37 protein-coding genes and 2 pseudogenes (1 of these 39 cut by a window edge) are annotated in these 57671 nt (G+C 68.9%); 10 read left to right on the top strand and 29 right to left on the bottom strand.

Annotated features, from left to right (window positions below):
* Positions 1-449 (bottom strand): annotated as a pseudogene (tnpC, locus tag F0U60_RS31435) (IS66 family transposase); it reaches 829 nt to the left of the window's first position.
* 286 nt (positions 450-735) lie between these two features.
* On the opposite strand from tnpC, the gene F0U60_RS31430 reads away from it, so the two are divergent.
* Complete coding sequence (locus F0U60_RS31430; RefSeq protein WP_395805312.1) at positions 736-2538, top strand: tetratricopeptide repeat protein; 1803 nt, start codon at positions 736-738, stop codon at positions 2536-2538.
* A 17-nt stretch (positions 2539-2555) separates the two neighbouring features.
* Here F0U60_RS31430 and F0U60_RS31425 read toward each other — a convergent pair whose 3' ends face one another.
* The 7 genes from F0U60_RS31425 to F0U60_RS31395 form a co-directional block, all read right to left on the bottom strand.
* On the bottom strand, positions 2556-2978 hold the full coding sequence (locus F0U60_RS31425) for a transposase (RefSeq protein WP_395805310.1): 423 nt from the start codon (positions 2976-2978) through the stop codon (positions 2556-2558).
* A 73-nt stretch (positions 2979-3051) separates the two neighbouring features.
* On the bottom strand, positions 3052-3258 hold the full coding sequence (locus F0U60_RS31420) for a hypothetical protein (RefSeq protein ID WP_395805308.1): 207 nt from the start codon (positions 3256-3258) through the stop codon (positions 3052-3054).
* A 68-nt stretch (positions 3259-3326) separates the two neighbouring features.
* Entirely contained in the window at positions 3327-4034 is a 708-nt protein-coding gene (locus tag F0U60_RS31415; protein WP_395805306.1) for a putative quinol monooxygenase, read from the bottom strand.
* A gap of 17 nt (positions 4035-4051) precedes the next feature.
* A complete protein-coding gene (locus tag F0U60_RS31410; RefSeq protein WP_395825535.1) occupies positions 4052-5047 on the bottom strand; it encodes an aldo/keto reductase in 996 nt (331 codons plus the stop codon).
* Positions 5048-5052: 5 nt separating this feature from the next.
* Positions 5053-5379, bottom strand: a complete 327-nt coding sequence (locus tag F0U60_RS31405) for a carboxymuconolactone decarboxylase family protein (RefSeq protein WP_395805304.1) — start codon at positions 5377-5379, stop codon at positions 5053-5055.
* Positions 5376-5780 (bottom strand): DUF2255 family protein, encoded by a 405-nt coding sequence (locus tag F0U60_RS31400; protein WP_395805302.1) that lies wholly within the window; start codon positions 5778-5780, stop codon positions 5376-5378. Before F0U60_RS31400 ends, F0U60_RS31405 begins: the two co-directional genes overlap by 4 nt.
* Before the next feature lie 176 nt (positions 5781-5956).
* The gene (locus tag F0U60_RS31395; protein ID WP_395805300.1) at positions 5957-6484 is read right to left on the bottom strand and encodes an aldo/keto reductase; all 528 of its coding nucleotides are present in this window, start codon (positions 6482-6484) and stop codon (positions 5957-5959) included.
* Positions 6485-6696: 212 nt separating this feature from the next.
* On the opposite strand from F0U60_RS31395, the gene F0U60_RS31390 reads away from it, so the two are divergent.
* On the top strand, positions 6697-7602 hold the full coding sequence (locus F0U60_RS31390; protein ID WP_395805298.1) for a LysR family transcriptional regulator: 906 nt from the start codon (positions 6697-6699) through the stop codon (positions 7600-7602).
* 242 nt (positions 7603-7844) lie between these two features.
* The gene (locus F0U60_RS31385) at positions 7845-8765 is read left to right on the top strand and encodes a carboxymuconolactone decarboxylase family protein (protein WP_395805296.1); all 921 of its coding nucleotides are present in this window, start codon (positions 7845-7847) and stop codon (positions 8763-8765) included.
* Positions 8766-9332: 567 nt separating this feature from the next.
* Here F0U60_RS31385 and F0U60_RS31380 read toward each other — a convergent pair.
* The 5 genes from F0U60_RS31380 to F0U60_RS31360 all read right to left on the bottom strand — a co-directional run bounded on the left by F0U60_RS31380 (position 9333) and on the right by F0U60_RS31360 (position 33352).
* Positions 9333-10889: a hypothetical protein gene (locus tag F0U60_RS31380; RefSeq protein WP_395805294.1), complete on the bottom strand. Its 1557-nt coding sequence runs from the start codon at positions 10887-10889 to the stop codon at positions 9333-9335.
* On the bottom strand, positions 10886-12427 hold the full coding sequence (locus F0U60_RS31375; protein WP_395805292.1) for an FG-GAP-like repeat-containing protein: 1542 nt from the start codon (positions 12425-12427) through the stop codon (positions 10886-10888). Before F0U60_RS31375 ends, F0U60_RS31380 begins: the two co-directional genes overlap by 4 nt.
* Before the next feature lie 131 nt (positions 12428-12558).
* Complete coding sequence (locus tag F0U60_RS31370) at positions 12559-20487, bottom strand: hypothetical protein (protein WP_395805290.1); 7929 nt, start codon at positions 20485-20487, stop codon at positions 12559-12561.
* 21 nt (positions 20488-20508) lie between these two features.
* Entirely contained in the window at positions 20509-31092 is a 10584-nt protein-coding gene (locus tag F0U60_RS31365; protein WP_395805288.1) for a hypothetical protein, read from the bottom strand.
* A 16-nt stretch (positions 31093-31108) separates the two neighbouring features.
* Positions 31109-33352: a hypothetical protein gene (locus tag F0U60_RS31360; protein ID WP_395805286.1), complete on the bottom strand. Its 2244-nt coding sequence runs from the start codon at positions 33350-33352 to the stop codon at positions 31109-31111.
* 164 nt (positions 33353-33516) lie between these two features.
* On the opposite strand from F0U60_RS31360, the gene F0U60_RS31355 reads away from it, so the two are divergent.
* Complete coding sequence (locus F0U60_RS31355; RefSeq protein WP_395805284.1) at positions 33517-34641, top strand: hypothetical protein; 1125 nt, start codon at positions 33517-33519, stop codon at positions 34639-34641.
* 15 nt (positions 34642-34656) lie between these two features.
* On the opposite strand, the gene F0U60_RS31350 is transcribed toward F0U60_RS31355, so the two are convergent.
* From F0U60_RS31350 to F0U60_RS31315, 8 genes are all read right to left on the bottom strand, one after another.
* Complete coding sequence (locus F0U60_RS31350; RefSeq protein WP_395805283.1) at positions 34657-35805, bottom strand: TolC family protein; 1149 nt, start codon at positions 35803-35805, stop codon at positions 34657-34659.
* Positions 35792-38944, bottom strand: a complete 3153-nt coding sequence (locus tag F0U60_RS31345; protein WP_395805281.1) for an efflux RND transporter permease subunit — start codon at positions 38942-38944, stop codon at positions 35792-35794. Before F0U60_RS31345 ends, F0U60_RS31350 begins: the two co-directional genes overlap by 14 nt.
* 5 nt (positions 38945-38949) lie before the next feature.
* Entirely contained in the window at positions 38950-40521 is a 1572-nt protein-coding gene (locus F0U60_RS31340) for an efflux RND transporter periplasmic adaptor subunit (RefSeq protein WP_395805279.1), read from the bottom strand.
* On the bottom strand, positions 40522-40797 hold the full coding sequence (locus tag F0U60_RS31335) for a hypothetical protein (protein WP_395805277.1): 276 nt from the start codon (positions 40795-40797) through the stop codon (positions 40522-40524).
* Between the two features lie 165 nt (positions 40798-40962).
* Entirely contained in the window at positions 40963-41268 is a 306-nt protein-coding gene (locus tag F0U60_RS31330) for a hypothetical protein (RefSeq protein WP_395805275.1), read from the bottom strand.
* Positions 41269-41303: 35 nt separating this feature from the next.
* Positions 41304-41831, bottom strand: coding sequence for a TlpA family protein disulfide reductase (locus F0U60_RS31325; RefSeq protein WP_395805273.1), 528 nt, complete (start codon positions 41829-41831; stop codon positions 41304-41306).
* A 29-nt stretch (positions 41832-41860) separates the two neighbouring features.
* Positions 41861-42895, bottom strand: coding sequence for a polysaccharide deacetylase family protein (locus F0U60_RS31320; protein WP_395805271.1), 1035 nt, complete (start codon positions 42893-42895; stop codon positions 41861-41863).
* A 24-nt stretch (positions 42896-42919) separates the two neighbouring features.
* Complete coding sequence (locus tag F0U60_RS31315) at positions 42920-43417, bottom strand: DoxX family membrane protein (protein ID WP_395805268.1); 498 nt, start codon at positions 43415-43417, stop codon at positions 42920-42922.
* A gap of 153 nt (positions 43418-43570) precedes the next feature.
* Between F0U60_RS31315 and F0U60_RS31310 the strand changes: the two genes are divergently transcribed.
* Positions 43571-44473, top strand: a complete 903-nt coding sequence (locus F0U60_RS31310; protein WP_395805266.1) for a LysR family transcriptional regulator — start codon at positions 43571-43573, stop codon at positions 44471-44473.
* Positions 44474-44707: 234 nt separating this feature from the next.
* A complete protein-coding gene (locus F0U60_RS31305; protein ID WP_395805264.1) occupies positions 44708-45967 on the top strand; it encodes a cytochrome P450 in 1260 nt (419 codons plus the stop codon).
* Between the two features lie 120 nt (positions 45968-46087).
* On the opposite strand, the pseudogene F0U60_RS31300 reads toward F0U60_RS31305, so the two are convergent.
* A pseudogene (locus F0U60_RS31300) lies at positions 46088-47071 on the bottom strand (RCC1 domain-containing protein); the annotation flags it as partial.
* A 102-nt stretch (positions 47072-47173) separates the two neighbouring features.
* Between F0U60_RS31300 and F0U60_RS31295 the strand changes: the two are divergent.
* Positions 47174-47425, top strand: a complete 252-nt coding sequence (locus tag F0U60_RS31295; protein ID WP_395805262.1) for a mersacidin/lichenicidin family type 2 lantibiotic — start codon at positions 47174-47176, stop codon at positions 47423-47425.
* 86 nt (positions 47426-47511) lie between these two features.
* On the opposite strand, the gene F0U60_RS31290 is transcribed toward F0U60_RS31295, so the two are convergent.
* The 3 genes from F0U60_RS31290 to F0U60_RS31280 form a co-directional block, all read right to left on the bottom strand.
* Positions 47512-47793 (bottom strand): hypothetical protein, encoded by a 282-nt coding sequence (locus tag F0U60_RS31290; protein WP_395805260.1) that lies wholly within the window; start codon positions 47791-47793, stop codon positions 47512-47514.
* A gap of 64 nt (positions 47794-47857) precedes the next feature.
* A complete protein-coding gene (locus F0U60_RS31285; RefSeq protein WP_395805258.1) occupies positions 47858-49798 on the bottom strand; it encodes an SMP-30/gluconolactonase/LRE family protein in 1941 nt (646 codons plus the stop codon).
* On the bottom strand, positions 49795-50604 hold the full coding sequence (locus tag F0U60_RS31280) for an SDR family NAD(P)-dependent oxidoreductase (protein ID WP_395805256.1): 810 nt from the start codon (positions 50602-50604) through the stop codon (positions 49795-49797). Before F0U60_RS31280 ends, F0U60_RS31285 begins: the two co-directional genes overlap by 4 nt.
* Before the next feature lie 158 nt (positions 50605-50762).
* Between F0U60_RS31280 and F0U60_RS31275 the strand changes: the two genes are divergently transcribed.
* Positions 50763-51707 (top strand): LysR family transcriptional regulator, encoded by a 945-nt coding sequence (locus tag F0U60_RS31275; protein ID WP_395805254.1) that lies wholly within the window; start codon positions 50763-50765, stop codon positions 51705-51707.
* Between the two features lie 185 nt (positions 51708-51892).
* Here the strand turns inward: F0U60_RS31275 and F0U60_RS31270 are convergent, their stop codons facing one another.
* Positions 51893-52792, bottom strand: coding sequence for a DMT family transporter (locus tag F0U60_RS31270; protein ID WP_395805252.1), 900 nt, complete (start codon positions 52790-52792; stop codon positions 51893-51895).
* A 132-nt stretch (positions 52793-52924) separates the two neighbouring features.
* Here F0U60_RS31270 and F0U60_RS31265 point away from each other — a divergent pair, with 132 nt between their 5' ends.
* The gene (locus F0U60_RS31265; protein ID WP_395805250.1) at positions 52925-53815 is read left to right on the top strand and encodes a LysR substrate-binding domain-containing protein; all 891 of its coding nucleotides are present in this window, start codon (positions 52925-52927) and stop codon (positions 53813-53815) included.
* A gap of 94 nt (positions 53816-53909) precedes the next feature.
* Here F0U60_RS31265 and F0U60_RS31260 read toward each other — a convergent pair whose 3' ends face one another.
* Positions 53910-54335: a hypothetical protein gene (locus tag F0U60_RS31260; RefSeq protein ID WP_395805248.1), complete on the bottom strand. Its 426-nt coding sequence runs from the start codon at positions 54333-54335 to the stop codon at positions 53910-53912.
* Positions 54336-54484: 149 nt separating this feature from the next.
* Here F0U60_RS31260 and F0U60_RS31255 point away from each other — a divergent pair, with 149 nt between their 5' ends.
* A complete protein-coding gene (locus F0U60_RS31255; protein WP_395805246.1) occupies positions 54485-55882 on the top strand; it encodes an FAD-binding oxidoreductase in 1398 nt (465 codons plus the stop codon).
* Positions 55883-55925: 43 nt separating this feature from the next.
* Here the strand turns inward: F0U60_RS31255 and F0U60_RS31250 are convergent, their stop codons facing one another.
* Positions 55926-56366: a hypothetical protein gene (locus F0U60_RS31250; RefSeq protein WP_395805244.1), complete on the bottom strand. Its 441-nt coding sequence runs from the start codon at positions 56364-56366 to the stop codon at positions 55926-55928.
* 44 nt (positions 56367-56410) lie between these two features.
* On the bottom strand, positions 56411-57436 hold the full coding sequence (locus F0U60_RS31245) for a hypothetical protein (RefSeq protein ID WP_395805242.1): 1026 nt from the start codon (positions 57434-57436) through the stop codon (positions 56411-56413).
* Positions 57437-57671: the final 235 nt, after the last annotated feature.

Raw genomic sequence — 57671 nt, 5'->3', positions numbered from 1 at the left:
ACTCCGCAGTCAGGGCACTGCAATGCATGACAGCGGTACTCGGTGACAATGGCCGATAGGGGCGCTACCTCCACCACCTGGTGACGCCGGGGCGCGCTGTCCTGCCCATACAACCGTCGCTTGCAACCCCTGCACTCCCCGGGCACCAACTCCACCACGTGCTGCACCTGCTCGGGCGGCAGCAGCGCGCGCTCGTGCTTCTTGTGGCCGGGCTGTCCACCGGGACGCCGGCCCGTGGGCTTCTTGCGCTGGCGCGGGGTGCCGGGGACATCCGAGGAGGGCGGCTTCGAGGAGTTGCTCGAGTTCTGCTTGAGCCGCGCCTCCAACTCCGCCACTCGCGCCGTGAGTGCTTCCACCTTCGCCAGCAACTCGGCGATGCGCGCGTCTCGCTCCGCCACCATCGCTTCCAACTGCGCGATGCGCGCGTCTCGGGGGTCAACCTCGGCCATGCTTCTGCTACACCACGTATGCCGTCCCCTTGTCCAGCACCACTTCTCCGGTCACCTCCCCTCTGCCTCCTCCTCAACCGAGCCTGCGCGGTGAACGGTTACGGATCCTCCAGTGGCTCCGAGGGGGGTTGTGCTCTCGCGGAGGGGGAATCCGTTCTCCCGGGGCTCGATTGAATAGGGAGAGAGCCGCACACGCGTTCCCGATGGGGCCGCCCGGGAAAAATGGATCGGTTCCGGGCCGGTGTGGCCGGAAGCAGGAGGGCCTTGGGGATCAGGGGGAGTCGCCATGTCCAAGGAGGGAGAGGCTCGGCCCGGGGAGAGCACGCAGTCTGGCGCGCCTCCCCCCGTGACGGGGGCGAAGGACCCCGGGGGGGCGCCCCCCGGTTCCGAGAAGGAGCCCCCCACCCTCGAGAAGCTGTTCCATCACTGGCTCTATCAGCGCTTCGGCATCCGGGGCCTAGTGGTGCTGACCCTCCTGAGTCTGACGGTCTTCGTCTGGTGGAACTGGGACAAGGTCAGGACCCTGCCCCTCGTCTCCCTGGTCGTGGAGTGGCTTTCCCAGGAATCACTGCCTCGGGCCCCTGCCGGGAAGTTCACCGTGGCCGTGGCCCGCCTGGAGAATGACGAGGATCGCAAATATGAAAACTTCCTCTGGGAGGAACTCGATGAGTACGAGGGCATCGAGGTCATCCGGGTGGACAGGAAGGTGATGCCCGGACACGTCGTGTCCGACGAGCGGGACAAGGCCGGACACGCCCAGGCACAGAAGTACCTCGAGAAGACGGGAGCGGACGTCCTGCTCTGGGGCACAGTCATCCGGTTGGGGATCCAGAGTACGCCCAAGCTCTACTGGACAGCCTCCCGCGACTGGACAGCCTCCCGCGACCTCGCACACCGCAATCGCTATCCACCCGAGAACTTGAACCTCCCCGCCCTGTTCTGGGATGACCTGGTGAATGTCCTTGGCCTGCTGGTGCTCACCCAGAGTGCTGAGTTGCTGGATGCAGAAGGGCACTACGTCGCCGACAGGCTCGAGCCCTTCGTGGAGAAGGTCCGTCACCTCCTGGAGGGAAGCGAGGGAAGGGGTTGGAACGTGGAGACGCGTGCCAGCATGAGAGTCATTCTCGCCAATTCACTCGTGGTCTTGGGAGTGCAGTCTAGAGAGAGCCGGGAGCTCGTCGAGGCGGTGGCGGCGTACCGGGCCGCCCTGGATGAGATGCCGCGGGAGCGCGTGCCCCTGGACTGGGCCGGGACGCAGAACAGCCTGGGGAATGCGCTGGTGAGGCTGAGCGAGAGAGAGGGGGGCACGGCGAGGCTGGAGGAGGCGGTGGCGGCATACCGGGCCGCCCTGGAGGAGATGACGCGGAAGCGCGCGCCCCTGGACTGGGCCGGGACGCAGAGCAACCTGGGGAATGCGCTGGTGAGGCTGAGCGAGAGGGAGGGGAGCGCGGCGAGACTGGAGGAGGCGGTGGCGGCATACCAGGCCGCCCTGGAGGAGGTCTCGCGGGAACTCACCCCCCTGCAATGGGCCATGACGCAGAACGACCTGGGGATCGCGCTGAAAACCCTGGGCGAGAGGGAGGGGGGCGTGGCAAGGCTGGAGGAGGCAGTAGCGGCCTTCCGGGCTGCCCTGGAGGAGAAGACGCGGGAGCGCGTGCCCCTGGGCTGGGCCATGACGCAGAACAACCTGGGGACCGCGCTGTCGGTGCTGGGCAGTATGGAGGGGAGCGCGGCGAGACTGGAGGAGGCGGTGGCGGCCTATCGGGCCGCCCTGAAGGAGAGGACGCGGGAGCGCGTACCCCTGGACTGGGCCATGACGCAGAACAACCTGGGGAATGCGCTCTGGGTTCTTGGTCAGCGCAAGCAAAGTACCTCCATGCACTGCGAAGCCCTCCAGGGCCTCACTCTGGCGTGGGAGGTCTTCTCCAGGGCCAGGACGCACGATGCGATGCGCACGGCGCAAGAGGCCAGGAGCGCGAGCAGGCTCCTGCGAAGCCAGCTGGGTTCACAGGGGCTCGAGGGCTGCCTGAAGGTAACAGTTCGCCGCGCCCCGTCTGGACGAGGCGGGGATGAGCCCGCCGGGTATTGAGGTTGGGCGCGGAGACGTCAGTCGGAGCTGGACGGGAGCGTGACGGTGCCGGGATTGTCGATGGCGGCCAGTGCGGCGCGCAGCAGGTAGCGCCCCGGGTCCTCACCGTGCAGGCGGGCCGTCTCAATGAGCGAGTAGAAGAGAGCCGCTACCTCGGTGCCGCGCAGCGACTTGGAGCCGTAGTGATTCTTGCGGCCCACCACCATGTCGCGCAGCTGCCGCTCCACCAGGTTGTTGTCCAGCGGCACCCAGGGGTTGGAGAGGAAGACGGTCAGTCCGCTCCACAGCTCCAGCAGGTACTCGAGCGCCTTGCGCAGAGCACTGCCTGGCAGCGAGCGCTGGGCCAGCGCCCACTGGCGGATTGCAGCCACCAGCGGAGCTTTGCGCCCGGCCCTCAGCCTCTCCACCTTCTGCCGAAACTGCTCCAACTCCTTCTCCACGTGCACCTCCAGGTTTGTGACCCGGAGGTCTCACGTCGCGGCCCCTCTCGTCACGACGGGGCCCGGCGAGCAGTTACGCCGTCAGGACCTTCTCTCCAATCGTCAGTCGAATCTTCATGGTCTTTGCCTCAGTGGGGGCATGTTGCTGCGCATGGGCTGGGAGCGCCGACAGCGCGAGCGCGAAGACGAGAGAGGCGATGAAGACCACCCCGGACCTCGCCGTCCGCGCCGCACGGACGCGAGGGGTCGTCACGGGCGACGGCGAAGGGCTCACAGACATTGGCAAACCCTGGGCGCAGTGCCTCGGTGGGGCCTTCTCGGTGGTGCTCATTTTAGGTGAAAGCGGCTTCACCGGGGCTTCGCGCTGAGAGAGAGCGGCTCCGTCTCGAAAAGCCTGCGCGCCGTGATCATGGACTTGGTGACGTCCACGTACTTCTTGAAGTGCGGCGACTCGAGGTGCTGACGGTATGCCTTCTCGTCCGCGTAAATCTCGAAAAACCGCAGATGGGTCGGGTTCTCTTTCAAGGCCACCGAGTAGATGGCCAGCACGCCGGCTTCGATGCGGATCGAGGTTTCGATCTCCTCCGTCACGGCGACCTTGTAGGCTTCGAGCTGGGCCGGATCGATCTCCAGTTCGGCGATACGCACAAGCGCTTTGGCAGGTAACCGCGGCTTTGCGCCGAGCAGGATAGGCACCGCGTCGTACATTCCGCGGGCCAACACCATCTTGGCCGTGCCAGAGCGAAACCTTTGGAAATGCGGCGTCCGCAGATGCGCTTGATACGCGCTTTCGTCCGCGTACATCTCGAACACACGGATGCGGGCCGGGTTGCCTTTCTCTGCCGCGGCATGGAGGGCCAGCACGCCCCGCTCCATCCGAAGCGTCGCCACCGCATGTTCGCGAGCCGCCGCCTTGAAGCCTTCCAACTGCGCGGGGTCGATGTCCAGGTCCTCCAGTCGCACGAACGGGACCTGCGCTTTCTGGGCCAGGGCGGGCGGCCCAAAGCACAACGCCAGCGCCGACGCGCACACCATCAAAAACCGTCTGAGGTTCATGCGTATTCTTCACCCCTTCAGCGATCGATCAGGCGTTGCTGTTGCGGCGGGTAGCGGTCTCCGCTCGGCTTGATACGCGAGGCGCCGTCCTCGATCTCGCGGAGGTCGCTTGCCGTGAGCACGATGTCGGCGGCGCCCGCGTTCTCGAGCATGCGCGCCTGCTTCGTCGTCCCTGGGATCGGTACGATCCACGGCTTCTGCGCGAGCACCCACGCGAGCGCGATCTGACCGGGGGTGGCGTTCTTCTCCTTGGCGATCCGCGCGAGCAGCTCCACGAATGCTTGGTTCGCCTGAAGGTTCTCGGGCTGGAACCGCGGGATGGTGCTCCGGAAATCGCTCGAATCGAACGTCGTGGTCGGGTCGATCTTGCCGGTCAGAAAGCCTTTGCCGAGCGGGCTGAACGGCACGAAGCCGATGCCAAGCTCCTCGAGCGTCGGCAACACGCTCGTCTCGGGCTCGCGCCACCACAACGAATACTCGCTCTGGAGCGCGGTGACGGGCTGCACCGCGTGCGCACGACGGATCGTCTGCGCCCCCGCTTCGGAGAGGCCGAAGTGTTTGACTTTCCCATCGCGAATGAGGTCCTTCACGGCGCCCGCAACGTCTTCGATCGGTACCGCTGGGTCGACGCGGTGTTGGTAATAGAGGTCGATCGCGTCGACCTTCAGCCGCTTCAACGATCTTTCGGCGGCCTGCTTGATGTGCTCTGGGCGGCTATTGACGAGGCTCCATCTCCCTTCACCTTCGTGCGCCGGCGCGAACCCGAATTTCGTCGCGATGACGACGCGCCCGCGGAACGGCGCGAGGGCTTCGCCGAGGAGTTCCTCGTTCGTCAGCGGTCCGTATACTTCCGCCGTGTCGAAGAACGTGACGCCGCGATCGACCGCCGCGCGGATGAGCGCGATCATCTCCTGGGTGTCCTTCGGTGGGCCGTAGCTCCAGCTCATGCCCATGCAGCCGAGGCCGATGGCGGAGACCTCGAGTCCTTGTCGCCCGAGCGTGCGTTTGGGGATCATGCTCACTCCTTCTCAAAGAGCGCCTTTGCGCGGTTCACCGCGGACATCGCGTTCGGCCAACCGACGTAGAATGCGAGGTGCGTGATCATCTCGACGAGTTCCTCCTCGGTGACGCCGTTCTTGAGCGCGTTCGGGAAGTGGAAGTCCATCTGCTCCGTCTTGCCCGTCGCGATGAGCGCCGCGCAGGTGATCAAGCTACGGTCGCGCTTCGAGAGCTGCGGTCGTTCCCAGACGTCGCCGAACAGGACGTCCTCGGTGAGGTCGACGAGCTTCGGCGCGAACCCGCCGAGGGACTTGCGCACCGCGCTCTGTGGCTTGTTGTTGCTCATGGCTGTTTCTCCTCAGTAAAGGTTCGCGTCTCGCGCGGCACGACCTTCACGGTCGCGGCGCGCGCGCGTGCCCCAATCATCGGGGCAAGATAGGGGCTGCTCCGGTATTTCGCCCGGTACGCCTCGTCGACACGAGCGTTGATCGGGCCCTCCACCGGCTCGAAGGAGACCTCCTTCGTCATCCGGGCGGCGGTGATCCGACCCGCCTTCTGCCGCAGCGCCGCCTGGTACCAGCGCGAGTTCCGCCCGTTGTAGGCGCGCACGTAGAGCGCGTCACCGACCGCGACGGACCAGATCCACGTCGGGGTGCCGTACGTCTTCCCGTCCTCGCGGAACGGTGAGATGTGGAGGTCATCTGCCTCGGCGATCCTGCGGAGCTCGTCATTCGACCAGGTGCTCATGCTTGGGTCCTCCTCGAAAGTGGATTGACAGCAAGGCGAGAACTAGGCGCCAGGAAGCAAATGGGCTTTGAAGCCCTGGTTGAGAATAGGCCGTGGCCTTCGTTGACGGCGCTGAGGCCCGCGAGCGGCTGTCCGAACGGCGCCTCCCTTCCTGGGCGGGAGGGCGGAACGACGCATCAGGTCTCCTCAGTGATCGATCTGGCCCTCGCCGAACGGCTCGATCCTGGCGCCTCGAGCAGGCTGTTCAGGCGGGTCGGCTGGTTTTCCTCCACGGCAAAGCCGAACTTGGTGGCGATCACGACCTGGTCACGAACCGGCGCCAGCGCCTCCCCGACGCACTCTTCGCTGAAGTATGGGCCGTACACCTCGGCTGTGTCGAAGAACGTGCAGCTGCGGTCGAAGGACCGGCGGATCAGCGCAACCGACGCAGTTCGATCCAGCCTTTCACCGTAGTAGCCGACCAGCGGCAAGCACCCCAGGCCGACGGAGGACACCTCCAGCGAACCGAGCCTGCGGCGATTGCCTCGTGCGTGGACGCGGCCTTTCGCCGTCATCCCGGGAGCGGGCAATCGCTTCGACAGCCCCGATTGAGCGCAGCCGAAAATGCTCGTCAGCGCCGCGCCGGCCGCGAGGGTCAGCCCTGCCTTCATGAACTGACGGCGCTCCAGGCCGTCGAGAGCGTGCTCGTCACTTTCATAGGTCATGAGTTCTCTCCTGTTTCTCCTCGCGCTCGCCGCAGAACTTCAGGTCGCAGCCCCCTCGACAGGCTCTTTCCGCAAGAGCGGGGAGCGTTACGCCGGGCTTGCGAAGATGAGTACGTGCCGGGCTCGCCGACGACTAGGCGTCCGGGAGCAAACGGGCTTTGAAGCTCTGCTTGATAATGAGCCCTGGTCTGCTCGATGGAGGGACACTCGCGATGAAGACGGCTCTACTTCCCCAGCTCCAGGTGTTCCTCGTCGTGGCCCGCCTGCGCAGCTTCAGCGGCGCGGCGCGCGAGCTCGGCGTCTCCACGACCGCGGTGAGTCAGTCCGTGCGCCATCTTGAGGAGCAACTGAGCGTGGTGCTGCTCGCCCGCACGACGCGCAGCGTGTCGCTGACGGATGCCGGGCGGCGCCTGGTCGAGGGGGCGGGCCCGGGACTGGGCCAGGCGCTCGCCGCCCTCAGCGAGGTGTCCGCACAGCCGGGGGAGGCGGTGGGCCGGCTGAGGTTGTCGGTGCCGCGGATGGCGGTGCCCTTCCTCATCACCCCGGTCCTCCCCACCTTCCGCGAGCGCCACCCGCGGGTGGAGGTGGATGTCGTCATCGAGGATCGCTTCGTGGACATCGTGGCCGAGGGCTTCGACGCGGGCGTGCGGCTGAGCGAGGCCATCGAGCGCGACATGGTGCAGGTGCGGCTCACCGACCCGTTCCGCTTCGTGGTGGTTGGAGCTCCCAGCTACCTCGCACGCCACGGCACGCCCCAGCGCCCTGAGGACCTCCTGCGCCACGAGTGCATCACCTTCCGCTCGGAGACGAACGGCGCGCTCTACGCGTGGGAACTGGAGCGGGGCCGCAGGACGTGGCGCGTGCCGGTGCGCGGCGGTGTGGTCACCAACGACCTCCATCTGCCGGTCGCTCTGGCGCAGGAAGGCCTGGGGCTGGCGTACGCCTTCGAGCCGGTGGTGGCGGAGCGGCTGCGCACCGGGCAGCTCGTGAGGGTGCTCGAGCCCTACGCGCCCACCGTCCCCGGTTTCTTTCTCTACTTCCCCAGCCGTGCCCAACGCTCCACGCCTCTGCGCCTCTTCGTCGAGGCTGCCAGGGAGTTAGCCGCCAAGACGGTGTGAAGTGCCTACGGCGCAATCGCACACTGTCAATCACCGCTTCAAAGCCTATTTGCCCCCGACACGTAGTCATCCGAGCACCTGGGGCGTACTTCTATTCGTGAACGGGGAGCAACGGCCCCGGACCCGCGAAGAGAGCACGGGAGCCCAAGAGACGTGCGCCAGGCCGGTGCCCTCAGTGTCGACGGAGGACTCGCGGCGCAATGAAGATCTGCTGTCACTGTTCACTCAATAGAGGGACGTCGATGAAACGACTCACCGCAACCATCATGTTGCTCCCGCAGCTCCTTTTAGGCTGTGCGCATGCGAACGGAGTAGGCGTTGCTCCAGATCCCAGGACGTCGCCGGCAGCGTCAGTTCAAGACGCGAAGAGCAAGGTTGTTGAGGAGCAATACAAGACGAAGACGACCGCACAATCGGGAACTCTCCCGACAGTAGCCCCTCAGGCGAAGCAGCCCAACATCGAGGGCCGGAGGCTGTCACCTGACGACGTCCGACGGGTTGCGCCTGCCCTCGAGCAGTACACCCAGGAGCGTCTTTACGGCGAGGTATGGAAGCGTCCCGGCCTCACGCTGCGCGACCGCAGCATCGTCACGATCGCTGCCCTGATCGCGCGCAACCAGGCACCGGCGCTTCCCTACTATTTCAACCAAGCCCTCGATAACGGCGTCAAGCCGAGCGAACTCTCGGAGATCATCACGCATCTCGCGTTCTATTCGGGCTGGGCGAATGCCTTTGCGGCCGTCGGGGCGGCGAAGGACGTCTTTGCTCAACGCGGCATCGGACCTGATCAGGTCCCGCCAGCCTCTGGTGAGCTTCTTCCCCTCGACGAGGCCGCCGAGGCGCGACGCGCATCTCAGGTTGAGGCGAATTTCGGGGCGGTCGCTCCGGGAGTCGTGCAGTACACCACTGACGTGCTCTTCCGTGATCTCTGGTTGCGTCCGGCCCTGGCGCCCCGGGACCGAAGCCTGGTGACGGTGAGCGCCCTGATTGCCTCAGGCCAGGTCGCGCAGATCCCCTATCACCTGAACAGGGCGATTGATAACGGCCTGACGCGAGCGCAAGCGTCCGAGATGCTCACTCACTTGGCCTTCTATGCAGGTTGGCCGAACGTCTTTTCCGCACTTCCCGTGGCCAAGGACGTGTTTGAGAAGCGTCCAAAATGAGGCGCGTGACCGGTGTGAGTCTGCCGCGATGCGCTCGGGCCGCACGGACTTCGGGATGGCCGAGTTCTCGGCCAGGCCGAAGAGCACGGGGTGCTCAAGCGGGTTCCTCGTCCGGTCGGCGTGCAGGTACACGTTGATGCCGCCGAGCGGGGACCAGGACTGCATCACGATGCCGCAGCGTGCGTTGGCGTCGCGCACCTCGCGCTGGGTGAAGAACGTCCGGCCCTCTCGCGGCCACGAGCCGTGCCAGTGTTAGTGCCACTCCCTCGAATCGGGCGGAGTGTCGGCATGGTGTCGGCAATCCCGGCACGAGCCTCGGAGTCCTTGAGAGCGGCGCGGCGTGCCGCGTAGGCACGGACAGCGGCCACGTCTACAACGGTCGTGCCGCGTTCCTGGCGCGTCGGCACGCGCTTCTTCTCGATCCAGCGATACAAGGAGCGCACCGGAACCCCGGCAGCGGCAGCCGCCTCCGGCACTGGAAGCCACTCATGGGCCGGGGTCGGCGTCTCTGCATTTGTGCTGCTCCTCCTCCGCGAGCAATCCGCTAAGGGGGAGGCCGGGCCTTCGTCAGCGAAGGCACTGGGCGGGGGCTTCGGGTGGGGCTCCGGTGCTCCAGAATCCTCCGCTGATGCGCGTGGCGGCCCGCCCAGTGAAGAAGCACGCCGGGCCGGCCAGGAGCCGCCGCAACTTCGTGAACTCGCTGGCGACGCTGGCCGGTAGTCGTTCCGAGCCCGGGAAGAGGGTGTCGCGTTGATTCGCGAGGGCCTGCGCCAGTGCTCGCGCAGGGCGCTCGCCCGCTCCGGCTAACAGCGCATGGACGTAGAAGTCATTCACGGCGTCTCCTCCGAGCAGCTGCCGTGGCTCCTCCGTGGGCGCAAGGAGCGTGCGCAGGGCGCGAGCCGCCTCGTCCAGCGTCTGCGGATGCCCACGGGTGATGTCCGCGAAGGTCGAGCCATTCCAGCGCAGCGCGAGCATGCGCCACTGCTCGCGTGGCACCAGCGTGGACTCGAAGATGAGCTCTGGGCGGTTCTGGCTCCGCAGGACTCCCCGTAGCCGCCCGTTGGACCAAGGCACCACCAGCAACTCCTGCACCTGCGGGGGAGTGCTGGATGTGAGCCCGAGGACCATCGCCCATCCGAAGCCGCCGGACCCTTCGCCTGCCCGGGTGAGGAGCAACTCGGGCGTGCTGTCTCCGGTCAGCTCCACCATCGAGACCTGGTCCGGCTTTCCACCGCGCGGTCCGGACCAGACGGTCTTCCCAGAGGCATCCACGACTCGCACACCGTCCGCCTGCTCGTCCCCAAGGGACTGGTGCACCGTGAGACCTCCCCAGGGCACAGGGGCATTTCCAGAGAGCACCTCGGGCTGCACCCACGCGGGCTCACGCAGGCGCCGCGCCACGGATGCCAGCGCTCGCAGCACCGGATCCTTCTCCCAGAGGGGAGCGGAGGGCTCGCAGGGGAGGCCGAACACGCCGGTCAGCCGGCGCAGGGAGGTTGTGCAGTAGGGCGGCCAGCGTGGCGTGCGTTCGACGGACACCTGCTCCGGCAGTTCGCACGCGACGGCCGCTCCGGCCTGCGCGTCGTCGATGGGTTGCTTCCGTGTGTCCCGGAAGCGTGCCCCATCCCAGGTGAGAGGAAAGCGGCAGGAGAGCCAGCGGCCCTCCGTGAGAGACTGGTCCGGGTCGTGCACCGCGAAGGGGAGCGTGGCCCGCACGTCCAGCCCGGCCGCATCCTCGAGTCGCAGCTCCGCGGCCGGAAAGACGAGGAGGTTCTCCACCCGGCCGCTCCGCTGGCTGAAGACATAGGCGCTCCGAAGGGGGCGAGGGCCGCCATCGCTGCGCGCCACCACCAGCAGCTCCACGGGCGGGGTGCCGGTCAGCTCGCGAAGTTCCACCCGCTCGAACATCGCGTCCTCCACCACGCGGAGGGGCTGGCCCGCGCGGTCGAGGATGCGCAGGCGTGCCTCCTCTTTGGCCCTCCCGTCGCCCTCAACGTCCTTGCTCTCCGTCCACTGCACGGAGAGGCCGCCCCAGGCCAGCGTCCCAGGCGGGTTGGGCACTCCTCCGTCGGGAGCGGCCATCGTGATGAGTGTATGGAGGGTCAGAGCAGGCAGGAGGCTCATGGCGCGGGGGCCTGTGGCGGTTTGACACCGCAGAGCTCTGCAGAGAGGTCGGGGCACATAGGCCGGGGGAGCGCAGTGACGGGCGGTGTCACGCGCGGTTTCTCCGGTGCCGGGCCGCCCAGGTACAGCAGGGCCCGGCCGAAGCTGAGGACAAGCGACTCGGGTGGCCCGTTCGGGACGCGGTCATACTCCAGCCGGAAGCTCTGGCTGGGCGCGGCGATGAGCAGGTCCGGGCTCCCATCACCCGTGAAGTCGGCGAGGGCTAGCGTCCGTCCGAAGGACGCATAGCGGCCCGGCTCCGCTTGGACCTGCCAGTCGCTCCGTGCCGAGAAGCCCTCCTTGCCTCCCATCAACAGTGCGGCACGGTCGCGTCCCCAGTCGACGTTCTGCGCCGTGACGGCACCCACGACGACGTCCGCCATCCCATCGCGGTTCACGTCACCCACGGCCACGCGGACATCTCCCAGCTCCGTCTTGTCGAAGAGGGTGAGCGCGGAGCTGGCGCGCGCGCGCCCGTCCTTGAGCGGCCCATACAGCACATACAGGCGCCCTGCGTGGTGCCCGTCCATCTCGTATCCAGGTGCGGCGAGGACGAGGTCTGCCCGTCCGTCGCCGTCCACGTCCGCTCGTCCGTGCATCGTCGTGCCCGTAGTCCAGTTGTTCCCGCCAGCCTTGCGGTCCTCCTCGTGAAGCACAGCAAGGTCCACCGCTACTGGCTCACGCGCGAAGACGCCCTGCGCCGACGAGGCATACAGGTGGAGCGCGGCGCCGCAGCGCGTGCCGGACGTGTCCTCGCATCCGAAGGTGCGCAGCACGGCGTCGGGCCGGCCGTCTCCGGTGAGGTCTCCCGCGAGCTCTACCGTGCAGTCGAAGCTCGAAGCCATGGCGGGGCTGGAAGCCTCCTTGGGGAACGAGGCTTTCCACACCGGCTGGGCCGCGAGCCCTCCCTTGCTTCCCACGCGCAGTTCCAGCCCGCGCAGGCCGCAGCGGGCCACCAGCACGTCCGAGAAGCCATCCCCATTCGCGTCTCCCGGGGACACGGACACCGGCAGCCGTCCCTGTCCAGCCGCGACCTCCAGCGTATGAGCGGGCTTCTGTCCCAGTCCCTTGTCGGAGCCGAGGAAGAGCATCAGCCGTCCGCGCTGCCGTGCACCGCCCCCCGAGCCGACCCAGACGTCCCCCCGGCGGTCGCCGTTGACGTCCCCGGCGAACCACACGCGGTGGGCGAAGAAGGGCTCGTCACCCGAGGGCGCTCGCAGCACCTGGGGCCGCGCTGACAGTCCCTCGCGAGTGCCCGGATAGAGGTAGAGCTCCCGCGTGCCGGGCGCGGTGATGAGCGCATCCGCCAGCCCATCTCCATTCACGTCGCCCGCCGCAGCGTCCGAGCCAAAGCCGGCTCCAGGCGAGGCCCCCCAGCTCTCCCATGACGGGTAGGCTCGAAGGTGCCAGCCGGGAGAGTACGGGGCCAGCTCCACGGGCCGGGGAGCCGCCGCCGTGGCGGAGTGGAGCAGCGCGGAGAGAGTGACCAGCGCGTACATGCTGTGACCTCAGGAGGACCGGATGCCATGTCCAGGCCCGTTCGGGTGGGGGACGTGGCGCCCCCAGTCTACGTCCGCGTCCGGGTCTGTGCACCCCGGCCCGCGAGGGCCACTGCTCTCGGGCCCTCTCTTCAGGGCAACTCAGCCACCGGAGGGAAGTGGGTAGAGCCGGAGCCGGTGACCTTCTGCACGGCGTAGCCACGCAGCGTTCCCACGCGCACGGTGTCAGTCCAGTGGAAGACGGCTCGGCGCCGCACCACCTCGGTGCGCAGGTCATCTGGGCAGATGAGCTCCACCCGCGCGGGTTCCGGGGCCCAGGCGAAGCGGGCGCACTCCACCTGCTCGTCGTTCGCCCCGGGAGGCTGCTGCCGGCGAAGCAGCGCGTAGGCCGCCTCGGGGACCGGCGTCACCGGTTCGGCGGAGATGCCCACGGTGAGAGAGACATCCGTCGGCTCGGCCACGCGCCCGGTTCGCGGAATGGACAGCTTCAGCAACAGTGCTTCGCCCGGGGCCAGGCCGCTCGGGCTGGAGCCCTCGCGCAGGTCCAGCAGCGACAGGGAGAACAGCTCCTTCGGCGCGAGCTCCACCGAGGCCACGTCCTCGCCGTTGTGCCTCAGCGTCAGTGGCCGCGCGACGCCACCGACGCCCACGCGCTGGAAGCTCAGCCGGGCCAGGACGCTGGTGTCATCGTCCTCCCAGTCGTGCCGCAGCGATATTCGCGCCGTCGGGTCGTACTCGCCGCGGTCCGTGGCCAGCGTCACCGTGCGCAGGATGCGCTGGAGGTTCTCCTCGGAGCCCTGCTTCGTCTTCACGATCTGAGACGCGCGCTTCGTCGTGGAGGCCAGGCTGCGGTTGTACTCGGGGTCCTCGAAGTGCAGGAACACCGGCTCCAGTGGCAGTGGCCGGGCCTGCGGGTCCACCACGCGCAGCGGGTACGACAGCGTCTGGGTGAAGCCCGGCATGCCCACGCGCCGCCCGATGCGCGCCTGCACGGACAGCACCTGCCCGGGGCTCAGGCGACGCGTCAGCTCCTCCATGCCGGAGGCCAGCCGGAAGCGGTAGAGGCCTAGCTCCAGGGGCTCGGCCGCGCCGAACGAGAACACCTGCCCGTCGAGCGCCACCTCCAGCGTCACCGTCCAGTCCGCGAACGCACCGCCCGGCTCGGTGAGCGACGCCAGCACCAGGTCGCCTGCCCACGTGGCGGTGATGGCGCCGTGACGAGGCTCCACGAGCGACAGCTTGAGCCGGTGCTCGCCGCCCGCCTCCTCGGTGAAGTACGCCTCGTCCGACGGGGAGGGGGTTGCCAGCACCCCGCGCGCGGCCTCGAAGCGGCTGGCCCACGGGCGCAGCGCTTCTCCAGGAGAGTCGTCATTGTTCTCGGGCAGCGGCACCGGGCGGGGCACGCGGTGCTGCACCGGCACGCTGCCGGACACCATGCTCGTCCCGGCCTGCTCGGCGTCCAGCGCTGGATTCAGCCCCTGGCGCACGAGCTGCGCCCGCATCGCCAGCATCGCCCCGGAGCGCGCCCCCACCAGCGTGTGGCGCACGGCGCCCGGGAGCACCGGCTGCCAGCGCTTCAGGGGCTGCGGGTCCGCGGTGTTGAGCAGCCGGCGTGGGTTGAGTCGCGGCAGCCGTGGCGTGGGGAGCACTGGCAGCAGGGCCTTGATGGCCCGGGCACGGTACAGCGCCGGCAGGCCCGCGGTGGGCCCGTCGGCGGCGGACGCCGAGCGGAACTGCACGTGGTGCTGGAGCGCCTGCCACCACAGCACGCACCCGTCCGGTGAGTCGCCCACCGTGCCCGTCACGCCGTCCTGGCCCTGCGTGTACTGCACCGTGGCCGAGAGCGCCGAGTACCCCCAGGGCCACCGCTGCGACGGCTCCGCCGGGCTCACGGACGCGGGCCGGGCGGTGAGGTACAGCGGCTGCAAGCCCGTCACCTGTGGCGGCGCCAGCTCGGGCGCGCGCAGCGCCTCCGGCAGGGTGTGGCCGCCGAAGTGTCCCTCGCGGAAGCGCAGGTGCGCCGGCGGGGAGCGCAGCTTCAGCACTCGGCGGGTGAGGCCGCCCGGGCGGTCGAGATCCGGCACGAAGGAGAAGGCGTAGGCCGTCACCAGCGCACTCTCCGAGGCACTACCGGTTTGGCGCGGAGCGTAGACCTCCCGGAACCGGACCACGGCGATGGGTGACTCCGGCGTGAGGCGGCGGTGGTTCTCCCGCGCCCAGCTGAGCGCCGCGGCACGCGCCTGCGCCGCGTCCGCGCCCTCCCAGATGTAGCTGGCTGCGGGCAGCAGCGTGCCCGTGGCGCGGTCCAGGCACAGCAACTCCAGGACGGTGAGCCGCAGGCCCAGCGTCTGCCGTGCCGGCGCCGGCCGGAAGCCCAGGCCGAGGTAGGGACTCACCGCCAGGCTCATCGGGAGCGGGTTGGCCGCTTGTTTCGCGCGAGGCAACGCGGTGGCGGCCACGTGGCGCCGCAGCCCGGGAGGAGGGGAGAGCATTCCGCTGCTGGCGAGCCCCAGCGCGGTCAGCACCCAGCCGGCGGGCGGTGCCGCGGAGCTTGAGCCGGAGCGGGCGAGGCCCTGGGAGACGAGCAGTGCGCCCTCGCGCCACTGCAGCGGCGCTTCCGGCGGCAGGGGCGGAGGTACCGGCTCGGGCTGGCCGTCCGGCAGGGTGCTCGTGGCGGGGGGCCAGGCGCGGCGGAGCGGGTCGAAGGCGCTGCGCAGCGCGGTGCCGCGAGACAGCCGCGCCGGTGAGTCGGGCAGCGCGGCCAGCACACTCTGCAGGCCGGAGGGCTGCTCCTCGCGGGGCGGGTGCTGGACGCGGAACCAGCTCTCCTCGAGCGACAGCGGATCCAACCGGGACCAGGTATGTCCCACGGCCGTGTCCAGGCTGGCGAAGGTGAGGACCACGGGAGCCTGCTCGGCGAAGCCGGTCAGCGCCAGTGCCAGCGCGGGCGGCCGGGCATTGCGCGCACGGTGCACCGCGAGGTTCAGCACCGGGTCCACCTGGAGCACCGGGCCGAGTCCGGCCAGCGGCACCTGGGTGAGGTCCCGGGTGCGGTCCTGCAGGCGACCGAGGAAGGGCATTGCCAGCAGCAGCCACTTCGGGTCCGCCGGGTCGGTGGGGCCGTAGTCCTGCGGGTTGCTGAGGATGGCCTGCTGGATGCCTCCGGGCAGGAACTGCAGTGACGTCTGCGTCGCGCCCGTCACCGGCTCTTGCTTCACCCAGTGCGCGGCGCTGGCCTCCACCAGCAGCGTCCCGGGAGCAAGCGCGTCGAGTGCCGCCGGAGGCGTCTCGGCCAGCAGCGCGCGCACGCCCTTGCCCAGGGAGCCGGACAGCACGTCGCCCGCAGAGTCAGGCTCGGCCTCATCATCCAGGACGTGCAGCCGCTCGTCGCGGAAGCGCAGCAGGAAGGACTTCAGCACCGCGGGCGAGGTGAAGCGGACTTCCTGGAGCGCCGTCCAGCGCAAGTCACTCTCCTGGCTGAACGCGTCGAAGGCCTGGGTGGGGAGCACGGAGGCCAACTGGTGCTCCACCACCGCGAGGAACTGCCAGGACTTCCCGGTGGCCAGCTGGAACAGCAGCTCACCGTCCGCCACCTCCACCGTTCCCTGCGGCAGGAGGTGCTGGTTGAAGAGGATGCGCGCGGTGTGGCGCACGTGGTGCAGTGGCGCCGTCCCGATGGCAGGCACGGTGAGCTGCGCCTTCCCGGCGTCGTAGGCCAGCCGGGCGGGCCAGGAGATGAGGTTCTTGACCTCCAGGTACCCGTTGAGGAGCAGCGTCTCCACCCAGGACGCGTCGCGCGACTGGCCCGTGTAGCCAAACACCAGGTCACCCGCCGATGAGGCGAGCACCTGCTCCGGCGTGGGCCGTGCCGGGGACGTCTCCTCCTGGAGGAAGCTCCCCCAGCGGGAGGACAGCAGCGTCTCGGTGAACGAGGTGCGCAGGCGCAGCGTGGGCACGTCCGCCATACCGGCACGCGGCGACAGCACGTCATACGACAGTGCCACGAAGCCCGGGGTCTCCCGCGGCTCATTGCCCTGGCCGGTGGACAGGTGCATGCCGGGCAAGAGCTGCAGGCTCGCGGTGTTGGAGCCCTGGGCGGATGGATGCGCCGTGTGCCAGGTGAACTGCAGCGCGCCCTCGGATGCCACCAGCGGCAGCTCGGCGGAGGGGGGAACGTCCAGGGGGATGTCGTCGAACAGGTGACCGGCCTCCCAGGCCGCGGTGCCCGCACCCGCTCCCCCGTGCACGTGGAAGCGCACGTCCGCGCGGAACACCGAGCGGTCCGAGCCCTGGGCCCACTCAGGCCCCGTGTCGCTGGCGGAGGCAAACCGCCAGAGGATGGGCTGCGCGCGGGGGCCCGAGGGCATCGAGCGGATGGCCTGGCCCAGGCGAACGGCGAGCACCACCGACAGTGCATGCTCTCCGGTGGCGAGTTGGAGCTGGAGCGCGACCTCCTTGGGAGACAGCGGCTCCTTGGGGTCCAGGCTGGACGCGACGACGCGGACCTTCACCTCGGGCACGGCGCGCTGGAAGGTGAGCCCGGGGAGGGGAACGCTCCATGGGGCGCCGAACAGCAGGAAGGCGAGTCGGACTCCACTCACCTCCAGCCGGTTCCCATTCGCGCCGAGCGCCAGGCCGGTGAAGACCAGGCGCGGCGCATCCCCGACCTCGCCGCCGGGCAGCGCGAGCGGCCACTCGACCTCGGGCGCGGGCGCACCGGGGCCGGCGGACTCGAGCGCGAGGCCGGTGAGGGCCAGGCCTCCCAGGCCCCGGGTGAAGGTGGCGCGGATGGCGTTGCCCAGGTCCTCCAGCTCGCCGGCGCCGGGCACGGGCAGTTGGAGACGGCCCACGACGTCGACTCGGGAGACGCCTCCCGCGTCGAAGGCCACCGTCTCCAGAGTGAGCGGGTAGAAGCCCAGGCCGAACAGCGAGAAGGTGCCGGAGGCGCCAGGCGCGAGGCGCCACTCGTAGCCGTTGAGATGGTTGCGCTCGCGGGCGCCGGCGTCGGGGTCATTGATGTCCTGGGCCACCGCCGAGCGGCTCCGCGAGCGGAGGAAGCCGTCCGGGGCGACGGGCAGATCCCTAAACCAGAAGCGCCAAGGCGAGCCGTCCTCTCCGGTATCCAGCGAGAGGGCCTCGAGCGTGGAGACCAGCTCCAACCGGGTGGGGGACTCGTGCAGGCGCACGGGGGTGCGAAGCAGTGTGCCCTGCTGGCTGGTGGCGCCGCGCCACAGTCCGCGCTGATCTCTCAGACCGTCCGCGCCCGTCTGCGCCGCCATGCTGCCTGCGGTGACGTGGTAGGCCCCGTCGGGCACCGTGGCCTCGGGGGCGAGCCGCTGGAGCGCGCCATTGCGCTCCACAAAGGCGCCAGAGAAGCCCTCCAGTGCGCTCTCCTCCCGCAGGGTCAGTGCGCCGACGCCGTCGCCCACCGTCAGCCGGCCGGGGTACATCCGCGTGTCCAGCGTGGGCGTCACCGTCCAGGGCAGCGGCTCGATAAGCGCGGGCACCTGGACCGTCCCGCCGGAGGTGGTGAACACGTTGACCGCGTCGCCCGCCGCCAGCGTGGCCAGCGTGGACAGCTGCTGCCAGTGGTCCGCCAGCGTCTCGCGCGTCAGGGGCTTGAGAGGCTCGGGAGGCGGGGTGTCCGCCGCCGGTGACACCTGGGCCGGGTCCTTCACCGGCTCTTTTATCCGAGCCAGCGCCTGCACCTCGTCCGTATACGGCAGGTCGAAACGGAGCTGCGTGCCCAGCTGGAGGCTCGCGTCCACCGGCAGCCCGCCCACCCCGGACCGGGGGGAGAGCTGCAGGCCCGGCAGTGAGAGCGCGGCCATGGGCAGGTCCGCCCGCGTCTTCCACTCGCGTGCCGCCACTGCGGGGGTCTGGCACGAGGGCCATGCCGAGGCGCCGTTGCTCCCCGCCACGCCGAAGCGCCAGCCGTCGGGCAGTTCCAGACCCGTGGCCGAGTCACGCTTCACCGGCAGCTCGAAGGGCGCGAGCTGCCGGCTGGCGCTCGGGTGGTTCGCCGGCACTCGGCTCTGGGTCAGTGGCAGGGCCTGCACCATGGGCAGAGAGGCATGGCGGCGCCACACCAGCGCCAGGTGCGAGGAGAACAGGTTCGCAGGCAGCAGCTTCGCGGCCACCATGCGCGCCAGCACCGCCGCGTCCGCACCCCAGGACAGGGACCACGCCTCCAGCGTGGGCGTCACCGAGGCAGCCCCGGAAGGCCGAGCCAGCTTCAGCCGGTCGATGGACAGCGTCACCACCGGGGGGAACACCACAGGGGGCGACACCGTTCGCAGCGGCACGGACCGCAGGCCGCCCGTCCAGTCATCCAGGCCCGGCAGCGCGTCCTCCACGCTCGGCGCTTGTGTGCCCAGCCACACCAGACCATTCACCGTCACTTCGGGCGCCGTCACCGCCAGCGTCACGCCCCGGAGCGTCAGCGGCGCGTCCGCTGGCCCCGAGGTGCGCGCCAGCGTCCACGTGCCGCTCAGCGCCTTCACATCGGTGAGCGCCAGGCTCCAGGGCTGCTCGCTATGCCCGGCGGCAGGGGCATCCGGGCGGTCATTGCCGTACGACACCGCCCCCTGCAGCACCACCGCCGGCGGGCGCTCGGGGAAGCTCGCCAGCTCCGCGTCGAGGTACATCTGCTCGGTGAGGTTGGGGACCGGCAGCTGCGCCCAGCCATCCTCCAGGCGGAGGAATGCCCACAGGACAGAGGGAGAGACGGGGTTCGCCTCGTCACCGGGGGCCCACTCCGGGGAGGGGAGCTGCTGGTCCTGGCGCACTGCGCGCGCCACCTCCACCGGGCTGAAGGCCACCTTCACCTGGGCGAGGGTGAAGTCCTCACGCCATGCGCCGTCCGCGAGGGCCGCTTGGTAGGCCAGGTCCTTCGTGGCGGCCCCGGGGCCCACGCGCACGGAGACCTCCACGCCCTGGGTCGTCCGCCTTACCAGGGCGTCGCTCAGCAGCGCGCGGGCCAGCGACGTGGGCGGGTTGCGCGAGTCGTACGGCGTGCTGTCGCTCAGCAGCAGGCTCAGCTCCCCGGAGCCCACGTGCAGGGGGAGCTCGGTCGAGGCCTCGCGCCAGGGGATGATGTCCCAGTACAGCTTCGGGACGGCGCGGGGGTTGGAGGCCTCCAGGGTGACCCACGCGGGGCCCTGTGTGGACGTCGGACCCAGGGTGGGGTTGCCCGGGCTCAGCGCGGCCGACAGGCGCGTCCACGCCGAGGACAGTGCGGCGCGCTCGGCGGGGGAGAGGCGCTCCTCCTCGAGGGCAAGGCGATAGCCGGGCACAGCCGCGTCCAGGCCGGCGGGACGCGGGTCCGGCAGGTACTTCGCCAGCAGGAACGGCGCGGCGAAGCGCTCGGCGGCTTGGGGCTCCCAGGGAAGCACAGCGCGGCCGAATACCGAGAGCCCGCTTGCGTGCGCGGAGAGCACGGCGGTGAGGCGCGCGGGGCCCGTTACCTGCCGTGACGCCAGCGGCGCCTCCTCCAGCTTCAGCGCATGGAACAGCCGAGTGCGCGCGTTGCTCTCGGGCTTGAGGACATCCAGGCTCAGCTCTCCCGCGAGGCACACCAGCTCCAGGCTCTTCCTCGAGCTCAGCTCCAGGCCCGCGGACGGCCTGCCGCCCTTCTTCTGCTCCTCCGCCGCGGCCGGAGCGCCGCCCAGGGTCGAGGCGCCAGTCTTGTCGCTCTTCGGCCACGTCCACTGCGCGGGGTCCGTCTGGGCCAGCAGCAGCGCGAGCGAGCCGTCGAGGATTTTCTGCTTCAGCTGCGCCGGGGTCAGCGGGTCGGTGGGCGCATTCTGGCCGATGCCCCGGACCCACCGGTAGCTCGTCCCGGCCACCGGCGTCACCTCGACGGACCGGACGTGGCACAGGACAATCACGGTGCCCGGGAGCAGCACGGCCTTGCCGCCCACAGCGCGGGGCGCGAGGTCGAGGAAGAGCTGCCGGAACTCGTACGGTCCGTTGCCTCCTCCCGTCTGCACCACGTCCACCTCGGCGCGCCAGAAAGGCCCGCGCACCACCGCCTTCTTCAAGTCGATTGTCGAGGACATCGGGTGGCTCCTGTGAGCGGGTTAGAGCGGCAGTGGGTCCAGGGGGCGCGCCTCACCAGGCCTGGCGCTCCCCCGGCGTGTCCGGATGTGCAGCGCCCGGTTCTCCATGCCCTTTGCCTGCGAGGCTTCGTACAGCCGGACAACGGACGCCCGGTCCGCGCCGGAGGTGAAGGCCGCGCGCAGGAGGCCCGCCTCCTCGCGCGTCATCAGGCCATGGTGCCGCAGCAGGGCGCGGCCCAAGGTGAGCTGGTTCGCCAGCGGGTGCCCCGCGTCCAGCACCGGGCGCACGGGCACGGTGAAGGGCACCTCCGTCACCCGGGTGTCCAGCTCTGCCACCATCGAGGCCACTGCCTCGAGGAAGGGCGCGTCGCCCGGCAGGGCCAGCAGCGCCGCCCGCTGCGAGGCATCATCGAAGTGCCCGCGCCACTCCACCTCGCGCGGGGTGATGAACAGCTGCGCGTTGAGCGCCACGGACAGGTCCTCCTGCCGAGGCCGGCGCACCACCGGCTCCATGGGCACCTCCTGGTCCGCGTCGATGGCCAGGACCAACGCCACGACGGCCTGCGCGAAGTCCACGTCTCCCACCAGCGCCAGCAGCGCCGCACGCTGGGCCTCGTCCGGCGCTGGCGCCGTCCACCGCAGCGTGCCCGGCCCGTACGTCAGCTGGCCGCGTAGCACGTCCGGCAGCGCGTCTGCCTCGGGGCGTACCACCTCCGCGGGGATGTCCACGCTCCGGAACATGTCGGACACTTGGGCCATGAGCCGCTGGACGCCCGCGACGAAGGCCGGGTCGCCCGTCAGCGCGAGGCAGGTTGCCTTCTGCTCATTCGTCGGCAGCGCGCCTCGCCACTCCAGCCGAGTCGGGGACAGGATGAGCTGGTTGATGGACGCAGGCAGCGTGTCCTGCGTGGGCCGCCGGGGCGGAGGTGCCGCCAGCGGCACCGAGCGGTCCGTGTCGATGGCCGCGAGCAGCCGGGCCCGGGCGTCCAGGAAGGCTGCGTCGCCCTCCAGCGCCGCCAGAGCGGTTCGCTGTGCGGCAGTGGGCGCGGGGCCTTCCCACCGCAGCGCGGTGTCGAGCAGGACCAGCCGGTCCGCCAGCACGGGAGGCAACTCCGACGGAAAGGGCCGCGCCGGAGGCAGTGGCCGCCGGGTATCCGCCGCGTCCATGGCCTCGGCCACTTCCCGCATCGCGTCCGCCAGTGCCGCCACCTGGGCCCAGCGCGCCACCTCTGTGCGGTGCTCGGGGAACAGCGACCCCGTCCACCGCACCGTTGCGTAGGCCGTGCCCTCCGTGTTCCGCGTCAGCGCGGCCTTCCCCTGCAGAGAGGCAGGAATCGGCTCGGGGCCACGAGGCGCGGACGCGCGGACCACCCTGTCTGGAGCCGCGCCCGTGCCCGCGGTGATGAGCGTCTCCACCGCGCGCAGGAACTCCGCGTCTCCTCCCAGCGCGCGCAGCGCCTGTGCGTCCGCCTGTGAGACAGGCCCCACCCACGACAGTGGCAGCTCCTCGGGCATCACGAAGTCCACTGTGTCCGCTAGGTCCCCGGGCACGGGCACCGCGCCAGACACCGGCTCCAGCGCGTACCAGCCGTCATGCACCCGGTCGAGCACCGTCTGGTCCGCGGCGTCGAGCAGGTTCAGGGCGCGCCGGTCCGCGTGGGTCATCACTCCCGCGAAGGCCAGCTGCCGCCCACGGAACTCCAGCTTCACCTGCGTGGCATCGTCGAGCGCCGCGCGCTCGTCGTCCGTGTACGGCCGGGACAGCTCCACCTCCGTCACTTGCACCAGCGTGACGCCCAGCACGAAGCGGTCCTCCTCCGAGCCGCGCGCAGCGGCGGGCAGCGTCAGCCCCGCCACTGAGGCCAGGAAGCGCGAGCCGAGCTGGCGCACCTGGTACTGCTGCGCCTGGTGGTCGAAGAACAGCTCCGCCTGCACCTCGACGTTGCCAGCGTTGGACTCCACCACCTGGTACACGGTGTCCAGGTCCGGAACCCAGGACGGCTTGCGCTTGCCGAGCTCGGGTGCCTCGCTGCTCCACCGCTCGCGGGCGGAGGGCGGCAGCGACTCCCACAGGCGGCGCAGGGGGATATGCAGCCCGCGCGCCCGCAGGTCCACCACGCCGCTCTCTCCCTGCTTCGCGAAGGGCGAGGACCACCCCTCGCGGTACACGCCCTCCACGCGGGCGTACGGTTCAGGGGCGAGGTACTCGAAGTCTCGCTGGCGGACCTCATTCAACCTGGAGACAACGCTGTTCGTCTGGGCCACCAGCAGCAGCCGGTGCTCGTAGTAGAAGGGCAGCGCCTCCCACTGCACCACCTGCGCGCCGCGCTGGAAGGCGCCCAGCCGCACCGGCAGATCCAGCGCGCGCGCTGTCGCGTCGCCGACCGGCCGAGACAGGTCCACGTGCGTGGGCCGCGCGGGGAGGGCACCAGGCAGCGCCGGCCAGTGGCCCTCCACCAGGTCCAGCGCCGGGGGCTCGGACAGCGACGCCGCTGTCTTCAGCTGCTCCAGCCACTCCGGGAAGGCGAAGGCGCGCAGCAGGGTGAAGGCCACCTGCCGGAAGCCCAGCTGCCGCGCCAGCGTCTGGTTGCGCTCGGCCAGCGCTTGCTCCTCGTGCTGGCCGACAATCACCTCCCAGGTGCTGCCGGGCGCCGCGGGGTTGGCCGGCGTACCGGGCGCGTCCAGTCGGCCGGAGAAGAGCACCAGCGGCGAGTCCACCGGGCGGATGCGGTCCAGCACCACGTCCAGGCCGCCCACCCGCGGGTCCGGCAGGGTCTCCGGTGTCGCAGGGAGCTGCGTGTACAGCCGGGGAGACTGGCGCAGGCTGTCCCAGAGCAGGTCATACCGCCCATAGGGTCGCAGGTAGAACCGGTAGTTGTGCGCCCACGGGTCCTCGAGGATGTGGTCATACGTCAGCCGCCCGCTCGCGTCCGGCGAGGCCTGGGCGGGAGCCCCCACGCGCGGGTACGCGGTCGCGAACCAAGGACCTTCCGGAGCCATCGCCACATCGTCGCCTCCGGTGAGGCCGTCCATGCGCCCGGTGTGGTCGAAGAACCGCTGCGCCCACGCCAGCACGTCTGGCAGCACGCGCTTGAGCTCGCTGCCCGACGTGGGCACGCGAATCTTCTGGGCCTCCGGCAGCGCGGGGTCAGTGCTGCTGAGCGACTCCGTGTACCGTCGCAGCCGCTCCCACTGCGCCGCCGCCAGCGAGCCCGTGTCCGGCGCGAATGCCGCCGCCAGCTCGTCCACGGTGGAGACGAAGGTCGCCGAGCGCTCATCCGTGACGGAGAAGGTGGACGTGCTCAGGCCCAGGATGAGGGCTACCGCGTCTGCCTCGGTGGCCCCCAGCAGCTCGAGCAGGCCTTCCCGGTCCTCCAGCGTGTGGGGCGACTGCTTCACGATGAGGTAGGGCGTTGGCTCGGAGCGGTACTCCAGCCAGGTGCCGAACTGGGCGGCCAGCTCGGTGCGCTGCTCGGCGCTCAGCGGCTGCTTCAACAGCACACCGAGGTCCGGCAGGTTATCCGCCGGCCGCGTCACGCTGGAGCGCAGGGGCGCGCGCAGCAAGAGGCGCAGCCTGCCGCTCGCGGGCACGCGCCAGTCGCGGCGCAGCCGCGTCAGCTCCAGGTCCGGTTCGGTCGCGAGCTCCGTCTGCCCGGCTGCGGGGTCTCCCGCGTCGACGAGGCTGCAGCGCATGCCTTGCTCCATCAGAAACAGCAGCCCGACGTCCAGGCCTGCGGGGGCCTCCACGTCCAACGTGCTGTACACCGCCGTCTGCCGCACCACCGGACGCAGGCTGACCTGCACCCGCGCCAGCAGCCCGTCCAATGGGGCGGCAGCGCCCTGGAGGGAAACGGCGCGGCCCGGCTGGAAGAGCAGCTCCACGTGGGCGTGGGGGGTCACGTCGGGGACGGGGCTGCCCGTCTCGTCCGTCCCTCGCAGCACGCCTTCCCAGGCCAGCGCCGCGTGCACGGTGCGCAGCAGCTCCGCCGGGCCCACCACCTCGCCACCCACCTGGGCATTGGCCGCAGACGGCTCCACGCGCAAGGACAGCGTCACGCTCAGGCCCAGCCGCTGCAGCACGCTCCAGCCGTACGGGTCGGCCCGGGGCGCGGTGACGCGGAGGAAGTCCGCGAAGCTGCCGGGCTGCGCGGGCGGGCTCGCCTGGAGGTCCACCACGAACGCGGGCCAGGACGCGCCCTCGGGCGGGAACTGCAGCAGCTTCACCAGCCGCTGCAGGGCCGGGTGCAGCGCCGTGGCGCGGAAGCCGCCGCCATCGGTGAGGCCCGGCCACTCCGGCCAGACCAGGATGGACTCGCGCCAGGAGAACCAGGGACCCAGCGGGTTCTCCGAGCCCTCCGCGCGCGACGCCGGCTCCTTGCGCCGCTGGAGGGTGCTTGGATACCAGGCTTCCCACTGGTTCGTGGCCAGCGTGTCGCCCGGCACCAGGGCCAGGTCCTCCGCGGGCAGCATCTGCACTTCCTGGAGCACCCGCAGCGCGCGCGCCAGCTTCTCCGGATCCACGAAGGTCTCCGTGGTGTGCGCGTCGGCGTCCAGCTCCAGCAGGCGGTAGCCGGCGTACAAGTCCAGCGGGTGCTCGGCTGCGCCGCTGGGGCCCTGGTTCCACCGGAACCGGATGCAGCGCAGGTTGCCCGGGTGAAGCTGGTGCGTCACGCCGCCCAGCTCCCCGCGATCCAGGCCCTCCAGCACGCTGGAGAACCGACCCCAGTCCGCGCCCGCGTCCGCCCCCGCCGGCGTGGGCATGGGGAAGTGCGCGTCACCCACGGTGGCGCGCTGGTCCTCGGGGGGCAGCAGCGGCAGCCTCGTGGGGAAAGGGAGCCACTCCAGCTCCGCCGGGCGCCGCTCCTCGCGCCGCTCGGTGTCCGGCACCGGGCCCGAGTACGTCTCACTGGAGCGCTCCACGCGCAGCAGCAGCTGCACCGGCGCTAGGGCAGACGGCACGCGGTTGACCGACACCGTCTGCAGGAAGAGCCGCCAGGACTCGGGCCGCCATGCGCCCCGGGGCAGCACGCCGCGGGCCTCCAGCTCCTCGGGCGTCACCTCGGCGAAGCGTGCCTGCCGGGGCCCCTGCGGGTTCAGCTCGATGCGCACGTCGGTGGGCAAGGGGCGCGCGTTGCTGGTGGGCAGTGAGCGGGCGCGAGGCCGCTGGGTGGCGCTGTCCAGGCCGTAGCTGCCAATGGGCAGCGAGCTCTCTCTCCGGAACACCAGCACGTACTTCTCCACGGGCACCTGCGGCCGGTCATCGCTGGCCGAGGGCTCGGACCACTCGACGAAGAGCCGATCGGGCCGCACCACCTGCGGGGTGGTGGAGTCGTGCACGTCCAGCGCCGAGCGCTCCAGTCGGTAGCGCACGGTGCACTCCGCGTTGACGGGGACGAGCGGCGGCTCGCTGGGGTAGCGCGTGGCCACCAGGGTGAGCGGCCGGCCCGCATTGCCGGCGAAGTCATACGGGGTGATGGTGTACAGGTAGCTGCGGCCCTCGGCGGGCAGCGCCGCCAAGTCGTCCAGCGTCTCCTCGTTGAAGTGGTCCACCAGCTGGAAGCGCGGACGCAGTTGGCGGAGCACGTCATTGCCCTCGGCGTCCGTCCCGCGGTGCAGCGTCTGCGCGCCCTTGAGGGTATAGACGGTCTCGGGCGCGTTGCTGTCCAGGCTGCGCCGGCGGACGTGGTAGTGCACCAGGTGGTGCTCGGGCGAGCGCTGCGCCTCCGTCAGGTTCTCCCCGGGCGGCGTCTCCCAGACGAGGTCCCACGCCAGGGCGATGGTGCGTGCGTCGGTGAGCTGCTGCACCCGCTGGAACTGCGGCGGGTTCCGCGCGAAGTCCGTGTTGCGGACGTTGAAGGTGCGCACCTCCATGGGCGCGCCCGCGCAGACCAGGTCATCCGGCCCCAGGCGCTGCCGGACGGTAGGCGTGGGCTCGCCAGGCTCGGCGACGTCGTCCAGCCACTTCGGCGTGCCTCGCACGCGGAACACCAGCCCCATCTGAAAGGCCACCGACTTGCGCACCAGCAGCAGCAGCTCGGGATCGTTCCGGTCCGCGGCTGCCGTCCAGGCGCGCAGGTCCGCCACCATGTCGTGCACCACCATGCCGCGCATCTGGTGAGCCTGCTCCTGCTTCTGCAGGGTCCGCTGCTCCGTCGGGTCTCCGGGCACCTTCGCATCGGCGCGGTAGATGGTGGTGGCGTCGTTGTACGCGTCGGCGAGCAGTCGCTCGTACTCCACCTTCGGGTCTCGTTTGAAAAAGGGCGAGCCGCGGAACTGTTCGACGGCGCCGCGGACGGCGGCCTCGAAGGCGGTGTCGGACGGGTTCTGGACGCGCTCGTCTTCCACCGTCCGGGCGCCGGGCAGCGGGTCCGGGTCGGAGATAGGCTGGTCCTCGTCATCGGTGACGAAGGCATTGCGCAGGTACTGCTGGAGCGTCAGGTCCTGCTGCGTGGGCTCGCCCTCCACTGCGGTGCCGGTAGCATCGAGGGGGTGGCTCTCGCCGGACTCCAGCACGGCTTCCCACCGGGCGCGCCAGGAGGCGCGGATGGTGCCTTCCGAGGCCACGCGCTCCACCCAGTCATCGGTGAGCGGCTCGTACTGCCACATCCGGTACGTCTCGCCCTGCGCGACGGGGACCTCCAGCTCGAAGTCGTGGTAGCCGCCGTCGTAGGACGTGCCATCTGGCGGCGGGACGGGCAGGAAGCCCACTTCCTCCACCTGCCGGCCGTCCTCGTCGCGCTCGCCTCGGGGCAGGAGCACGAAGTGGTGTTCGCCGTCGGGGTTGGCGTCGCGCACCACGAATACGCTGTAGCCGGGCACCTGGAACGGGGCCCGGGTGACGGAAGCCCTTCGGGGTGCGGCGGCCAGCTCTGGCGCGGTGGCCATCAGGGCGCGAGCGCCTTCGCCCGCCCGGAGCGGGGTGGCCCCTTCGGTGCCCGGAATCCCCTCCACGTCCGTGGCCTCCAGGCCATACTGGAGCACCCGATCCGTGCGTTGGCGGGCCGTCGTCACCGCGCCCTCGTTGAGGCCCAGGTTGACGCTCAGGTGGAAGCGGCGGCCCATCACCGCCACACTCAGCGTGCCCCGGCCCCGCAGGCCGACACCGCTGGCGGACAGTCCCACCAGACCCACCTCCAGCCCGGCGGTGAAGTCGATGCCGAAGCTGAAGCGGAACGTCTTGGTGATCTTGATGAAGCCCAGCTTGAGGCGGATCCAGAACTCGATGCTGAAGCGGATATGGGCCTCGATGCCGATGCCGCCATACAGCGCCGAGTCACCCAGCGGATTCCTGAGCGACAGCAGGCCGATGTAGCGCGCGCCGAAGGCCACGTGGGCGGAGGCGCTGACGCGCACGCCGACGATGCCGAGGTTCAGCTCGGCCTTCACCTCCAAGCTGGCGCGGGCCAGATAGCTGGTGCCGGTGACGAACTCATCGCGCGACAGCCGCCAGATGAAGCCGCCCCGCATCTCCGCCTGCAGCGGGCCCAGCTTCTGGCTCCAGCGCAGCATGTTGGGCCAGCCCAGCTCGTAGTGCAGCAGGCCGGGCTCCACCAGCAGCGTGGCGGAGAACTGCACGCTCTGCAGCGCCTTCTCCACGAACTCGGGCAGCGGCGGGTGCGGCCCCAACTGCCCGTTGGGGTTGGACGCCACGTGTGCCAAAAAGCGCTTCTGCCGGGGCGACAGCAGCACGAAGCCGGAGAGGAAGGGCCGCTCGCGCAGGCCCTTGTAGTTGCTGACGTAGTCGTAATAGTTCGCGTTCAGCCAGCCGCGCACCGCCATGAAGAAGGTCAGGTCGCTGCGGAAGGCGATGACCGCGTCGAGCAGGAAGAGGCAGGCGATGAGCCGCTCGGCGTTCTCGTCGTAGTGCAGCGGCGAGGCCGACGCGGATGTCTGGGAGATGAGCGCCCGCAGGACGATGGTCCACCGCGGGTCCTCGCCCGGCTCCTCCAGGTCCAGCGCCCAGCGGTCTCTCTTGGACAGGTCTCCCTGGGTGCGCGACAGCGTCTTCAGCTCGGCCAGCAGCTTGCGTACGTCGTTGGCGCGGTCCGCGGCCTTGATGCTGGCCAGCGTGTACCGGTACCCAAAGCCCAGCCCCACCTCGCGGATGTAGAGCTGGACGACGGGAATCATCAGCGACAGCCCACGCCCCTCCAGGTAGATGAACCACGCGCGCAGCCAGGGGCTGTTCTCGTCGCGGCGCACGCGCAGGAAGGCGAACGCTGCCGCGAAGGTGGGCAGGCCCTGGATCTGCAGCGTGCCCTCACCGGAGAAGCCCTTGGCGGTGGCGCTGTCCTCGAAGTCTACCACGCCATTGAGCCGGAACGCCGCGCCCAGGTTGAGTGCCACCGGCAGGTTGGCGAAGTGCAGGCGCGGCAGGAAGGAGCCCGGCTTGGGCAGGCCAATGTAGAGGCGGTGGTAGTCCACCCGCGTGTCGGGTGTGTCGCCCGCGCCCTGGGCGAACTTGAGCTGGCCGGTGAGCAGCATGGCCGGGTCGCCGTCGAACACGTCCGCCTGCGGCACGAAGCCGATGCCGCGCAGCTCCAGCTCGAAGGCGCCCAGGAAGTTGAAGGACAGCGGCCGGGGCAGCTCGATGAGGAAGCGGACGTGCTTGGCGATGACGCGCGTGTCGCCCGTCAGCGGCGTCTCCACCAGGTCGATGCGCAGGGTGGGCAGCAGCGCCAGCGCGCCCTCCGCATCATCCCCCGGCGCCAGCTTGAACTGCGCGCTGCCGGTGAGGGTGAAGTAGAGGTGGAAGCCACCCTCGTTGACGAAGCGCAGGCCGAGCGCGTCGATCTGGAACTCGAAGCGCGTGCCCTGACAGTGCAGCAGCTTGGAGCCGCGCAGCCGCGCGCCGCCGGACACCAGGGCGAGCGCGCCGTTGCGCTGCGCCAGCTGCAGCGAGATATCCGCCATGGCGTCACCCACCAGCGCCGGGGGCAGCGGACCGGAGCCGGAGAGGGTGAAGTCCTGGATTTCATTCTCGATGATGACCAGCCGGCTGTCCGTGAAGCGGAAGCGCGTGTCGATGCCGTTGAGCCGCGCCGGCTTGTCGGTGACGGTGGCGGTGACGTTGAGCCCCTTGGACCCGAGCGCGAAGTCGGTGATGGCGAAGACGATGGGCTCGTTGCTGACGTGGAGGTACTCCACCTCGAACGCCGCCCCGGGCGCCTGCTGGAGCTGGTAGTTGTGGTCCTTGGTGGCCAGCGTGAAGAGGTGCCACTTCGTGCTGCCGTCCTGCTGCGGCTCGGCGGCGGCCTTGAAGCGCCAGCGCAGGCCCAGGTGCTCCTCCTGGGGCCCCAGCACTTCCGTCTGTGCGTACAGCTTGAGCCCCTCGTTGTGCTTCACCTCGAACGAGAAGGTGTGCCAGTTGAAGACCAGCTCCGTCGTGGTCTGCAGGGAGAGCGGCCCGAAGTTGACGGTGATCTCCACGGGCAGGACGATGTTGACGCCGTCCACCTCCAGCGTCTTTGGCCGGACCTGGAGGAGCTGCTGCTCCCCGGGTGCGCCGCGGTCCTGCTTGAGGAACGGCAGGTCGAAGGGGAGGGCATCCGGGTTGAACTTGAAGTGGATGCCCCAGCTGTCGGGGTTGATGCCCGAGGCGTCCAGGTCGCTCACGTCACACAGGGACGCGGGGGAGCCGTAGTCCAGCGCGGGAAGCCTGCGGCGCAGCTGCTGGAGGAAGCGCGGCAGCTTCGCCTCGTTCCACTGGAAGTCGAGCAGCATCAGCGTCACCGGCTCGTTCGCGGTGAGGCCCAGGCGCAGCATGGGCTCCTGGGCGGGGCGCTCGGCGTCGCCCTGCACCTCACGCTCCTCGCCGCGCTCCCAGGCGAAGTCGGACAGCAGGGTGAGTCCCTGCTCGGGCGGGAGGGTGAGGCACAGCGCGGCCCGGGTGAGCGCGCGGTCCTTGCCCCCCAGCACCAGGCTGAGCTGCGCGTCGTCCGGCGTCTGGAGCTTCACGCCCGGCAGCGAGAAGGTGCGCGAGGTGCCCAGCAGCCCCACGTCCAGGCGTAGCTCGCGCAGCGGATCTCCGAACACGGCGCGCAGCGTGAGGAGGACAGCGGCGCCCTCCTCGGAGAAGCCGGAGGACCAGGTCAGCGCCACGCACTCCCTGCCCAGGTGGAAGCCGGCCACCTCGAGTGTGCTGCCCGGCTCGAACAGCCCGGGGACGTTGGCTGTCACCCGGATGTCCGTGGCAGTGAGCTCCAGCTCATTGCTCACTCGGATGTCGCCCTTGAAGGAGAAGCCCGTGGGATCTCCGCCGCCTCCCAGCGGATCGCCCAGCTGCAGGTCGATGCGCAGGTCGCGCAGGGTGATGGCAAAGCCGGTGGTGATGTCTACCTGGGCGGTGATGAAGGTGAGGCCGGAGCGGCGCTCTCCGAGCACCAGCTTCGCGCCGGGCTGGACGAACAGGGGAATGGCCAGCTCCTGCTCCAGCGCCAGCCAGACGGTGAAGGAAGAGCCTCCGACGATGGGGCGCGAGCGGTAGTCGAGCACCCAGATGCCGCCGAAGAGCTGGCGGAGGGCGGTCTCACCGAAGGGCCCCGGGGGCAGCACGACGTCTTTGAGGAAGGCATCGAGCCGTCCCAATGAGCGGTAGATCGGCATGGGTCCTTGTGCGGGGCTAGAGAGGGCGTTCGTCCGGGCGAATCACCCAGAGCGTTCCGGAGATCTTCCCGGTCCAGTTAGGGGCGAGGTTGTTGTTCCAGGCGTTGTGCGTGGCTTGCCGGCCCAGGCCATTGAGCTGGGCGAGCTGGGCATCCTGGGTGCCGGGGCCGTTGAGCGCCTCGTGGTCCACCTGCTGGCGGTCGATGAGGTAGTCGCGCAGCGTGAAGTAGTCCGGGGAGGTGATGCACCCGGCGGAGCCGCTGCCGTTGCCCGTGTCGTGGGCATCGTGGATGCGGATCTCCGTCTTGCCGTTGCCCGGGTCGGCGGGGTTGGCAGGCGGAGCCACCCGGTCCTCGGTGACGGGCGTGGTGAAGTAGTAGCGCCCCTCGCGCACGCCGTCATAGGCCGCGTTGGGGTCGGTGACCTTGAAGCAGAAGTTGCGGAACTCCGAACCGCCGGAGCGGTAGCTGGAGATGTCGTAGCGGCGGTTGCCCCGGACGGATGACAGGCTGCCCGAGCCCGCGGCGTAGTTGCGCGACGTGTACGTGCTGAAGCGCACTTTCCCGTGCACGGCGCCGTTGTGCACCACGAACATCGTCGCGTCGAAGTGGTCGTAGTAGCGCAGCGCCAGCGCCGCGTTGGTGGGCGGGTTGGCCGGGCCCAGGTTGTAGGTCATGGCCGGCGGCTCGCCGCTGAGTCCCGCGGGGATGTGCCACGCGGACGTGCCGCCACCGAAGTCCGGCTGCCCGTCCAGCGTCACCGTGTGGTTCGTGTAGTCCCGGGCAATGATGCGGTAGGTGCGCTTGGGGCGGGCCTGGTCGCTGGGAAAGTAGATGGTATCGAAGTTGGGGTTGACCCTGCGGAGGTTGGGCGTGCCATCCAGCGACACGGTCTCGGTGGCGGGAGCCGCGGCCACTGTGGCGGCGCTGCCACTCAGCCGCCCGCCCAGTGCGTCGATGCCCACCACCACGGGGCGCAGGCTGATGCGCCAGGCCGAGGTACCGCCGGTCAGCGTGGGCGTCCCCTGCAGCCGGACGGTCCGGTTGGCCACGTTGACGGAGGTGATTTTGTAGTGGCGGTTGGGTCGGGCGGTGTCCGTCTCCAGGAACAGCAGATCCTTGTTGGCCCGCACCCGGTTGAGGTCCGCGGTGCCGTCCAGGGTGATGACGTTGCCCGCGGCTGTCGCCGCCGTGCCCTCGGGGTCCAGGAAGTCGACGGGGACGAAGTTGGGGTTAGGCGTAGGGGGCGGGCCCGGTAGGGTGGGCTCGAGCGGGACAGCACCCGCGGCCCAGGGGTCGTCGAAGTGCGCGTAGAACTCGGTGATGGCCTCCAGCTGGAACAGGTTGGCCCAGTCCAGGTCGTTGAACTCGAAGTGGGGCGCGGTGCTGCCCGCGGGGGCGTGGCCAGTGCGCGCCAGCAGCATCTGGCGGTACAGCGCCTTCTGGTTGTCTCCCACCTGGCGCCACTGCGCGTAGGTGAGGCTTCGCGAGCGCTTGAGCTCGTCCAGCACGGCCATGGAGAACACGGCGCGGGTCGTGGCCTGGATGGCCTGATCGGTGGTGAGGCCGGGGTCGATGGCCGGCCAGCGTTTGGGGGCCAGGACGAGGAAGGCATCGAGGACCGGCTGGGCGTCCTCCAGGAACGCCCGCATGTGATCGTAGACGAAGGAGGGGTCCACGGGGCTGCGCTGGCTCAACGCCGTGAAGCCCGCCTGCCGGGAGCCCGCGGGGGCACCGTGGGTGGAGGCCTGGCCAATGGCGTGCCCCGCCGTCACGGGGATGTCGAGGACGCCGCGCACCATCAGCGACACCATCTCCACGCGGACCAGGCCGGGCGGAGGGCTGTCGACGTCCAGCAGATCATCCAGCTGCGTCAGCAGCGAGTCCGTCTCCACGTTGAGGTAGGCGAAGCCGTCCAGCCCGCCGGCCTCCTGGGCGCGGGCGCGGAAGGCGGCCTCCTGCGCGACGGTGGGGGACAGGTGGAGGTACAGCGTCACCGTGGGCGGCAGTGGCTCGGTGTCGTCGGGCGCGACGACTTCCTCGTTGGGAGGAAGCGCGGCCGCGCCGGGAGGTAGCACGGAGAGCTTGCCGTCCGCAGCCGCCAGCAGCACTCCGTCCCCGGTGGTGCGCAGCAGCGTGTGCGTGTGAACGGTGGTGGAAGGCGCCGGCTCGGGGCCATAGCTGTGGACACGCGTCCAGGCAGCGGGTGTTCCGTCGTCGATATATGGCGGACGTATAAACAGCCGCAGCGGCTTCGCCATGCGTATCCCCCCCTTTGATGGCTGGCTACTCTTCACGTGCCTTGCGCTGCGGGCAAGTAAAAAATGACACAACTCGTTTCGGTCTGGGATAGTTTCGCCGTGATAGCCATCACGCGGCGGATGCGATGTCAGGGATTGTGGTGGCGCGCTTGTGAGGGGGAACGATGAGCATTATCAGTGAGCTGTTGGGAGCGCTGGGGCTGACCGCGACCGGCTCGGAATCGCAGGCGAGCATCCCGCGCGTGGAGGGCTGCCGCAGCATCGTCATCGAAGGCATCTCCGCGGAGGATGGCGCCCCGGAAGAGATTGGCCTGGTGCAGGAGTTGAAGCGGCTGTGGTCGGAGCTGTTGGCCAGGTACCCCCAGCGCAAGAAGCGCATCGAAGAAGCCATTGCCGTGCACGGCAACGCCCCCGAGGTCCAGGCGGTGCTGAACTCGCTGCTGGCTCGCTGGGCCAAGGAGATGGCCAACGAGGAGTTCGACCCCATTACGGACGAGTATCAGCAGATGCAGACGCTGGTGACCCAGGACCTGGAGGACTTGGCGAAGCTGCCCCTCAAGGGCAACAGACTCCAGGTGGCCACGCAGCGGGAAGTGATTGCCGTGCTCAAGAACCCGCAGGAGTTCCACTCGCGGTTCAACACCTTCGTGCGCCGCCGCAGGATGCTGGAGGAGGAGAAGGAGGAGTACATCCGGTTCGACAACTTATTCCTCGACCTAAACGCGCCCTTTCCCATCGTCAGGGAGATCTTCTCGAAGTTCACCCACGTCCAGTTCACGGTGGCGGACCTCAAGGCGTTCATCTCCCAGGAGAGCGGCGACCTGACGCGCAAGGACGTGTGGGGGCTCCAGGACAAGCGGCGGGGCCGGGTCACCAACGCGGGCCGGCCGCTGGAGACGGACCCCTACCTGGGCATCGCACAGATGGGGGATGCCGCGGTGACGCAGGCGAAGAAGTGGGCGACGGACAAGGGCCTCACCCTGAATCCACCGGAGGCGCAGCCGCAGAAGGAGCCCAAGTACGCCATTCCGCTCGCGGCGGCATACACGGTGTGGCTGGCGGAGCGGATGCTCAACCGGCTCCCCAACAACAAGCCGACGGGCGAGGACTTCAAGAAGTTCGTCTTCGCCGCCTACAACTGGGGGCCGGATAACGTAGTGGACGCGGCCGCCAACATCGCCGAGAGCAACAATACGTACACGTGGGCGGACGTGGCGGCCCGCGCCAAGCCCCGGCCTCCGCTGGAGACTCGGGAGCACATCCGTCGCATCTTCTACCGGCTCGGCTGAGGGCCGGCGCCAGGCTCACGGCTCCACTCCCTTCTCGATGGAGGTTGGCAGGCCACCGCCCACCACGCGCTCCAGCTCCGCATTCTCCCGGGCCGCTTGGAGGACCCCTCCGGTGAAAGCTTCCCATGCTTCACGGGCAGCCCGGTGGCGGGCCGTGGCGAGCTGCACCTCCTGAGCTATGCGCCGCTCCAGTGCCTCCAGGGCGAGCTGCGCCTGGGTGACTCGGGCACGGGTGGCTCCGCGCTCGGCCTGATTGCGGTTGAAGAGAGGAAGCGAGAGGCCCAGGGTGCCCTGGACGATGTGGGCGTTCTCCTCGCGGCTGTAGCTCGCGCCGAGTCTCGGGGTGGGAATGACCGCGCGGGCGGCGAGTCTCTGTGCCGCCTCCGCCGCACGCAGCTCCTCACGAGCCGCCAGCAGATCTGCCCGGTTGTTTCGAGCACGGGACAGCCACGCCTCCTCTGCCGTGGGGCGGACCTCGGTGGGCTCCAGCGTGCCTCGGAGGGTGAGGGGCTCGCTGACCTCCAGGGCCAGGAGCAGCTTCAAGGCCCCCATCGCCACCTGATGCCGGGTCTGGGCCGCCAGTCGCTCGCGGCGGGCACGGCCTGCCTCGACTCGCGCCGTGTTTACCTCGATGAGCGAGGCATCCCCCGTCCGATAACGCTCCTCGGCGGCCTGGAGGGCCTGTTCAGCCAGCTCCGTTGCTTCGGTGGCGAGCTGTACCTGCGCCAAGGTGGCCAGCCCCCGGCCGAACGCCTCGCGCACCTGTGCCACGAGCTGGACGCGCCGGAGCTCGAGCCGCGCCCCGGCGGCACTGCGCAGCGCCTGCGCCTCATCGCGTCGAGCCCCACGCTGCCCGCCTATCTCCACGGGCTGGGTGAGCGACAAGCCGTACTCCAACGTGCTGGTGCCGCCGCGCTGGCGCGGTCCGAGGGCCCCTTCCAGCTCGGGGTTGTTTCGCAGGAGGAGGCTTGCCTCGGACAGCCGAGCTTCCGCGCTCCCTACCTCGGCCTGAGCCGAGCGCACCTCCGGGTTGTTTTCCAGCGCCAGTCGCACTGCTTCGTCCAGCGTGACGGTGCGCTCCTGCCCCCTGGCGGGCACCGCCACGCACAGCACGAGCCCCATCACGGTCGGCCAGAAGGCCAGGCCTCGGTCAGACAGTGGCATGGGCCGGCTCCTTGTCTTCTTCGTCGGGGTCGGCTTCGGGTCCGCTTGCCTGCGGTCCTCCCTGCGTTCGGAGGGTGCCGCGACCCGCTGCTCCAAAAACCGAATACAGCACCGGCAGCACCAGCAGCGTCAGGACGGTGGAGGAGAGGACACCGCCGATGACGACGGTGGCCAGCGGCCGTTGGACCTCCGCGCCCACGCCCGTGTTGAGGGCCATGGGGAGGAATCCGATGGCCGCCACGGCGGCCGTCATCAGCACCGGCCGCAACCGCGAGTGGGCTGCCTCGCGGATGGCTTCCCCCAGGGCATGGCCCCGATCAAGGAGCTGCCGCACGCGGGAGACGAGCACCATGTCCCCCAGCACCGAAACGCCCGAGAGGGCAATGAAGCCCACAGCGGCCGAGATGGAGAAGGGCAGGCCCCGTACCAGCAACGCCAGCACTCCGCCCACCAGGGCGAACGGTACGCCCGCGAAGATGCGCAGCGCATCCAACACCCGCTGGTAGGTGAGGTACAGCAGGGTGAAGATGAGCGCGAGGGCGATAGGCACCACGATGAGCAGCCGCTCCTGTGCCCGCTCCAGGTTTTCGAACTGCCCGCCGAACCGGAGGTAGTACCCGGTGGGTCGCTCCACTTTCGCGTCCAGCGTCCGGCGTACCTCGTCAACGAAGCTGCCCAGGTCGCGCCCGCGAACGTTGGCCTGGATGACGACGCGGCGCTTGCCCCATTCGCGCTGGATGGTGGTGGGCCCGGACACCTCGCGGAGGGTGGTGAGCCGCCCCAGGGGAACCCGCTCGCCGCTGGGGGCGGCCACGAGCACCGTTGCGAGCTTCGTCGGGTCCTCTCGGTACTCCTCGGTGAGGCGCACGGCGAGGTCAAACCGGCGCTCTCCCTCCCGCACCTCGCCCACGATGTGCGTGCCCACGGCAGCCACGACGTCCAGCACGTCCCGGGCGGGGATGCCGTAGCGGGCGATGGCCGCTCTGTCCACCGTCACCTCCAGCACAGGCTGTCCCGTCACCTGCTCCAGGGTCACGTCCGCGGCACCGGGAATGGCGCGCACGAGGGCCTCCATTTCTCGGGCCTTGGCCTTGAGCACATCCAGGTCGTCTCCGAAGAGCTTGATGCCCACGTCACTGCGCACGCCGGCAATCATCTCGTTCACGCGCATCTCGATGGGCTGGAGGAAGGCCATCCTCATACCGGGCAGGTCCGCCAGCTCCGCCTTCATTTCCGCCACCAGCTCCTCCTGCGTGCTGGCGCGCTTCCACTTGTCTCGGGGCTTGAGGGTGACGAACACATCGGACAGCTCGATACCCATGGGGTCCGTGGCCACCTCCGCCGTCCCGGTGCGCGTCCACACCCGCTGCACCTCGTTGGGGAACCTGGCGAGGAGCACCTTCTCAATCTGTCCCCCGTAGCGCAGCGACTCGGTGAGAGACACCTCGGCGAGCCGCACGGTGTTGATGACGAGGGTACCCTCGGACAGGCGCGGGACGAACTCGCTGCCGAGCTGGGTGGCGGCGATACCGGCTCCCACCACCAGCAAGCCCGCCCCCACGAGAACGGCCCGGGCGTGGGTGAGCGCCCAATCCAGGGCCGGACGGTAGACGCGCAGAAGAAAGCGGACGAGGCGTGGCTCGCGGTGTGTTGCGCCTCCCTTGCGGAGTGCGAAAGAGGCCAGCACCGGCATGAGCGTCATGGACAGCAGGGCGCTTCCCAGCAGGGCGAAGATGACGGTGAGCGCCATGGGGCGGAAGAGCTTCCCCTCAACGCCCTCCAGGGCGAGGATGGGCAGGTACACCACCATGATGATGAGCTCGCCGAAGAGGGTGGGTTTGCGGACCTCCACCGCAGCGTCCCGCACCACCTCCAGGATGCTGCGCCCATCCTTCGCCTCGGCCAGCCGCCGCTCCGCGTTCTCCACGAGGATGACGGAGGAGTCCACCACGAGGCCGAAGTCGATGGCTCCCAGGGACATGAGGGTGCCGGCGATGCCAAAGCGCAGCATCGCATTGAAGGCGAACAGCAGGGACAGCGGGATGGCCGCCGCGACGATGAGGCCCGCCCGCCAGTTGCCCAGGAAGACGAAGAGGACGGCGATGACGAGCAGCGCCCCCTCCAGGAGGTTGGTCCGCACTGTGCGCAGCACCAGGTCCACCAGCTCCGTGCGCTCGTAGACGACCTCGACCTGTACGTCCCCGGGCAGGCTCTTCTTCACCTCCTCGAGTCGCTGGGCCAGTGCCCGCGTCACGACGTGGGAGTTCTCTCCCATGAGCATGAAGCCCAGGCCCAGCACGACCTCTCCCGCTCCATCCGCGGTCGTGGCTCCGCGGCGGATCTCACTGCCCACCTCCACCCGGGCCACATCCCGCACGCGCACGGGCACGCCTTGGCGAGCGGCCACCACCACGTCCCCCACCGCCTGGCCGTCCTCCAGCACGCCCACGCCGAGGACGAGGCTGGCCCCTCCACCGCGCTCCACCACGCCGCCGCCCACGTTGGCGTTGTTGGCCTCGAGGGCTCGGTACACGTCCCCCAGCGAGAGGTTGAACTGCTGGAGCCGCCGGGGTTCCACCACCACATGCCACTGCTTCTCCGCTCCGCCCCAGGCGTTGATCTCAGCCACGCCCGGCACGCTGCGGAGCTGCGGCGCGATGACCCAGTCATGCAGGGTGCGCAGCTCCTCCAGGCTCTTCGTCCTGCTCTTGACGAGGTAGTGGAAGACCTCGCCCAGGCCCGTGGCCACCGGCCCGAGCGTGGGACGCTCGATGCCGACGGGCACCTCCACCCGGCCCAGCCGCTCGGCCACCTGCTGCCGGGCGAACCACAGGTTCGTGCCATCGCTGAATTGAAGCGTCACCTGGGAGAGGCCGAACTTGGAGAGGGAGCGCATCTCCTCCAGGTGAGGCAGGCCCGCCAGCGCCTGCTCAATGGGGATGGTGAGCTGCCGCTCCACCTCCACGGGGGTGAGCGCCGGGGCCACGGCATTCACCTGCACCTGGGTGGGCGTGGTGTCCGGGAAGGCGTCGAGTGGCAGCGCCCGGAAGGACAGGAGGCCAGAGATGATAAGGGCCACGGTGAGCAGCAGCACCGCGCCGCGGTGCTGGAGTGACCAGTCGATGATGCGCGTCAGCATGACGGTTACTCGCCTTCCTCGCAGCAGCCCGCGCCGATGGACTCCTTGAGGATCTCCGTCTTGAGCAGGAAGGCTCCCGTGGTGACGACTTCCGCGCCAGGAGCCAGTCCCTTCACCACCTCCACCTCCTCCCGAGTGCCCGCGCCCAGCTCCACCGCGACGGGCTCGTAGAGGCCGGCTTCCTTCTTCACGAAGACGAGCGTGTGCCCCTCGGCGCGCTGGATGGCCTCGCGGGGAACCAGGAGCGCTTCATGCTCAGCGGCCACCTGCACCTTGGCCCGCAGGAAGAGGCCCGCCTTGAGGGAGTGGTCGGGGTTGGGCAGCTCCACGCGGGCTCGCACCGTGCGGGTGGCCGGATCCACGGAGGCTCCCACGCGCGTCAGGGTTGCCTCCCGGGCTTCACCGGGTACCCCGTCGAAGGTGAGCGTGACTCGCTGGCCCGCGCGCACCATGCCGGCGTCCGCTTCGGGGATCTCGAGCTGCGCCCAGAGGGTGGACAGGTCCGCAAGCTGGATGAGCACCTGTCCAGCGGCCACATGGCGGCCGGGGACAGCATCTCGAGCCACCACCGTGCCGCTGAAAGGGGCCTTCAACAGATAGGAGCCCTGCTGGGTTCCGGTAGACGCTCCCGCGGCCACCAGCGAGGCACGGGCCGCATCCCGCTCGCCTTCGGCCGCTGCCACCTCGGCCTGTGCCTGTTCCAGGTTCTTGCGAGGGCTGATGCCGCGCTGAGCGAGCGCCTGCTCTCGGGCAAGTGCAGCGCGTGCGGCCTCCAGCCGAGCCTGGGCCGCGGAGAGCCGTCCCTGGTCCGCTCCCACGGCGGCGGAGGTGACGGCCACGAGGGGCTGGCCCGTCTTCACCTCGTCGCCCACGTCCACGCGAACGTCGCTCACGAGGGCATCGCTGCGTGCGGAGAGTTGTGCGAGCCGGTTCTGGTTGAAGTCGAGTTGTCCCACCACGTCCAGGGTGCGGGCAAAGCGCTTCTTCTCCACGCGCTGCGTCTGGATGCCAGCCTCACGGGCCGTCTCCGCCGAGGCCAGCCGCACACGCGTGTTGGGCGGGGGGAAGACGGGAGGCTCCGCGCCCGCCGCCTTCACCCGCTCCGGGTGGCAGTACGGACAGACCGACTCTGGGAAGCCGTGCTCGCGGCAGTAGTCGCCGGCCTCGATGAACCTGGCCACCAGCTTCGGGTTGCACTGGGTGCACTTGGATTCGGGGACCGCATGCTCCTTGCACCAGTCCTTCGGGGTGGAGGCCTGCGCGGTGAAGGTGAGGCCCGGGTTGCATTGGCGGCACTGGGACTCGGGCAACCCGTGCTCCTCGCACCAGTCGTCCTGTGCCTTGAAGACGTCGATGAGATCGGGGTCGCACTTCGTGCACAGCTCCGCGGGCACGCCGTGCTCGCACAGCTTCACCGCCTGGGCGGCTTCAGCGACTGGCGCGGAGGGGGCGCCCGCATCGGCCGACTTCGAGGGGGACTTCTCCGTCTCGGAGGGCCTGCCGTCCTTCGAGCAGGCGAGCATTCCCAACGCGAGGAAGGCCGCCATGGCCATCGGGCCGACGCGGGCGGGCAGCATCTACTTCACTCCCTTCTTGGCGAGCTCCGGGTGGCAGATGGCGCACTGGGACTCGGGCCGCTCGTGCTCGGCACACCAGTCCCCCTTGGCCTTGTAGACGGCCGCCAGCTTGGGGTTGCAGCGGGTGCAGAGGGTCTTCTGCACGCCGTGATCGCACTTGGGCTTTTCAGCCTCGGCTTTGGGGGCCTGTTTCGGCGGGGCCTCCTCGGCCAGGGCGGGGAGGGCGGGGACAAGCAGGAGGGACAGCACCACGGGCAGGGAACGCAGCGAACGCATGGATGGGACTCCAGCCGCGAAGGCCCCGAGAGGCCACCGACGGCGGTGCAGGCCCCGCGCGGCATGCGCGGGGAGGTGAGGGGACACGGGATGAAGCGAGGACTCGCGCGCGTCAGCAGCACCCACGACGGGGCTCTGGACACACGTCTCCCGAGAAGGGCGGTCTCAGGCTCTCGGCGGTTGGAAGATGTCCGCGCTCACGCCGGAGGGAGCCGACTCGTGAATGATCGACAGCACCGGCTCATGTAGGAGAGCCGGGGCCGGCACATCCACCATCGGCAGGCTCGGGGCTGCCCGGAGCGGGCAGCACAGGCACATCGCACAGTCGAGTGCGCAATCCGCGCACTGCTCTCCCGTCTCCTCTTCGTCCTCGCACGCCACGGCCCCATCGCTGGCGAAGGCGAGCGTCTGGAAGACGCCCCCAGTCATCAGCACGAGCAGGATGGCAAGGATGCGCAGGAGGAGCTGCATCGGTTGTCAGGGCTTACTGGGGACCCAGCGGAGAGTCAATGCGCAGGAGCAGGCGCACGGGAGGGATGCTCCCGGCTCAACTTCTCCAGAAGGCGGCGCATGGCCTGGGAGTTCCAGTCCCGAGGGCCGGAGAAGCGGGCGACCAATCGCCCGTCCACCACCAGGATGCTCGCTGGGAGCGTGTCCACGCCAAACGAGCGGGCAACCGCGTGGCCCTCATCCAGGCGCAGGTGGAGCTCGGGGGCGGGCGGTCCTCCCAGGAAGGCTTCCACGGCCTGCAGGTGCGCGTCATGACTGAAGACGATGACGCGCAACCCCTCGGGTGGCTTCTCCGCCAGTTCCAGCAGTCCAGGCGTCTCCTCCCGGCAGGGAGGGCACCAGGAGGCCCAGAAGACCACGAGCAGGGCCTGCGAGGTCGGCGCGTCCGTCAGCGTGGGCGCGGCTCCCTCGAGCCGGATGTAGCTTGGAGGCGGCTCGGTCCGGCAGCCCGGCAGTAGCACCAGCAGGGCGGCCACGCTCGGGCCGATGATGCGCGTGAGAGCACGGAGGAGCGGGTGGAGCATGACCTTCCCGAGGGCCCGACTGTTCTATCTCAGATGCCACCCTCCCGGGGAGTGAGCGGGCTCTCCAGCGCGAAGCGGGCGATCTCATCCTTGCGCATGAACACCACGCCCGGCTGTTTCTGGGCGTAGGTGATGAACTCCTCCAGCACCTTGACGCGCGAAGGGCGACCGGCGATCCGATCGTGGGTGCTGATGGACATCATGCGCCGGCGCGTAGCGGCCTCGGCATAGAGCACGTCGAACTCGTCCTTGAGCTCGCGCCCGAAGGACTCGGCCGAGGCGTTGCGCCCCTCGAACTGGACAATGTCATTCATGCCCAGGGTATAGGGCACGACCGCGAACGGTTTGCCCTTCACGGGGATGAGGAAGGGCTCGTCCCGGCTCACGTCGTCGATGTGGTAGGTGAACCCAAGACTCTGGAGGATCTCCAGCGTGTGGGGAGTCCCTCGCATCCAGAACGCATTGAAGCCTACCGGCTTCGTGCCCGTGGCGCGCTCAATGCTTCGCACGTTGGCCTCATACGAGGCTCGCTCCTCCTCGGGGGTCATCGAGAACTGGGGCGTCCAGGTCTGCCCGTGGGCGGCGGCCTCGTGGCCTCGCTCGACGATCTCCTTCGCCAACTGCGGATGAAGGTCCACGGCCTGACCGACCATGTGAGACGTCACCTTGATGCGCTTGCGCTCGAAGAGCGCGAGCAGCCGAGGGATGCCCTCCTTGATGCCGTACGCGTACCACGTGGCGGCGGGTAGATCCGGGTACTTCGGATCGATGGGAGGGAAGGGGCTGCTCGCTCCCCGCTCGGGCTGTGCGCCCGCTTCGAACTGCATGGAGAGGGAGATCACCAGTCGCGCACCGTCCGGCCAGAACGGCCTGGAGGAGGAGCGACCGCCGCGCGTGGGGGACGGCTCTCGCGGGGCTGTGGGCGCCGGACTCGCAGCCAGTGCACCGGTGGAAGGGGCGCCCGCGATGAGCGATCCGGTAGCGAGCAGGCCCACGTGGCGCAGGAACTCGCGGCGCTCGGGAGCGGAGGGGGAGGGGAGGGGCAGGGGTTCAGGGTGGGTCATGACGGAGAGGGGGGCTTGCGTGTTTCAGGGCACCGACACGGCGTTTGTCGAGGAGACGGCTCGCGAGTGGCTTCGGGTTCTGGCCCACCAGGCATCGAGAGAGAGTCGGTTGACGTGAGCCGTCGCCATGAGCGCGGAGTAAAGGGCCGCGTAGATCATCTGCAGCCCCAGCGTCTCCCAGTCGCTCCGCAGGGCGGTGCCGAAGATGAGCGACACCATGACAAGGCCGCCGGCGAAGAGGGCGGCGCGCGTCAGCAGCCCGAGCGTGAGCAGCACGCCGAGGATGAGCTCGATGAAGGGCAGCAGCAGTGCGAACAGGCGCACCAGCGGAGAGGGAAGCCAGGTATGGGCGAAGAGCTGCACGAGGGCATCGGCGAAAGCTCCGGGGTTGCCGATACGGACCAGCCCATGCCCGAGGATGTTGATGCCGAGGGAGAGCCGCAGCAGGAAATAACCCGCCATCGCATTCGTGAGGCCGGGGACGGGGAGCGAGGTGTCTTCTGGGGATGTCGAGAGCTTCATGGCGTTTCTCCGGTGGGGAGGGGGAGGGCGGAACCGCGTCTCGTCCTCGCAGCCTCTACTTGCTCTTCCCAGCGGCGGCTGAGAACGTGGTCGCGAGGAAAGACGGCTGTGCCTGAATGGAAAAAGCAGGGTCCGGTGCTTCTCGAGGGGCTGATGCCCCTGATCGTGTTCGTGCGAGCCGTCGACAACCAAGGCTTCTCGGCGGCGGCACGGCAGCTCGGGTTGACCCCTTCCGCTGTGAGCAAGCAGGTGGCCCACCTGGAGGAGCGGCTTGGGACTCGGCTGCTCCGGAGGACGACCCACCACCTGAGCCTCACGGAGGCGGGAAGCATCTTCTACCAACACTGCCAGCGGGTGCTCGGGGAGCTGGAGGACGCCCGGCTCGCCATGGCGGCGCTCGCTGAGCGCCCGAGGGGCACCCTCCGCATCTCCGCGCCCACGGTGCTCGGCGAGGTCCACGTCGGGGCTGCCGCGGCTGCGTTCCAGGAGTCCTTTCCGGAGGTGCAGGTGGAGCTCGAGGCGAGCGATCAGGTGGTGGACCTCGTGGAGGATGGCTTCGACGCGGCGGTGCGGATCGCCGGCACGTTGAAGGACAGCGCCCTGGTGGTCCGGCGCCTCGCGGCCGAGGATCGCGTCCTGTGCGCGAGCCCCTTCTACCTCCAGCGCGCCGGCAGGCCTCGGACCCCAGAGGACCTGGCCCACCACGAGTGCCTCCTCTTCAAGCCCGGCCGGGTGGTGCGGGAGTGGCAGCTCCAAGGCTCCGAGGGCCCTCGGAGCGTGAAGGTCCAGGGGCGCTTCGTCGCCAACAACAACCTCGTCCTGCGGCAGGCGGCGCTGCTGGGTCGGGGCATTGCCAATCTGCCGCGCTACCTGGTGCTGGAGGAGCTGCGCTCGGGGGCCTTGGTGTCACTCCTCACCGAGCACCCGGTGACTCATCGCCACATCTACCTGGTGTACCCGCACCGCCAGCTCACGCCTCCCAAGGTGAGGGCTTTCGCGGACTTCCTCGCCCGCTACTTCCAACGCATCCTGGGCCAGCCCGAGACGCGGACGTGACCCAGGCTGCCGATTGTCTGGAGGGCAGCAGCCCAAGCAGGGACTCCAGATTCATCGGGTCTTTCCGGTTGCCGACCGAGCCCCGGCCTGTTACCTTCCCGCTCACTTTTGGTTGATAAAATAGTCAATCAAAGATGTCAGGGGGGGAGATCCATGATCCCCAACCCCAGACAACACCCTTCAACGACGGACCCCGCGCAGTACCCCCTACCCCTCTCGAGAAGGAGTTCACCGATGTCCGCCAACCCGACGAATCCGAGTGAGACCCGGCCCATGGCGCAATTCAATCCCTACGCGCCCGGGTTTGACGCGAATCCCTATCCTGCGCTCGAGAAGCTGCGGACAGAGGCGCCGATCTCCTACTGGGAGCAGGGGCGCGGCTGGCTTGTCAGCCGATACGAGGATGCCGTCGCCGTGCTCCGCGATAGCAAGCGTTTCTCACCCAACCGGGCTGATTGGGAGTTCGCCTCGGTGCTGGGCTCCGCCGCGCTGATTCCCGAGCTGGAGGAGCTGAACAAGAGCGGGCTGTTTGCCCTCAACGCTCAGGACCATGCCCGCGTGCGTAAGCTCGTCAGTCCGGCGCTCACCCCGCGCGCCATCGAGCGGCTGCGTCCGGAGATCCAGGCCATCGTCGACGAGATCCTCGACGACGTGGCGGCGAAGGGCCGGCTGGACGTGGTCAATGAGTTCGCGGAGCGCATCCCAGCGCGGGTCATCGGTTCCATGCTGAAGATCCCCAAGGGACGCGAGGAGCTGTTCCAGGACTTCACGAACGCGGTGGTCAAGAACTTCCTCCCCGGCCTGGTCGCGCCCGAGGAGCAGGAGATCCTGCGCCGACACATCCGTGAGGGGCTCACCCTGGTGGGGGAGACGATCGATGACCGGCGCCGCAACCCGCTGGAGAACGACATCCTGACGACGCTCATCCAGACGGAGGAGCAGGGGGACAAGCTCAACAAGCAGGAGCTGCTCTCGCTGGTGTCCGCGCTCATCGTGGGGGGCTTCGAGACCACCGTCCACCTGATTGCCTTCTGCGTGTACAACCTGCTGCAGCGGCCCGAGGTGCTCGCCCAGGTGAAGACCGAGCCCGAGCTGCTCAAGAACCTGATCGAGGAGGTCCTGCGCTTCGACAACTTCGGGAAGATGGGGATCGCCCGCTACACCCTGGAGGACGTGGAGCTGGGTGGGGTGCACATCAAGAAGGGGCAGATGCTGTTGCTCATGCTCAACAGCGCGCTGCGCGACGAGAGCACGTTCGACAAGGCTGATGTCTTCGATATCCGGCGCAACACGAACGCGAGCATCGCGTTCGGACACGGGGCGCACTACTGCATTGGGGCGAACCTGGCGCGGCTCGAGGTGCAGATCGCCGTGGGGACCCTGGTGCGCCGCTTCCCGGAGCTGCGGCTCGTGAAGCAGCCCTCGTTCGGGCCGCACCCCGTCATCCGTAGGATGGAAGCCCTCGAGGTCGACCTGCGCTCGCCCTCGGCGTGATGAGGATCCGGCGCCTCCCGTCGTGGAGGTCGCCTGGCAATGCGCTGTCCGGTGAACCCGGCCAGCGCATTGGCCGACACTGGCGGAGCGGACTGGGAGTCCATAGCCCAGCTGTCCGTACCTATTTGCTCCCCAGGCCCATACGCTGCCATCGTTGCGCACCGCGAGTGAGTGAGACTGAGCTGCAGCCATGTCTGTGACCCCGAGCAGCCCTTGCACTTGCACTGGAGCAGGGCGGTCAGTCATCGTGCCATCACCGAGTTGACCAACGCGATTGTATCCCCAGGCCCACAGCGTTCCGTCGTTGCGTCTCGACAGGGGAGTGGTGGCGTTGGGAGCGATAGACAGTACACCCTCTAGACCTTGCACTTGTCCGGGAACATCGCGGCTGTACGTGGTGCCATCTGCGAGCAAATAGTGGTTGACCCCCCAGGCCCATACGGTGCCATCCGAGCGCAGCGCGAACGAGTGGAAGTAGCCAGCGGCAACCGCCACGATATCACTCAACCCTTGCACCTGTACCTGTGCGACGCTGTTGAGGGTCGTGCCATTGCCTAATTGACCCCGGTCGTTGCTACCCCAAGCCCACACGGTTCCGTCTGAGCGGACAACCAACGAGTGAGATCCTCCAGCGGCCACGGCTAATCCGTTGCTCACCCCTTGCACCTGCACTGGCACGGAGCTGTTGTTCGTGGACCCATCAGCACGCTCGCCGGAGTAGTTGCTGCCCCAAGCCCAGACGGTCCCGTCCGTGCATACTGCGAAGGCGTGACTATAGCTGACGGTTACTGCCACGACACCCGTGAGCCCCTCCACTTGAACCGGCAAATGGCGGTCGATCGTAGATCCATCCCCCAATTGCCCGGCGCCGTTTTCGCCCCAGGCCCACGCGGTACCGTCTGTGTTCACTGCGATCGAGGAGCTGCCTCCAGCCTCCACACTCGCCACTCCACTCAGCCCTTGCACCTGCACTGGTACCTCGCTATCGGTTGAGGTGCCGTCTCCTAGTTGGCCATAGGTGTTTTCACCCCAGGCCCATACTGTGCCGTCGGAGCGCAATGCGAAAGATGAGCTCAGGGAGTGGCTGCTACCTGCCGAAAGGATGAAGAGGTGGGAGACTTCTCGGCGCGTGTCGCGTCACATCGCCAGGACGCGCTCTCCATCCCGTCGAGCAAGAGCGAATCCACAGCTCCTGGAGGACGCACCATGAAGAAGGAGATGATTGTCCGCGCATGGAAGGATCCTGAGTACCGGGCGCATTTGTCCGAGGAACAGCGTGCCGCGCTTCCGGAGTCACCGTCTGGCAGATCCCTTGCCGAGCTCGGCGAGGCGGAGCTCGCGGACATTTTTGGAGGAAACCATCAAATGACGCGGGAGCCGACCATGCACCCCCGCTGCTACACCGACGGTTTCAACTGTGATACGGCCATGGACTGCCTCTCCATGGGCTGCATCTGAACGCACTCTTTCGGCGCAGCGCCGCTGGGTTTCATGCGCCATCGAGCCGTTAGAGAGCCGGGCGCAGAACGCCTCCCCACCAGGACTCAGTAGCAGAGATAGTTGTCATGCCAGCCATGGGGGTCGGAAGGCTCGTTCCACTGCACGCACGTCTTTCCCGCGATAGGGCCGAGGTAGGACCACTGGAGGTTCAGCGTGCTCGTGCTCGGGACACAGACATCGTTGTCGTTCCAGGTGTTGGGATCCGAGGGCTCGTTCACGAGCGTGCACTTCATCCCGCTGATGGGCCCCACGGAGCTAAAGCGAAGCCCTTCAGCCAGCAAGGAAACAACGGGATGACAGCGCGTGCGGCGAACTTCGGGATGCATGATGGACCTCATCACCTGAGCGAGGTGTTTGTCGTCGGGTCCCGCCCAGGTGAGAGGAACCTTCTCATGGGCTTGAAAGGGGCACTGTGACGTCCTTCATGCCTCGGCGATGAGGTCGCTCACACCCCCCACTCGCGAGCACCAGCTTCGTCACCCAGAACGCGTCTGGCACCTTCGCCGCCGCGTCCTTCAGCAACCTGTCACGCAGCCGAGCCTCGGTCACCCAGACGCAGCCATTCGCTTCCACCGTGAGGTTGACGGGAGACTCCATGCCAGAGGCCAGCACTTCGATGGGCCTTGGGCCAGAGGCTTTTCCGAGCACGTCGATGCGCACCACGCGCCCATCGCCACTGTTCGCCGCACCCTCCAGCACGAGCAGCCGACCATCCGGCGCGAAGCGCATTCCATCTGGATTCTCGAGACGGCGCGGCAACTCCACTTCGCTCACGGTAGGGGTCGCTCCCTCGGTTGCCAGGCGCACGAGGAAGAGCCGGCCGGGCCCATACGTATTGATGGCGAGCGTCCGCCCATCCGGCGCCAGCGCGATGCCCGCGGGGCCAACGCCAGACATCCCCGCTGCCTTGGACGCGAAGCGGGCATCGGACACGTACGTCTCCAGCTTCTCACCCCCGGGACGCAGGTAGAGGACGGAGGCCCGCGTGCTATCCGTCACGTACAGGCCGCCATCGGAAGCGACGGTGATGTCGTTGCCCATGCCTCCCTCCGGCACGGGGACGATGCGCCGAACCTCTCCCGTGCGTGCATCCACCGCGAAGAGCCGGGGCGCACGCTTCCCCAGGGTGCCATCCGGACGCAGCAGTCCCATGACGTCGGGCGAGGTGCCCCACAACAGGCCGCGCGGCGCATCGAGCCTCAGACTCGTCACGGCGAAGACCTCCTCGGAGCCGGGGAACAGCACCGTCCATTCGCCTCCCGGGGTCCGGCGCAGGATGCGCCCGCTCGACACCGAGCCGACGAAGAGCGTCCCGTCCTCCGCGTGGGTGATGCCATTGGGGTACGTGAGGCCTTCGGGCAGCGGCAGCCGCTCGCGGTGGGGCCGTGCCGGGGTGAGGGGGACGGTGGCGAGCCGGAATGGCGCGGGGGACGCTCCCTTGTGCGAGCCAAACAGCTTCGCGAACTGGGACTCGGTGGAGAGGATGTGCCCATCCACGACGATGCCGCTCGTGGGCTCCGCCGAGGACTCCGTCACGGTCTCCAGCGAGGCGGACGCGCCCTCCACCGTGATGCGGGTGATGCGGCCGCCACCCTTGGGCAGGCCGTTCTCGAAGACGAGGAACTGGTCATCCCCCACGGTCCGCAACGCATCCGCGCCCTCCAGCGCACGGGGCAGGGACACGGCCTCCGGGACGCCGGCGCTCCCATCCGCCTGAATGGGAATGCGCAGCAGCCGCCCGTCAGCGAAGGTGACGAGGTAGAGAGCGCGGCCATCCCGTGACAGGCTCACCCCGTTCGCGTTTGCGGGCGCTCCGCCGAGCAGCGGGTGCCGGGCCCACTCCTCGAAGCGCGACGTCTTCGGGTCGAACCGCAGCACGCGCGGATTCGACGTGTCGGTGACATACAGCCGTCCCACCGAGTCCCGCGCGAGGTCATTGCAGTAGCCCCCGCCCGGCAGCTCCCACCGGCCGCGAGGTGCACCGGTGGCCAGCGTGAAGGCCAGCAGCGCCGTGGGCTTCACGGGCGTCTTCGTCACGCCGAGGTTGCCCGTGCAGGCCCACAGCAGCCCGGCTCCCTCGTCCACCAGCAGGCCCTGCACGGACATGAGGCCGCTCGAGCCGGGGGGAATGAAGTCCTCGGCCCTCGTTGCGCCGGGGCGGACCCGGACGATGCGGCTCTGCGTGGCGCTGCCGACGTACAGCGTGCCGTCCGGCGCGGCGGCGATGCTCTCGGGAAAGAAGCCATCGGGCAGGGCTGCGCCCACCGGAACGGGGGACGCGGCCGAGAGCAGCGCGGCGGTGAGGGCTCCCAGGACGTGCAGGCCACTCATCGCGCCTCCGTGGCCGCCCAGGGGCGGTGGCCGGCGAGGGCGTAGCCGCCATCGACCAGGACGTTCTGCCCCGTGACGAAGCGGGCACCCTCGGAGCACAGCCAGAGCACCACGTCCGCCACCTCCTCCGGGCTGCCGAGCCGGCGCGCGGGCGTGTGGGTGATGAAGGGACGCTGCGTCTCCTCCGTGGAGAGGCGGCGGAGCATGGGCGTGTCGATGATGCCGGGGTTGACGTTGTTCACGCGCACGCCGCGGTCCATGCCCTCCAGCGCCACCGCACGAATCATTCCGTCCAGCGCCGCCTTGCTGGCGGAGTAGAGGGAGGTGCCCGGCAGCGCGCCATGTGCCAGCCACGAGGAGTTGTTGACGATGGCCCCGCCGCGCCCGGAGCGCAGCATGGCGTCCACCTCGTACTTCATGCACAGCCACACACCGCGCACGTTGATGTCGAAGGTGTGGTCGAAGTCCTCGGCCTTCAGTTCATGGATGGGGGCGAAGGTGCCCTCCACGCCCGCGTTGTTGAAGGCGGCATCCAGCCGGTCGAATCGCTCGAGGGTCGTGCGGACAAGCCGCTCCACCTCGTCCACCTTCGCCACGTCCGTGGGGAGGGCGAGCGCCCGTCCTCCGGCCGCCTCGACTTGCGCCGCCACCGCGTCCAGCTCCGCGCGCCGCCGGCCCGCGAGGACCACCGTGGCTCCCTCGCGAGCGAAGGCCACCGCCGTGGCCTGCCCGATTCCGCTTCCGGCCCCCGTGACGAGGACCACCTTCTCGTGGAACGACTTCGAACCCTTCTTCGTGTCCGCCATGGTTGCACTCCGCGGGGGCTCGGAAGCACGCGCGGCCCGGATGGCCCTCGCGCTCTCCGATGCGTTCGGTGCACAAGTAGCCCAGGGCTTTCGTCCCATCATCGCGGGGCGCCGCACTAGACTCTTGCACCGCACGCAACAATGCGGAGGAGCAGGGCATGGAGCGCATGGCACTGAGGGACCGGTTGGAGGACATGCTCAGCTTCACGGCGGTGGCGCGGACGCTGAGCTTCGCGGACGCGGCGCGCGAGCTGGGCATCAGTGCCTCCGCCCTGAGTCGGCGCATTGCCCGGTTGGAGGACGCGCTGGGCACCGCGCTCCTGCGGCGCACCACGCGCCACGTGTCGCTGACGGAAGCCGGGACGCTGTACCTGGAGCGGTGCACGGACGTGCTCACCCGCGTGGAGGACGCGGAGGCGCTCGTCTCAGGCCTGGCGGAGGAGCCCCGGGGGCGGCTGCGGGTGGCCGTGCCCAATCTCTTCGGCCAGCTCCAGGTGGCGCCGCTGCTGCCGGACTTCCTGCGCCGCTACCCACGCATCGGACTCGAGTTCTCGTTCATGGACCGCTACGTGGATCTCGTGCAGGAGCGGTTTGACGTGGCCATCCGCATTGGCGCGCTCACGGACTCCAGCCTCGTGGTGCGCCGGCTCGCGACAAACCACCGACTCATCGTCGCGGCCCCCTCTTACCTCCGGGGCCGACGGCCGCTGGCGAAGCCGGAGGACCTCGCGCACCACACGTGCCTCTACTTCAGCCTGCTGACGGACGGTCAGGCGTGGAACCTCCAGCGAGGGGAGGAGCAGGTGACCGCGCGAGGCCGCCCGGTGCTCGTTGCGGACAATGCCGAGGCGTTGCGGCAAGCGGCAGTGGCGGGTTGTGGTGTCACGGTCCTGGCCACGTTCCTCATCGCGGAGGACCTGCGCGCCGGGCGGCTCGTGCGGGTGCTGGAGGGGTGGTCCGTGCCCGACACGGGCATCTTCGCGGTGCATCCGCCGGGGCGGTTGGTGCCGTCAAAGGTGAGGGCCTTCGTCTCCTTCCTCGCGGAGCGGTACGCGGGCACGCCTCCGTGGGAGCGGGTAGGGGAGCGACGTTCCGGCGCGTGAGGATTTCTGCCTGGCAGCCCGTCCTACGGAGAAGTTCATCCGTCCAACTGCTCCGTCTGTACTCGGCAGGGGGCTAGCCTGAGCGCCCCGGGAGGACGGGTGCTGGAAGCCTGGCCCGAGCAGACTCCTCCTCCAGAGCTGCTGGAGCGAATGGGGTTGTGGCGTCACCGGCGTTGGAGGGGTCCTCACCCGCCGCGATCCCGCTGACTCAGTGCCACGCTTCCCAGGATCAGTGCACCCGCGAGCAGCATGGGGAGCGTCAGCGGCTCGTCCAGCAGCAGCCAGGCCCAGGCCACGGCGAACAGTGGCACCACGTAGGTGACGGTGACCGCGCGTGCCGCGCCGATGCGCTGGATCAATCGGTAGTACAGCGCGTACGCGAGGCCGGAGCAGACCACCCCCAGCGCCCCGGCCGACAGCCAGGACACTGCCGGAATGGGATGCGCTGGCCACGTGGCTACCGCGAACGGCAGCATCATCAATGCCGCGCACGAGAGCGTGGCCGAAGCAACCGCGCCGGCTGGCAGTCCGGTGAGATGACGGCGCACCATGTTCGCACCGATGCCGTACAGGAACGCGGCCGTCGTGCCTGCCGCCACCGCCCAGCCGATGCTTGCGCCCGCGACCTTGTCGCTGGCCAGCACCACCACGCCGGCGAAGCCCGCGAGCAGCCCCACCGCTCGCCGGGTTCCGATGCGCTCGCCATAGAACAGGAACGCCACCAGGGCGGTGAACAGGACCGCCATGCTGTTGGTGATCGCGCCGATGCCGGCCGGTGCACGTTGCGCGGCCCAGGCGAACAGAGCGAACGGCACCGCTGAGTTGAGGGCGCCGATCAGCGCCAGCTTCGGCCACAGCTTCGGCGTGAAGGCCTTTCGGGCGTGCCACAGGAACGGCATCAGCACGAGCGCTCCCAGGGCCAGCCGGAGCTCCACCAGGGGCAGGGCGCCGAAGTCCTTGGCGGCGATGCGCATGAACATGAAGGACGCGCCCCAGATCGCACCTAACAGCCCCAGCTCGAGCGGCGTGAGCCACGTACCTGGGAGCACGGGGGAGGTCGTACGGGCGAGCGCGGGAGAGTTCATGGCGGTTACCTGTCCTTGGGAGAGCTCCGTGACATCAACGTGGCTGGTGTCTGCCCTCTTATTGGCGCCAGCCAGGGCAGCTCACAAGCGCATCTTTTTGCAGCCAGACTCAAATATGATTTGAGGCTCGTCATGACCCTTCGTACGGACTGGCTCTCGGCCCTGGCGGCGTTCGAATCCGCTGCCCGCCACCAGAATTTCGCCCACGCGGCGGAAGAGCTGCACCTGACCGCCAGCGCGGTCAGCCACCACGTTCGCAAGTTGGAAGCGCAGCTCGGCGTCGCTTTATTCCAGCGGCACGCACGGGGTGTCTCGCTAACGGCGGAAGGCCGCCAGCTCGCCGATGCCGCCAGCAGCGCGATCGCCAACATGGACGACGTCATGCGCGGGCTGCGCGACGCGAGGGAAGCGCGAGACCGCGTGCGCATCACCACTCTGCACTCGCTGACCTACACCTGGCTGGTGCCGCGCCTGCCGAGGTTCACCGCCGCGCATCCGCACATCCGCCTCAACTTCGACACCGAAGTGGCGCTGACCCGCTTCGAGGAGGGGGGCCCCGATCTCGGCATCCGCTACGGCCAGGGGCATTGGCCGGGATTGACTGCGCACCACCTGATGGACGACGCCCTGTTCCCGGCGGCATCGCCGACGCTGGCGGGCATCCAGGGTGTCCGTGAAGCGGCGGATGTCGCGAAGCTGCCGCTGATCTCGGACCTTTCGCGCCAGGGCTGGCAGGACTGGTTCCGCGCCGCGGACGTACGCGGCGCACAGCTCGACGAGCGTTACACCTTCAGTGACACCACGGATGCGCTAAAGGGTGCGGTGCAGGGCCTGGGCGCTGTGCTCGCGCGCGAGCAGATCGCTGTGCCCTACCTTGCCGACGGCCGCCTCGTGCGGCTGCCCGGGCCCCGCGTGCCCACTCGTTTTGGCTACTACGTGGTGTATCCGGCACATCGACGCCTGCGGCCGGCTGCGCGGGCCTTCGTTGATTGGGTGCTGAAGCAGCCAGACCAGCCCGCTTGAGCACTGGCGGTAGCTGACGCCACGTCGTCCAAACTGGAGGCCGGGGCTGCGCCGCCAGGTGTACAGCCGCCGGTCCACGTCGACGATGAGGGCTTCAGCGATATTCGACAGCGCTCGGTTGCACGAGTCCCTCTCGTGTCAGGCGTTCGAAGCGAGCATCCAGGATGACCTTGGAAGGGTTGTCGGCTCGTACGAGCACGGGCACGCGCTGACCACGGTCCGCGATCGCGAGCACCGTGCCAATGTCCACGTCGAGGAAACAGCGGGTGTTTGCGCGGTAGGGGGCTCCGCCAGCCGGGAAGACCGTCAACTGGATGAGCACGAGTCGTTGCCCGCCAAAGCGCATGGTGGTGCGTTCCACCACGTCGACCTTGCCCCAACCCTCGATTGGATTCGCATGCACGTGCGCATAGAGGGTTGTCACCGACAAGAGGCGGGAGAACAGCCAGATGAGCACGACGAAGAGAGCCAGTAGGGGCAGGCCCAACATGAGGACTACGGGCCACAACGAGAGATCCATCGAAACTCACTCCTCTGGCAGAGGCGTTTACCTCAAAGGGGCCGCGGCGGTCTCTCTGCCAGGCAACCGGACGGGCGAGGGCTTGTCCCGTGGGCCATCTCTCCCCAAATGTCAGGCACTTCCCCACCCTCAGGGGTCGGAGGAACGAGATGCAAATGGACTCGGCGCCTGGCGTGCTCTTCCCGGAGGAACCCGCGCGGCGCGATTCACGCCACGAGGCGAAAGTCGAGCGGATCGCGCGGCAGTTGCGGCAGAGGAAGAGCACGCGGCCTGCGTCCTTCAAGAAGAAGACACCGCCCCACCAGGTGCCCAAGCGCTACGATCAGCGGCGCGGTGACGAGAAGATCGACCTGAGTGACCTCGACCAGATCCTCGAGATCGATCCCGTGGCGATGACGTGCACGGCCGAGCCCGCGGTCACCTTCGAGGAGGTGGTCCGCGCGACGTGGCGCTACGGGCTCGTGCCCATCATCGTCCCCGAGCACAAGACCATCACGATCGGGGGCGCCGTCGCGGGGTGCTCCATCGAGTCCATGTCCTTCCAGTACGGGGGCTTCCACGACACGTGTCTGGAATACGAGCTCATCACCGCGAAGGGAGACGTGCTGCGCTGCTCCCCTGAAGAGAACCCGCTCGTGTTCCAGATGATCCACGGCTCGTTCGGGACGCTCGGCGTGCTCTCGAAGCTGAAGTTCAAGCTCATCCGCGCCGCGCCCTACGTGCACGTGACGTATGAGACGTACACCACGCTCGAGGCCTTTCAACAAGCCATCTGGCGCTACTTCATCCGCCAGGATGTGGACTACCTCGACGGGCAGATCTTCTCCCCGACGAAGCACGTGCTGTGCGTGGGCCGCTTCGCGGAGCGCGCCCCGTACGTGAGTCGCTATGACTGGCTCAAGGCGTATTGCGAGAGCATCCCGCGCCGCTCGGAGGACTACCTCACGCTCTACGACTACCTCTACCGCTACGACCGGGGTGTCACCCACGTCACGCCCAGGAGCCTCGTGGGCCGGGCGCTGTTCGGCAAGCTGGTGCACTCGGACAGCGTGCTGAGGGCCGCGGAGCGCTTCCACCGCTTCCTGCCGAAGAAGAACCCGCCGGTCATCGTGGACGTGTTCGTTCCCTTCTCGCGCACGGCCGAGTTCATGGACTGGTACCACCGCGAGATGCACTACTACCCGGTGTGGGTCGTGCCCTACCGGCGAACGCGGGACTACGAGTGGCAGACGCCCCGCTGGTGGGCCGGTGTGAAGGATCCGCTGTTCCTGGACCTCGCGGTTTATGGGCTCAAGCAACAGCCCGGCCGTAACCTCTACAAGGAATTCGAGGACGAGCTGCTGCAGGTCAACGGCACCAAGACGCTCATTTCGTACAACTACTACGACGAGCAGACCTTCTGGAGCATCTGGAACAAGGAGACGTACCAGGCCGTGAAACAGCTCACGGACCCGGACAACATCTTCCGCGACCTCTACACGAAGACGTGCCGGGCGGCGCTCGGGCTGCGGGAGCAGACGTCTGACTCCGGAGCCTCGGTGCACTGAGGCCTCTGCGCCTGGTACTCACCCGGCGCCCCCTGGAATTCATTCAAGGGGCCACATGACAGATAGCCCCACAAATTCGCGCCTCCGACGCAAGTTCTTGGGCCAAGGAAGCTGCAGGACAAGCAACCTTCACGCTCGAACCTGCGGTTGCCTTTTTCGCGAACTCGACGATCTGGGGGAGCGGGAGCTCCACCTCGCTTGCGATCAAGTCAATCACGACACGTTCTTCAACCCCTGGCCTCCATCCCGTAAGAGTCAGGGTCGCTCCAGTCCTGGAGCATGGCAATCCCATCAACTCGAGCGCAGTCGCAATCCTCGACGCCGCCCGAGCATCGGACATCTTGAGGCGCGCCACCGGAAGGTCCACGAGCGCGTCAACAATGGCCTTTGCCTCTGAAAGAGAAAGTCCTGCTTTCTCTTTGAGCAGATGTACCAGAGAGACCGTCCTGACGCCGTTCAACCAGCCTGTGAAGACGACGTTCATGAACCTGGTCCTTTGGAGCTACCTTCCCGTGGCTCGCGCGTCCATCAGCTGAAGGTCGTGGTCAAATGCAGCGGGCCGGCGGGGACGCCCACATCGCGACCCGCCGGGTTATCCGAGGGCGTCTGCCAGGCGTTGGCCTCCGTTACGGTGTGGCCCGTGGCGTCGTTCGTGATGGACATCTTGCCACTGTGGCCCGCGGGGCTGATCTGGCTGGTGTCATAACCGCTCCAGCCCGTGCCGGCGTTCGCGAACGTTGCTTCGCCCCAGGTTTGACCGAAGTTCGCGCCTGGCTTCGCCGAGCCGTCCTTCGACGCGCACCACGCCACACTGCTGTTGCTGTCGAACGCCACGAGCTGCGACTGACCGGGCTGCAGCGTGAACGTCTTCGGCGTGCTCTTGTCGAAGTGCTGCCCGTCGTTCGGATTGCCGTTCTCGCCCGTCTTGTTCCAGAGGGTGATGGTCTGCGGCTGGTTCGTGTTGTTGGTGAACGTGTTGGTGTACTTGAACTGGCTCTTCTGGCTCGGGTCGATGAGCTGCATGTTGCTGTTGTAGGGCGAGCCGACGTTGTTCTTGGCCAACCACGGCTCACTCGGATTCACCTGTTCGGTGGACCCAGCGGACGGCGCGCCAAACCCCGGGCCCGCGTCACTGGTGCGGGTGGATGGCGTCGAGCTGTCCGGGCTGGTGGGCTTGCTCGCGGCGGGAGCCGGAGTCTGGCTCGTGGGCGCGAAGTTGGACGCCTGTGCCCCCTGGGGCGCGAGGTCTTGTGGCCCCTCGAACGAGTCGCCGCCCACGCCTCCCTGCAGCAGCGTCTCCAGGTCACTTATCAGCTGCGTGAGCTCGCCAAGCACCTGCGACATCTGCTCCGCCTTGCTGGAGCCCGAGACAGCGCCCAGCTTGCTCGGGCCCTGCTCGAAGGAGTCGGACATGAGCTTCTGCCACAGGTCGTTCCGAGGCTGCAGCCCAGAGGTGCTCTCCACGCTCTCGGCCGGAGCGGAGACTGGCTTGCAGTTGGAGGTGCTCGTGAGGGGCGCGAAGAAGGGCGTGTGGTTGACGGACGAAATGGACATTTCCGACTCCGAGAGGCCGAGTAGTGGAGTGTGAGCGTGAGCAGCGCAGAGCAGGACACATGCCAACGCCCAACCCCCGCCGCACGCGAAGGCCCAAGCCCCTTTGTCTCGGGAAATCAGCTACTTGGGACGAGCGTTCTCGTCACCTGGCCCCACCTGGCGTCGCGCAGCGCGATGACTGCATTCACCACCTGGTGTCTGGAGTCATCACCCGCCTGGGCCCCGGCTTTCCTGG

It is taken from the genome of Archangium minus (assembly GCF_044360475.1).
Classification (GTDB): domain Bacteria; phylum Myxococcota; class Myxococcia; order Myxococcales; family Myxococcaceae; genus Archangium; species Archangium minus.
Note: the sequence above shows the minus strand (reverse complement) of the source record. Positions and strands in the feature narration are given on the sequence as shown.

Bases quoted from the DNA above. Each gene is read 5' to 3' on its own strand.
- F0U60_RS31430 (WP_395805312.1), top strand. From the start codon at position 736: ATGTCCAAGGAGGGAGAGGCTCGGCCCGGGGAGAGCACGCAGTCTGGC.
- F0U60_RS31420 (WP_395805308.1), bottom strand. From the start codon at position 3,258: ATGTCTGTGAGCCCTTCGCCGTCGCCCGTGACGACCCCTCGCGTCCGT.
- F0U60_RS31415 (WP_395805306.1), bottom strand. From the start codon at position 4,034: ATGAACCTCAGACGGTTTTTGATGGTGTGCGCGTCGGCGCTGGCGTTG.
- F0U60_RS31405 (WP_395805304.1), bottom strand. From the start codon at position 5,379: ATGAGCAACAACAAGCCACAGAGCGCGGTGCGCAAGTCCCTCGGCGGG.
- F0U60_RS31400 (WP_395805302.1), bottom strand. From the start codon at position 5,780: ATGAGCACCTGGTCGAATGACGAGCTCCGCAGGATCGCCGAGGCAGAT.
- F0U60_RS31395 (WP_395805300.1), bottom strand. From the start codon at position 6,484: ATGACCTATGAAAGTGACGAGCACGCTCTCGACGGCCTGGAGCGCCGT.
- F0U60_RS31390 (WP_395805298.1), top strand. From the start codon at position 6,697: ATGAAGACGGCTCTACTTCCCCAGCTCCAGGTGTTCCTCGTCGTGGCC.
- F0U60_RS31385 (WP_395805296.1), top strand. From the start codon at position 7,845: ATGAAACGACTCACCGCAACCATCATGTTGCTCCCGCAGCTCCTTTTA.
- F0U60_RS31380 (WP_395805294.1), bottom strand. From the start codon at position 10,889: ATGAGCCTCCTGCCTGCTCTGACCCTCCATACACTCATCACGATGGCC.
- F0U60_RS31375 (WP_395805292.1), bottom strand. From the start codon at position 12,427: ATGTACGCGCTGGTCACTCTCTCCGCGCTGCTCCACTCCGCCACGGCG.
- F0U60_RS31370 (WP_395805290.1), bottom strand. From the start codon at position 20,487: ATGTCCTCGACAATCGACTTGAAGAAGGCGGTGGTGCGCGGGCCTTTC.
- F0U60_RS31365 (WP_395805288.1), bottom strand. From the start codon at position 31,092: ATGCCGATCTACCGCTCATTGGGACGGCTCGATGCCTTCCTCAAAGAC.
- F0U60_RS31360 (WP_395805286.1), bottom strand. From the start codon at position 33,352: ATGGCGAAGCCGCTGCGGCTGTTTATACGTCCGCCATATATCGACGAC.
- F0U60_RS31355 (WP_395805284.1), top strand. From the start codon at position 33,517: ATGAGCATTATCAGTGAGCTGTTGGGAGCGCTGGGGCTGACCGCGACC.
- F0U60_RS31350 (WP_395805283.1), bottom strand. From the start codon at position 35,805: ATGCCACTGTCTGACCGAGGCCTGGCCTTCTGGCCGACCGTGATGGGG.
- F0U60_RS31345 (WP_395805281.1), bottom strand. From the start codon at position 38,944: ATGCTGACGCGCATCATCGACTGGTCACTCCAGCACCGCGGCGCGGTG.
- F0U60_RS31340 (WP_395805279.1), bottom strand. From the start codon at position 40,521: ATGCTGCCCGCCCGCGTCGGCCCGATGGCCATGGCGGCCTTCCTCGCG.
- F0U60_RS31335 (WP_395805277.1), bottom strand. From the start codon at position 40,797: ATGCGTTCGCTGCGTTCCCTGCCCGTGGTGCTGTCCCTCCTGCTTGTC.
- F0U60_RS31330 (WP_395805275.1), bottom strand. From the start codon at position 41,268: ATGCAGCTCCTCCTGCGCATCCTTGCCATCCTGCTCGTGCTGATGACT.
- F0U60_RS31325 (WP_395805273.1), bottom strand. From the start codon at position 41,831: ATGCTCCACCCGCTCCTCCGTGCTCTCACGCGCATCATCGGCCCGAGC.
- F0U60_RS31320 (WP_395805271.1), bottom strand. From the start codon at position 42,895: ATGACCCACCCTGAACCCCTGCCCCTCCCCTCCCCCTCCGCTCCCGAG.
- F0U60_RS31315 (WP_395805268.1), bottom strand. From the start codon at position 43,417: ATGAAGCTCTCGACATCCCCAGAAGACACCTCGCTCCCCGTCCCCGGC.
- F0U60_RS31310 (WP_395805266.1), top strand. From the start codon at position 43,571: ATGCCCCTGATCGTGTTCGTGCGAGCCGTCGACAACCAAGGCTTCTCG.
- F0U60_RS31305 (WP_395805264.1), top strand. From the start codon at position 44,708: ATGTCCGCCAACCCGACGAATCCGAGTGAGACCCGGCCCATGGCGCAA.
- F0U60_RS31295 (WP_395805262.1), top strand. From the start codon at position 47,174: ATGAAGAAGGAGATGATTGTCCGCGCATGGAAGGATCCTGAGTACCGG.
- F0U60_RS31290 (WP_395805260.1), bottom strand. From the start codon at position 47,793: ATGCATCCCGAAGTTCGCCGCACGCGCTGTCATCCCGTTGTTTCCTTG.
- F0U60_RS31285 (WP_395805258.1), bottom strand. From the start codon at position 49,798: ATGAGTGGCCTGCACGTCCTGGGAGCCCTCACCGCCGCGCTGCTCTCG.
- F0U60_RS31280 (WP_395805256.1), bottom strand. From the start codon at position 50,604: ATGGCGGACACGAAGAAGGGTTCGAAGTCGTTCCACGAGAAGGTGGTC.
- F0U60_RS31275 (WP_395805254.1), top strand. From the start codon at position 50,763: ATGGAGCGCATGGCACTGAGGGACCGGTTGGAGGACATGCTCAGCTTC.
- F0U60_RS31270 (WP_395805252.1), bottom strand. From the start codon at position 52,792: ATGAACTCTCCCGCGCTCGCCCGTACGACCTCCCCCGTGCTCCCAGGT.
- F0U60_RS31265 (WP_395805250.1), top strand. From the start codon at position 52,925: ATGACCCTTCGTACGGACTGGCTCTCGGCCCTGGCGGCGTTCGAATCC.
- F0U60_RS31260 (WP_395805248.1), bottom strand. From the start codon at position 54,335: ATGGATCTCTCGTTGTGGCCCGTAGTCCTCATGTTGGGCCTGCCCCTA.
- F0U60_RS31255 (WP_395805246.1), top strand. From the start codon at position 54,485: ATGCAAATGGACTCGGCGCCTGGCGTGCTCTTCCCGGAGGAACCCGCG.
- F0U60_RS31250 (WP_395805244.1), bottom strand. From the start codon at position 56,366: ATGAACGTCGTCTTCACAGGCTGGTTGAACGGCGTCAGGACGGTCTCT.
- F0U60_RS31245 (WP_395805242.1), bottom strand. From the start codon at position 57,436: ATGTCCATTTCGTCCGTCAACCACACGCCCTTCTTCGCGCCCCTCACG.